Genomic DNA, 56,368 nt, shown 5'->3' with positions numbered 1-56,368 from the left:
TGGATTTTCATATTAGTTATTTTTACTCACCCACATCTAACCTCACAATTTGGTGATATACACATTTCTATGTATCGCAGGTATAGACCCGTACATTCAGAAGTTCGTCAGCTTAACCATTTCTTTTAGGTTTATTCGCATTCTCACCATATTCATTCAACTCAAGCATCATGATTTACACCACCCCATCGAGTAGGCTTTCGTCAGCTTAACCTGTTACGGTAAATTCTCACGCCTTTTCGCCGAGCTTATAACACTATCATTCTTACTAAATAGAGTGCTATTCGACTAAGAGAGAACCCTTCAGGGCGTTACCCCATCATTTGATTCTTCGATATAATCCTTCAGTTCCGACAGGAACTGTCTAACCTTTACCAGAGAAATGTGACCATCCTCCATTTAAGCTAGAAACATTTCGCACAACTAACCTGCTTCGTTAGTTTAAGTACATTCTTTCACAATCAATATAGCTTATTCTAGGAAACAGTAAAAGATGGTTTCCTCCTCTTTTGTATTTATCAACTTGAATTTCTCAATATACCGCAATGAACTTCAAGAAGGTAAGTATTCGATGGACGGCTGACTTGCGGATTGGTCGTCTTATCTGCATTTTATGACTGGATTACCACGATATCAAGGACATCTTAGGCTACATAAAAACAAGTTTATTCGGAAAGTATACCAATATATATTTTTTTGGAGGAGTTCGGAATATGATCAACCTAACATCATCAGAAATCGCTTGTACTTGGACTGGCTATATGAACGATAGTATGGCTAAGTGCATTCTTGGATATTTTCTAGTACATGTTGAAGACGCAGAGATAAAGCCTATTATACAGTTTGCATATGACCTTACAGTTTCTCATATAGAAAAACTAACTCATCTTTTCGAAGAAGAACAATTGCCATTACCAACAGGATTTACTAACAAAGATGTCAATTTAAATGCTCCTCGCCTATATACTGATTCATTTATGCTGACTTACATAAACCACATGGCAAAGGTTGGTTTACTTGCTTATAGTGGACTCGTTTCCATGAGTGCAAGAAAAGATGTAAGGGGTTATTTTATGGAAGGACTAAAAGAAACGTCAATTTTATTCGACAGAAGTTCAGATGTCGCACTTTCTAAAGGATTGTTTGTAAGAGCACCGTATATTGCATACCCAACAAAGACTGATTACGTAGATAGCAAAAGTTATTTAAGTGGTTTTTCTCTTTTCAGTAAGCAACGCCCTTTAAATACAGTTGAAATATCTCATCTTTATATGAACATTCAAACCAATCTAATAGGTAGTCATCTTTCTATTAGTTTTGCTCAAACATCACCGAGAAAAAATATACAAAAGTGGATGTTAAGAGGTAACGATATTTCAAAAAAGCATGTGCAGATTTTTTCTGCAACTCTACTCGACAATGATATACAACCACCAGTTTCATCAGATGTTGCTATAACAAATTCAACTACACCGACATTCTCAGACAAACTAGCCATGTCTCATATGGCATTGTTAAGTGCGACTGGTTCAGGAAATTATGCAACTGGAGCGGCGGCAAGTCAAAGAACAGACCTTTTTTTAAATTATGAACGCTTATCGCTAGAAGTCGCTCAGTATGCTAAGGACGGAGTTAACATCATGATTGATAACAAATGGCTAGAACAACCACCTGGAACTACCGATAAACAAAAACTATCCCAAACAAAAGACACCGAATAATTAAAGTTTATGGCTGATACTTCAATAAGAGTGTCGCCCTTATTTAGGGATACGACAATTTTGTCTAGTTACTGTCACTGGCATTCTGGTCGGTATTGATTAACGTCATATCCTTTAGGACAGTAAAGTAATTCGCAATCTAAAGAACATAGTAACACCAACGCTTTATCGTACTAAAGTAAACAGTGGCGACCCCCTCGAAGTTTTATGATTAGTGACGGTTTCGGACGTGCCATCAAGTATTTCACCTTTACAATACGAACCAAACGCTAGGGAAATCTACATTGTTGAACCGCTGATCCGTAAACGTCATTTTCCGTCATGCTGCTTCTAGTGTATTTCGGCAAATCGATTTAGATCCATCCATTAGACACAAACGCTTTTCACACATCCTGTAACGTATCACATTATTTCTACAACATTTGGAAATGAATGCCATAATGTACTTTAAAATCAAATCCGCAAACTTCACAAAATAACTTGCTGTGCCGTTGAATCAATCGTTCCTTTGCAAGTTTGATGACTTCAGGGTTTCGATCCCTAACTAAATGCTGTTTTAACTTAACTTTACCTTCAGGAAATCCTTCGACATCTTCCGTAAAGTCAATAAGATCAACGTATCCCTTCGGTAAAAGCGGGACCACTTCTTTTTCCCGTTTATGAAGCCACTGTATCCAATTGATAGCACCGCCGCTCCAATTAATCACCAATCGGTCCTTTAGATCCTCGAAACCAGGCAACTCTTCAAGCTCATAATAATATTTCCTGTTGGGTTTATATTTATCATAGTAGAAAAAATTACAAGGCAAAGGGACTTCGGAAGCCTTTTTAATGGATTTAACCTTATAAACACCGATAAAAATAGCTTGGTTGTTGTCAGTTCCAAGAAACGAGATGAGGTATTCACACCCATGAAAATCCGAATTTGCCTGGTAGCTTTGGTAAATCTTGAATTGACCGATTCTATCATCGATAGTTAAAGTAAAGCACACCGTTAGTTCAACAAGCACCTTCTATTTTATTGCACATTTTCGTCCTTCACAATCTTTATGTCATCATTAAATAAATTTTGTCTGTTGTTTTGAGAAGCTCTGTAATGAAATGAATGGACATTGTATTAAAAATGAAAATTAATTTCGTTTGAGAGCGAATCTCAGACAGGTCCCACACTTTATTTCTATAAAATGTTTTTGTATTTTTTAATCAAAGAATTTGGAGGAAGAACATAGATAGAACAAGCATTCTGTGATAAAATGTAAGTAAAGATAATTAGGTAATCTTTTGGCCAAATTAATAGCCTCTTCTGCTGTAATACCATTTATTGAATGTTCTTCTGCAGCAGCCTTCTCCTGGGCTTCTTTTTCCGCTTGAGCAATTTCAGCCTTCTTAATAGACTCGTCATTAGTATCTTTTAGTTTCGAAGCTTCATCTTTAATTGCAGTAAAATGAGTTAAATCCTCTTTAAGCAAGCCATCTAATTTTTCTTTCGATTTTTGGTAGTCACTAGATTGATTTAATTTTTTTGCATCAGATAGCATTGCATTATAATTCTTTTGCTTTTCTTGTAATGCGACTAGTTCTTCTATTTTATCATTGGATTTAGAAGAAATAACCTTTGAACCTTCATTCACTTTAATCGATTTATCAAGTAATTGGATGGCATCCTCGGAAGCTTCAAAAGAGCTTCCCGCTATTCTGACAAAAGCCGAGAAAGATCAAGTTAGCTACCTTTCTTTCTTAAATACTCTGGTAGAGTACGAACGAAACAAAAGAGAAGAAAAGAACATGGAAAAAAGGCTTAAGCTTGCCTCTTTTCCATGCATAACCCCTTTGGATGATTTTAATTTAAAGGAACAGGAATCCTTGAGTCAAAAGGAATTTAATCAATTAAAGGAATTGGCGTAGGTGGAGCAGCTCTTTAACCTAATTCTATTGGGGCCGCCAGGAGTCGGTAAAACCCACTTGGCTGTGGGACTCGGACTGGAAGCCATACAGAAAGGCTACAAGGTTTCATTTATATCAATGGGAGAATTGGTCCACACGTTAAAAACCTTGGACATCACAAGGAAATCACAAACTAGGATAAAAAGAATAAAGGATTCTCACCTAGTCATCATTGACGACTTGATGTACGCAGCAATGGATCCGAGAGAAGCCAACCTTTTCTTTCAGCTAGTCAATGATTTATATAATCATTCATCTATCATCCTTACTTCTAACCGATCTCCGAAGGAGTGGACAGAATTGCTTGGTGATGTAGGTGTAGCTACAGCCATATTGGACCGTCTGATTCATCGTGCAGAGATTGTGAGCTTTAATGAAGATAGCCACAGAATGAGAAACAGACAAAGGATATTTGATGAAGAAAGTGTTCAAAAATAATCAGCAAAATTGTTCATTTCTACTTGACGCTCACAAATGGCCTAAGTGAATTAATTCGTTCTATTAATCTATGTGATAATAGAATAAGTAAGAATTAAATTTTATTAGAGAATAATATCACTAAATAAAAAATGCCAGCTCATAGAATATGAGAATGGCATTTTTTTATACTATTTTTGTAATACAGTAACAGTTTGTGGGGTTGTCGTAACTTTAAAGCCTTGTTTATTTACAACGTCTGCTGAAACAAAATACGTACCATTTGGAACATCTAACTCAGGGGTCCACTTTAAATGGATTTCGTTTTCATTTTCAACTACAAAAGAGTCAATTACTTTTCCATCTATGTCTTTTATATTGATTGTCCAATTTACATTGTTATTAGCAAATGCATCGATTCCAGCAGGTATACTTGCACTAATATCTTCATTTGGCCATACACTAAAGTAGCTAACTAGCATTTCCTCATTAATATATGAAGGGTCTCCCCACACTGAATATCCATGATTATAAGCATAATCAGAGCCCAATACGACAACGCTCCTTGGTTCTTCATTCACAAGGACTGATGTCTGTCCAATCTGTAATGACTTATATTTACCGTTATACCAAATAATTCCAACTTTAAATCCACTACCTTTTTCATTGTCTATAGCTTTGAAAGAAATTTCATATTGTCCATCTTTCGGTTGTACTTTAATATCCGAAACGACTGGAGCAATAGAATCTACTTGAATAGGTAGTTTTACTACTTGAGGTTGAGCATCCTTATAATCTAGTGTTGTTTTTATTACATAATTATAACTACCATCTTTGACTACTTGGCCATTTTGGTCTTTTACATCCCACAAATAACCACCATTTAAATAGTTACTATAAGACATAATATTTTTACGGAATTTCCATGGCTTTCCAGTGTATTCACTAAAGTCACCAAGATATTGAATCATTTTACCATTTTCATTCTCAACATACATTTCAGTTTTTTGTAAGTTTCTTAGTGTCGTAAAAGTTGAGAAAACATTTTTAAAGGCTGCATTAGGAGAAATAACCATTCGACTTTTGTTAAATGTTCCTGTTTTCGGATCATAACCTAGTGGGAATGTTCCTTCTGAACCTGGTTCATCATTCCAAAGAGCTGTATAACCCAAGAAAGCATCTTTATCCCATGCCACAGGGTCAATATTATGTGGTTGATCCCATTTTCCGTAGTAGCCCATATATGGTACAGAAATTGGAACAGCTAAATCAGCGTTTTGACCTGTGGGAACTAGTCGTACATATCCCTCAATAAAAATTCCTTTCTTTAAATTAGAAGGTAATTCAACTTGAATATCGAGATTCTTGTCTTGTCCTGATTTAATTTTTAATATCTTTCCTTGTGAGTTAGATACTTTTTCTCCATTCACAGAAGCTATAGCACCTTGTATTCGCTCACTTTTTAATGTTAAATACTCTTTTGAATCCAATGTACCATCATTGTCTAAGTCAAATTCTTTCGTTTCTTTACCGTCTGTTAGTACATCTACATAAACTTTGTATTCAAAATCTTCTTTATCTTTTCCTTTTACTTTATAGTTTTGAAGTCCCTCTAAATTCAATTTAAAATTGACTTTATTGCTATTAATCTCTTTTAATGCAACTGATCCTGCTTGTTCTAGAGGAGTTTTTTCTCTTGTTACGAGTACAGGTGTTTTAATTGCATTTTGTATATGCATCAATCCAGACCCTTGAATTCGTGGAGAGTAAGGAGCTTCAGTAATTGTCCGTGGATCTTGTATAATTTTAGATGTGTTCATTAAAGCAATTTTAGCTTTTAAAGCTGTTTCCTTTGAATGCGCTAAACCTTTTTCATATAAGGATTGTAATATAAGTGCAGATCCACCTGCTACATGTGGCGTCGCCATTGATGTTCCACTCATAATCTCATACTCATTTCCTGGAACAGTTGAATAAATATTACCGCCTGGTGCTGATAACTCAGGTTTAAAGTCTAATGTATGTGGTGTTCCATAAGATGAGAAAAATGACATTGTATCTTTACTTGGATTATCAATATAAATTCCTTTTGATAATTTCATTCTAACGATATATCCGCTTGTTAACTTAGAAATTAACGAATTACCGATTGCTTTGCCTGTTGTTGCCGCTGGAGTATAATAAGGACTAAAGTTGGTAATTGGATAGTCAACATCTGTATTCGACGGTACTAAAATAACAGCTTTAGCACCTTTCCTACTTGCTTCGTATTGAATATAACTGTATGATCCATATATTTGGTTTGGTTTAGCAATAACAATTTTACCTGTGACATCTTTATTATTAAAATCTTCAGTTCTACCTTCACCTACATAAGTCATCTCGTAACTATCAAATGGAGATAATACTTTAGAAAGCTTTAAGTTAAACTGAGTTTGATCTTGATATGGAAGCTGAATTCCATTTTCTTCTACAAGGGTGCTCACATGTATTTTCGAATTTTCATATGAAGCAACAGAAATTGCATATGGACTTACACCTGGTTCACTCACTGTACCAATATCTGGATTTTCGGCATAAGGTTGTAAAGAAGATCGTATTAGATCATTTTTAGTGCTGTAAGCAGAGTTCCCGCCAGCAACTACTACAAGTGTGCCATGTTCTGTTGCAACATGAATTGCCTTCTGAATCGGATCGTTGTCCTCACCAACAAATCCAGCATCAGTTCCTAAACTCATGTTAATAACATCTGCTCCCATTGTTACTGCGTGCTCAATAGCAGCGATAATGTCATCCTCATAAGCTCCTTCGCCATTATCAGAAAACACTTTTTCAGCTAAAAGTTGCACACCCGGCGCAATTCCTTGTACGCCATCATTTGATTCGTCACCATTTGCTCCTACTGTACCTGCTACATGTGTACCGTGAGGGCTTCCATATTGACCATGAGGTATTACATTAGTATCATCATCCGCCCAATCATAACCAGTAGGTACTTTGTCACTGTACCATTTCTCATTTATTTCAGTTTCAGCGAACTTATTTTGGATATTTGATTCTGTCCATTTTTCCTTTTTTTTACCTTTTTCAGTAAGTGTCATGTCTTTATGAGTATAATCAATTCCGGAATCTATAACCCCGACTAGTAACCCTTCACCTTTATAACCATATTGCTGCCATACATTTTGAGCTTGTACCAATTCTTTGCTTGCACCCATTGATGGTTCAAAAGTTCTTGCAATATGTACATTTACAACCCCAAGTGTTTTTTGTATTTCTTTAAAATTACGAAATTCTGTTTCAACACTAAACCCATTAAAGCCTTCAAAGAAACGATTTTTTACCTTGGAAGCTGATCTTTGCTTTGAAATTTTTGCTATAACCTCATCTTGCTTTTGCTTTTGTTGCTTCTTTTTTTCTTTAAGAGAAATATCTATAGATTCTGGTTGTTCTACCTCAACTATTACCCGTACTTGTTCATTTGGGTTATAAGCTTTAACAATACCATTTTCACTTAAATCCTTATAACCTAGTTCATCTACTTGATCTTCATTTAAATGTTTCTCTTCATCTAAGAAAATTTTTTGACCCTGTTTTAAAATGTCCTCAATACTTGGAGCTGGAACCGTGTTACTTTCTGTTTCTTCTGCAAAACCCGTTGACGTTAACAACATTGCTGCTAAAGTTGCAGTAGTAATTACTTTGTTAGGAAAACCTTTTTTCTTCCTCATCATCCACTTTCCTCCTACTTAACTCATCTTGACATTTGACCTAAAACAAGTGCATCTTTAGTAATATTTCTTCAACGGTAAAACAGCAGTTCCAAGATTGAATTGTACATGTGTAGACGCTGCTTTCACTGCAGTTAACACTCACTAGCAACTGTTACAACTTTCTCATCTAGTGAAGTCCATTTTCCTTCTGCTGTAACATCAGCTTTGGAACCATCCTTATACTCTGCTTCAGCCTTTAAATCGTGTTTGCCTTTAGAAAGAGAGAACGAGACTGTCGATTCACTTGGAGTAAGTTTTACGATCTCCTTTGAAGGCGGTTCCTTTGTTACCTTTTCTAACTTTTCAGGTGAGGCAGAAGCCAAACTACTAAATAGAGACAGGATTACGGTAAAGATGAGAGTTAATGCTGTAATTTGTTTTGTTACCTTTTTTCTCATTTGTCAACCTCCTATTTTTTTTTTATATTAATCAACCTGTAAATACAGACTGGTAATATCAATCTACTAATACTAGATTTCTTCATGTGATTTCATCTTTCACACTGACCTTGTTTATTGACAAAAGATTCTATGAAAAATTGACGTTATTTTCATTGGATGTGTATTTTTCATCATAAAAAAATTTATTAGATTTTTTCCAATTTTCACAATTCAAATACTAAATTATGACTAATAAATTGACAACAAAATATTTTTTTAAAAAAGTAACGTTGAACACGTAATCTACCCAATAAGGGGGAATTCTTAATAAAATTCAAACCAATATTATTGCCCAAGCGCCTTTTTATTCACTCCTTTCGACCGATTCATACTTAAATTTATTTAAAATTCGGTCCTTTTTATTTCAAATAGGGACTTTGAACATTTGATATGCACAAATAAGAGGAATCTTTAATAAAATTCAAACCAATATTATTGCACTATCGGCTTTTAATCTAATCTATCTGGCCGATTCATAAATAAATCCAATTAAAATTTAGTCTTTATTGAGCGGCTACATAGAAATGAATGATTGATATGATTTATCCATTAAATTTCTTCAAAAAGATAGTATAAAAAATATATACTATTTGCTCGAAAATTTAAGATAAGGGGGAATTAGGATGAGGGAAGCTATTGCATAATCGATGAAGACTGTTTGTATATCGAAAGTATTCGTGATGGATGAGAAGCTGGTTACATGCTAAACTTGTAAAGGATGTTACTACACACGCGGCTGTTCGCAATATATGCTAGGATGTTGTATCCCTTTCGACGTAGGTAAATATCTTCTTAGTACTCTATATAAGAATAGCAAACTGATTTTAACTCTACTCTTGGCATTATCAACAGGGGATAAGGAATGGTTTTTGGCGCTTTCTTCGGAGTTAAACGCAATGAAGCAGCTTGTTAATGGAGTACATTAAAACTTACACATTGACTTCCATTTGGGTTGAATGTTGATAAAAAACGCAACATCGGATTTGGACATCGTCTTAAAGTCGATATTCTGCCGCTTTATATCTACCAGTTCGCAGACGCGCACCATTGTGTCAAGTAAGACAAACGTCATCACCTTCGTCCTAAACCCAACGTAATTGTCATCATCGATTGCCGCTATCAGTCGTCGATATTCCTCAACGGTGAACGATTCAACGACGTCTATAGGTGCCTTAATCGGCTTGAAGCGTTTATGTATCGGCTCACTTAACCACATCTTATCCTCGTAACAATACCGCAAAAATGCACGCATTGTCCTAACACGAATGTTTACGGTGCCTGGCGTGTAGTTCATTTCATCGATCATATATCGAATCCAGCCCATGAATACTTCGGTCGTCATATCCTCCGCAGATATTTCCTTGCCTATATAAGTTTTAAAATATCCGAAATTATTATAGTGCTCTTGTATCGTCCGTTTTGCGAGTCCTTCGCCTTTTTTAAGGAGCATAAACTCTTCGAACATTTCCGTTATTGTTAGTGGCACTTCGACCGGAGCTACACGTTTAATTCTTCGTTGTACACCTTTCCGCATCATAAATAAAAAATCCCCTTCCGCAAAATTAATAGCGTAAGAGGACGAACAGTTTTAGGCAACTATCAAAACAGTCTTCACCGTCAGCCTTTTACAGTCTTGCAACGAGACTGGGGGGAAACTGTGTAAGTTAACGGATCAATCAACGGCAACAATCACCGGGTCAATCATCGTCAAACCCTTGCGGGAGTATGAACGTTGGCGGGACTGCATGGGAATCGAACCCACCAGACCTGGCACGCAGGTCTCAGGCAGTTTTGAAGACTGTGGAGGTAATACCCGACTTACACATCTCTGAATCGTTCTGACAATTTATACAGAACGAAATTAGATGAGTAGTTGTACGTCAAAGGAAAGATAATTTCGTTTAAATGCAAATCTCCAACACACTAAAAATTGTAAATTATAAATTCTTTAAGATGCTGCTCGCATTGTTTTTATACCGTAACCCTGCTTGTACGTAACGATCAACCATTTCTCTGGTTTTATGCCCCGTTTGTTTCATAATTGCTATTTCTGTCATCCCCATCATGGCTGCACTTGTAGAAAGCCCACTCCTCAAGCTATGAGCTGCAAAGTCGCTTGCATCCAACCCAAGTTCCCCGATATATTTCTTTATGATGAGTGCTACGGATTTATCACTCAACCTTTCCTTGATATTACCATGCCGATCAATGGAACGAAACAGCGCTCCAGTAGTGATTTTACTTATTTTAATCCATTCTTTAGTTGCTTTAACTGGACAAAATTCATTGTACGTATAAACAACACCTTTAATAAAATCATCATTTTTCGTTTTAGTTTCGCGAACCCTTACGTCCATCCCAAAGTCGTTGACTTCTAAATCTTCTATATTAATAGATACTAATTCTGAACGTCGGCTTGCCAGGGAAAAACCTAATAAAAGAATAGTTTTATCTCGTACTCCAATAAGAGTTGAGGTGTCAATCTTATCGATTAGGGCCGGAAGGACCTGTAGCATCAATGCCTTTTTCGGTTCTTGCCGAGTACCGATCTCTCTTTTAATTCCTTCCATTAAGGCTTGAACCTCAACTTCCTTGGAAGGTGGAAGATGATGTTTGAATTTATGCGCCATATTAATAGAAGAAACTCGTCTTCGTATGGTCGAATATTTATGTGTCGCCGCCAATTCCGATAAATAAAGGCAAAGCGTGCCAGCAGATGCCGGTAGAGGATCTCGTCCATTCAATTCACACCACTCTGTGAAATGATTCCAGTCGGATGCGTAGCTTCTCTGGGTGTTTTTACTTTTAGAGTTTTGTATGTAGAATTTTATTTTTTCCAGTTTCTCATTATCAATCTGAAGAAATTTTCCACTTTCAGTTAACATAATATCGAACCTCCTTAACGGCTGGTTTTTCCGGTTTTAAGTTCCGATAACTATATATTATCGGAACTTAGTATTTTCGTAAACAAAATAGAGTAATATCCATGATTTTAATTCACGTATTAGCAGTGAACCATTCTAAAACGGTAGCATCTAATAAACACTTTAATAAATAGTCGAGACTATAATGAAATTTATAATAAATCCCAAATTAATAGAAGGTACACGTCACGAAAAAGCACAAACTTGTGTGCAAGTCAGGAAATTGAATCATGGGATGCTGAACTTCTTATCTCCTTTTTCCCTGAATTTTTATAGCTAAAAAAGAACCATGAAAAGTTAGAGAATCGAAAATTGCTGGTCGGATTCCTACTTTATCGAGGCCACTCATTTTTTGGAGTTATAATATGAAACTTTGCACAATGAAATGAATACCTATTTACAATTAAGCCGCATGGTGATGAATATCGAATGAGAATTCGGGTTACATCTATTCTTATTCATAATAAAGAGCTCTTTCGCAAGATTGCATATGGGAACTCTCTATCTATTCCTCTAATATCTATTCGTAAAGCAATAGCTATAAATCACCAAATAAATTAAGCTAATATTGACTGTCTAATATTCTACTATTATTGAATTTTATTAAGATGTTTTAAATTAAAAATAAGAAGATCCCTATTTTATTTAGGATGTTGGAGATTTGCATTCTAGCGCATTTATCTTTTCTTTTATGTACAATCATATATGTAAATTCGTTGTAGGTTAATTGTTTGAGTATTCAAGAAAAAAGATTATATATACAAATATTTGTCTATTCTTTTAAAAAGATCATTTATTGTTAAAGATTCACTATCGGCTTACCTTTTATCTCAGAGTTTTAATATTCATATTAAAATAATGTTATATTTAATAATAATAATGTCATATTCAATAACATTAATAATAACAACAATTATATAATTTATGAGATTAATAACATATATGTCAAAATATATATTATTAATTTTTTGAAGAAAATTAATATTCAATCGTTCCCTAGCTTGAATAGATCAAAGTCAATCCATTGCAAGGAATAAAATTTCTTCACAAATACAAAAAGTCTCGAAAATAATTTTCGAAACTTTTTTGATCTATTATGAATGAGTAAAATTTTATAGAAACACACAGTTTTGAAGACTCCATGCCCTAATTGCAAATGAATGGCTGTTTGAAAAATCAGAAGAATGCCCGCCAAATCAACATCAAATGAATTTTTAATGAGAAGTATCACTAGTATTTATCTAATTACATCACTTGTATTGATATCAAATCCACTAGTTTTAGTATATCTGATTCTCTCATTTCTTTATATAGTATCCTTAAAAATTGCTCCCAAGTTTTATCCATGTCTCACAGACTTTTTATTTCTCAATTCGGTGTTTTATACTTTCTATTTTAATATAAAAATTGGATAAGTTCATTTCCTACTAGTTCCTTTTCATTATCATCACAATAATCTATTCCTTTTCCGTATAAGAAGCAGATTCTTCTTTTCAACTAACTTCCAAATATTGTTTTTATTTAATTTATTAACTTACAAGTCAATTTAATTCGCATTTCAGTTATGGTTTGGGAAAAATTCTCCATAAAGATTATTCTGACTTGCATCCTGAAATAGCACCTTTGCTAGGAAACCACTAAAAAAAGCCTTGATAAACGTTACCAAGGCTATGTTATGATGCTATATGTGGGACTCTACCCCTATCCCGTCAAGGTTGTAAAGTCAAGCGATTACAAATGATAGGTTTGAAAATGTTGATATAATAAACTGGTTAAAATAGTAACGGACTTCTTCTATCTGTATGGGAACAATAATAGCTTTGAAATACTTATCTTGCAGGTCTTCTTGGAGGTATCCAAATATTTTTGTCACCTTTTGATAAACCTCTATTCTTTTTCCATCAACAGATAATATAAATACAGGGTTAACTTATCCCGTTCATTTTCTTTTAAACTATAAAGTTCTTTTTAATAATTCATCCGAAGAATCAGGAATTGGAAACAGTTCTGATAACCTTTTTATTTTTCCATCGACATCTTTAAATACAATGTGATCACGAGTGAACTTACGGGGGCTATCAATGCCACAAGCCGCAGCTAAGGCAAACAAACCTTGACGTACATTAATGATGTAGTTCATGACTCGCCATTTCTTTTCCTCTAGCACAAGTGCTTCTTGATATTTTGGATCGGTGGTCGTTACGCCCGTAGGGCATTTACCAGTATGGCATTGAAGAGCCATTATACAGCCGTTAGCAATCATAAATCCTCGAGCAGAGTTCACGGTATCTGCACCGATCGCAAGGGCAATAGCAATTTTATCGGCTGAAATTAACTTTCCTGAAGCAAAAATTTTCAGCTTATTTCGTAGACCAAACTGATAGGCCTTATCAACAACCGCAATTAAAGCAGGATATAAAGGAAGCCCCATTGTATCTGCCATTGATTTGTAAGTGGCGCCTGTTCCACCTTCTCCGCCATCAACCGTAATAAAGTCCGGATAAATCCTAAGATTATTCATGGCCTCGAAAAATTTATCCAAGCTGGATGGATATCCAACGACAATTTTGATTCCGACAGGTTTTCCACCTTCATCTTGCAGAATTTTGATAAACTGCAACGTTTCGAGCACATTATTCAAAAATGGAAAGCGATTTGGTGAATTAATGGTTTTCCCCACTGGAACTTTACGAATGTTTGCTACCTTCGTTGTAACCTTTGACCCCTCCAGATGTCCGCCACGGATTTTTGCTCCTTGGCCGAATTTAAGCTCAAATGCTTTTATATTCGGCTCCTGGGCTTTAAACTTAAATTCATCAATAGAAAAATTCCCCTCATCATCGCGAAAACCAAATAAACCAGGGCCAATTTGAGCGACCACATCTACACCACTTTCTAAATGCTCTGCTGCAACTCCGCCCTCCCCCGTATTAATCCATGAACCGCCTGCCAAACAGCTGCCATGACCTGTTGAAAGTATATAGTTTTCGCCGACTGCTCCGTAAGATGTGGCAGAGGCACCAAATGGACCGCGAAGTCTCCATGGAAATTTCCGATCACCGCCAACTATTATGGCATCTTCCTCATGGTAAAGCCAACGTGTTGTTTGGTCCTTTTCAAGCTGTTCGTGACGAGTAAACAATCCTTCATGATCAATTTTATATTTCATGGAATGGACTTTTTCTTGATTGTCAACCCTTAATTCTTCATTTAATAGGGGAAACAAACCATTCGCAATATAATAACCAGGCTTATCAAAGTCACGTTTGGAACCGAAGCTTAAAAGGTCACTTCGATATTTGGCAGAAAAAACAATCCCTAAAAAATCTGTTCGTGAAAATGGTTTGCCACTATTGTCATCATCAAACCAATATTGCCTGAATTCCGGGCCAATCTTTTCTAACAAGTAGCGCATCCATCCCAAATAAGGGTGTGCTCTGATAATCGAATGCTGTGGTTTCTTTGCTAAAAAATTTAACCACAAAAGCAAGGCAATCGGTCCTACAATAAACACAATCAATAGAAAGATAAAAATAGTCCATACCATCAAACAATCCCTCCTTTTCTAACTAATATTGAGACAAGATCCGCAATTCTGATGCGGGGCGGTTATTTTTTCATTACTAATATGTTTATTTAAAACTATCCTTTATGTTGCCTGATATTTATCTCAGATTGTATTTTCTCAAGCTAGAGATAATTAGCAAGATATTTTACTCGAAAATTTCTTTTTACTGTCCTACTGGCATTTCTTGGTCTTAAAGTTCCATCAATACTGAGTGATGAGCATTCTTCTGCACCACAAAATATCGTATGCATCAAGAAAAATAGTCACTTTTAATTCTTTTACTTCTGCTCAAGTTTATTTCCACTCTCTTTTAGCCCTTTTTAATAGTTAATAATTTGTTCCACTCATACGAAAAACGACCGCAAGCTCTTAATCAAGCTCGTGGTCGTTTTTCGGTTGTCCTTTATTTGATCGATGCTTCATAAATTTTGTGGAAGGATTTGGACAGCATCGATCGACTTTCAGAAAAGGCACAATGCCTTTCTTCTCCCATAGATAATCAGAGGGCGTCGAGTTAGGAGGCCTATGTTCAATTCAATGCGACCTGCCTTTTGTTTGTCTTCATAATATCAGTGTCATTATTAATACGAAAAAAAAGACCAGGTATTGCTTGATCTTTATTTATAAGGAATCCACTATGTTATTCAGTTTGACGGGATTGTCTAGGAATCGAACCTAGCAGAGACGACACGCGCCTCTCAAGCAGTTTTGAAGTTTGCTGACACCTGTTTTTCTGGTACCTTGATGTACCCTCAAGTCTTGATAAAGTATCCTCTTATTGAACTCCCTCAGCTTAATACTATTTTCTCACGAATACTCGCTTATTCGCAGGATTTCATAACCCTTGAAATTGATTTAACGATTAAATGAAATGAGTTCAGACGTGAAGGCATAGTGAAATAATGGAGTGAAATGAAACTCCACATTTTACCATATGATGTACATTCTCCACGCCGCCCCTGGAGGCTTTCCCTCCCATGTGAGGCCAGTTATGCTAACCTAATGGGTCCGTGCCCTTATGTTGAAGAAATCTGGTACTCCGTACATATTTGAAATCCTACGAATAAGCACCGCGAATATCAACATCGATACAATGATGGAGATATAAAAAGTTGTCTTTTTAACCCCTATTTCCTGCATCGCATTAACAGCTGTCATCTCTCCAAATTTTCATCGATGATAAACTTGTTTAAACTCTTCAGTAATGATAGATTTCGGTCCGCCAAAAGCTACTCCGTTTTTCAAAGCCACATCAATGCCTTCACGCTGCCGTATTCGAATTCGATTGCGTTCGTCTTCTGCCATCCAAGAAAGAATTTATAATACCAGATCGGCAATGAAAGTACCTAGACTGTCTTTAAATTGAGTGGTATCCAATAGAGGCACATCCAGTACCATAATGTCGGCCTGAATGGTTTTCGTAATGTCATTCCACTCTTGTAGAATTTCTTCTTTGTTTCGGCCAAACCGATCGAGCGAATGAATAATGAGTACGTGGTAACAAACTGATAAACAGGCCAGCAAGATCTTTTATATCTTGTTGGCCTGTTTTTATTATGAGTCATCTTCAATAATAAAATTATTCATGAATATTTATTGCCCATTTACAGAAAGTATTAGTTACGGACATTGAGAAGGGAGAAATGGAGAAAAAACTCCATTTACAGAGGCTGCACTTTCGTTAAATATAATAAATAAAATCCTCTGGTATAACACGCTTTAAGAAATGTTGAGTTCTTTCTTCTTTTGGCCTTGAGAAAATTTCCATAGGAGAATTCTCTTCTACAATGACACCGCCATCCATAAAGATGACTCTGTTTGCTACATCCTTTGCAAAAGACATTTCATGAGTCACAACTAACATGGTTGTTCCTTCTTTTGCAATATTTTTCATGACGGTTAATACTTCACCGACTAATTCTGGATCGAGCGCTGAAGTTGGTTCATCAAATAAAATAATATCTGGATTTAACGCAATGGCTCTTGCAATGCCAACCCTCTGCTGCTGCCCGCCAGACAGTTCACTAGGGTAGGAATTCAATTTATCTGACAATCCGACTTTCACCAATGCCTGTTTACCAATCTCATTTGCTTCTGCTTTCGGAACCTTTCTTCCAATTATAAGACCTTCTGTCACATTCTCTAATGCTGTTTTATTATTAAACAAATTATAATTCTGAAACACAAAAGCAATTTTTTTCCTGATTTGATGTATTTGTTTTTTTGTTGATGATTTAAGGTTTACATCAATATCACCAAAAATGGCTTGCCCCTGATCTGCTTGTTCAAGAAAGTTAATGCACCGAAGTAATGTCGTCTTGCCAGAACCACTTGGGCCAAGAATGACGACAACATCACCCTTATCAATCTTTAAATCTACTCCTTTCAAAATCTCATTCTTACCAAAGGACTTGTGGATATTTTTAATCTCTAACATGATTTTACCTCCTATCATTATCTTAGGCACCGGCTGCATTAAACTTCCTTAACCGTTTTTCATACAGCTTAAATAAGTATTCCACTAAGCTGCATAAAATGAGATAGACAAGAAAGATATCGATGTAAGCTTCAACATAATTGTAGCCAACATTGGCTGCCACTTGGGCTCTTAACGTAATCTCTTTCAATGACAAAGCATAACCCAAAGAGGTAGCTTTAATTAAATTGACCGTTGCTGTACAAATATTGGGCAATGCAACTACTAATATTTGTGGAATGATAATTCTTCTAAACGCTTGCACATTGTTCAAACCAACTGAATAAGCTGCCTCCAGCTGCCCCTTGCTTACCGTGCCAATAGCAGAACGAAATACTTCTATTAGAATAGCAGTTGTATTCAAGGAGAAAACAATAAATGCGTACCAAATCGGATTTATATCGTAAATACTCGTTTTAAAATGATACTTTTCAAATATTGGAGCCAATATTAAAGGAACACTTGTAAATATAATAAAAATTTGAACAATGACAGGTGTCCCTCTCACAAACGAAACATAGACTCGTGCAAACTGGCTTATGATTGGAATTCGATTAATCCGAGATAATGCGAGCAAAAATCCTGAAGGCAAAGCAATTAGTAACGAGAAAATCGTAATGATTAAGGCTGTAGGCACTCCAGATAATGCAACAAAAAAAGTTTTCACTAAAAACTGATAATCCAATCCGACCGACATTCTGTCACCCCCTATGTCGTTTTTATAACCAGTTTACCTTTACTGAATATTTTTTCTAATTTGGAAAAGAATTGTTCAATTAAAATGGATAGAACCCAGTATATAAGAGATAATGCAAGATAAATTTCTAAGGAATGAGAATTATAGTTATTTGAAATGATAAGACTTGCCTTCCCCATAATATCAACCAAACCAATGGTATAAGCTAATGATCCTTCTTTCATTAATTCAAGGAGGCTGTTGCCGAAATTGGGCAAGGCAACTACAAATGCTTGTGGTAAAACAATTCTCCTGAATGCCTGTGCGGGTCTAAGCCCTACACTAACAGCTGCCTCATATTGACCTCGGTCGATCGCTTCATAGGAAGTCCTCATCACCTCAGAAATTAATGCCCCAAATTGTAGAGAAAAGGTGATCACAACAAAGATCGAGGTGTGAAGATTATTCAGGTCTGTACCAAAATTACTGGCAATTGCCGGCAATCCGTAAAACACTAAAAATAATAGAACAATAGATGGTGTACATCTTAAAATGGTGGTATAACCATTTGCGATTTTTTTTGCAATCTTACTCTTTCCCAGTTTCATAACGGCTAAGATAAATCCTAAAATCGTACCGAACAAAACCGATAGACCTGCTACCATAAATGTTACCTTTAAAAATGAAATAAGTTGTGGTATTGCTCCCCAAATGTACGTAATATCAAAATACGTTTGCATGCTCCACCTCCATACTGATTCCCTAGTTTGTTAATCATAAATTTTCTTAGTGTAAGAGACTTTATGTACAAAAACTTGCCACTTTCGATTGTTGAAACAGCCAAACTGCAGCCGCTAAAAAAAGAGAAAGTGACAAGTCAGACCCAAATGTATAAATATTAAAAACAAGTATGCGATCAATCGTTTCTGTAAGCTTCCTTGGAAAACGGTGTTACCTTTTTATAGTATCCAATAGTTTAAATAAATCATTATTATAGAACTTAACCATAAGTTCGTTTGTCTTCTTTTCCTCTTTTATTTTCTTGATTGCATGATCATAGGCATCTGCAAATTCTTGTTCTTTCTTGCTGAATAATGGCCAAGTTTTTACAACCATAAACTCATTATAGACAACGTCATTAGCTAAATTATGATAGGGACCATCCTTTGCAAGAACTTGCTTTTCATACGTTGCTCCTAAATAAATGCCTCCATTTACACGTCCTTCTTTTACCCATTGAACGACATCCACTGAGAATGCATCTCCGGCTTCTAGTTTGACTTTATTGTCAGGATTGGCTTGGTTGTATTCTTCCACAATGGTATATTGGGCATTACTTGCAGCAATAGGAGCTAAAGAAAGATTAGCTTTAGCAAAATCTGATAAATCTTTTATATCTTCATTTTCCTTTTTTAACAAAAGGCCAACGCCGCTAAGTCCGAGGAATTCTTTAGGGAAAATATAACTCTTCGTTCTTTCCTCTGTAAACCAGGCATTTTTTACACCTACTTGATATTTGCCTTGTTGAACCCCTATCAATAAGTCTTCACTTGATGTTGGCACATATTGGAATTCGTATTCTGGCAGTGCCTTATCAACTAATTTCATGACTTCAATTTCATATCCAGTTGGGTTTCCCTTTTCATCTACGTATCCTATTGGTTTACCGCCTTGATCAAACGCTACTTTTACTTTTCTAACTTCTTTCCCAGTATCTCCTGAATCCGATTTTGCGCCGGTTGTTTTATTTGAGCCGCAACCTGCTATTAGAGTTACTAAGGCTATTCCTGTAGCGGCGATTTTAAAAACTTTATTCATTTTCATTGTCTATTCCTCCCTTAGATTCATATTGTTGAATAGCTGTTTGAGCTAATTTTGAAATGGTTAGATCATCCATATGCGGATTATGTAGGCCTGCCCGAACATCTCGGTAATAACGCTGCAGTGGATTTGTCAGCTGTAAGCTTTTTGCTCCGACTAATCGCATCGCTTTATCGACCACGGTAATCGCGGAGTTGGTCACAATATGTTTGGCTATGCCCCGCCAAATTCCTCTGGTAAGGTCAATTTGGTATAACCGATTTTTCTTAACGTCTGGATATTCTCTCTAGGGAAGCTGCCCTCCTTGTCGATTTGCGAGGCTTGTGCTTTAAAGTCTGCTTCCAATGGGTACAGCCGTTCAAGCCACTTACGCTGCTTGCTATTTTTTACAAATAAGTTCTGCATGCTCTTTGCTCCCTCCTAACACTTATAAAAAAAGACTGCTCCCATTTAGAATGGAAGCAGCCTTCAGTTGACTGATAAGCTAAGCTCATAAGTTTTTTATAACATTTTTGGAATATTATGTATCTATTAAATTATAATAAGCATATTAATCCAATGTGTCAACTAGGAATTTAAATTTGTATTTCCATTAACTAATTTACATACTCCAGATTCCTATGAATCATCAAGAAGATCTGCACCGTTAAGAGATTTGGTTCTGGTGCAAAAACTACGTGCTAGAAACATAGAGTGTCAATTTCCTTTAAACTGCTAGCTTATGAAGCTAATCCAAACAATTTATGAATGAATTCTTTTTGATTTTGGGCAGATTTCACCCCTTGGTGAACTTGCTTCTTTTTGATCATATGCATCGCTTCTATACCACTCAGTATGTAAGTAGCTGTATAAAATGATTTCAATCCTAACATCGAACGAACTCGCTTCTTTATAAAACGATGATCCTGTTCAACCATATTATTAAGATATTTCACTTGCCTTATTTGGATGCTTTCAGGCATACGTTTCTCTTCTTTTAACTCTTGAATCGCTACAGGATAGGCTGGATTTTTATCGACGGTTATGACGCGAGGCCCACAAACATGAGAAGCAGCCAAGGCTTTCTTGAAAAAGCGCTTGGCTGCTTGTTTATCTCTTGATTCATTTAGATAAAAATCAATGGTATTCCCTTCTGAATCGACTGCACGATATAAATACATCCATTGACCTTTTACTTTGATATACGTTTCATCGACTCTCCAAGAGTCATTTGTTGACTTAAGATGACGACGTACTCTTTTATCTAATTGAGGTCCATATTGATGAACCCAACGCATAATCGTTGTATGAGCCATGGATAAGCCACGCTCCTCCATCATATCCACCAAATCACGAAAAACTTAAGCTGTACCGTAGGTACCATCTCACCGTTAATAAAATAATATCAGGCTGATAATGCTTCCATTTGAATAAATTTTGATTCTCCACACTGAACACCATCCCTTTTCTAGATTGATAGTATCAGTATGTCCAAGTTTTTGAGAAGTTTTTTGCACCAGAACCTTTGAAAGTTTATAGTTAATAAAAAGATTAGAGTTGTGTTAAAATCTAAAAAGCTACTTTAAAGATTGTCATCTTTGAAGTAGCGCCTACATTATAACTTTCTATACTTCCCCGGTACTCTTGAATCGAATATGGGAACTTCTTTTCTTATTTGCGGTACTTTCTCTAAATCCAGAGCTGCTTTTAATTCACCAACTTCTTGATCTAATTTTTGAATGATGTTTCCCCAAGGATCTACAATTTGTGAGCAACCTGCGAATTCCACTCCTAACTTTGTCCCCGTCACATTTGATGCAACAACATACATTTGGTTCTCAATTGCGCGTGCACGAAGTAACGTATTCCAATGCGTTTCCCTTGCGAGTGGCCATTCTGCTACGATATGTAGCACTTGAATACCTTGTAATGCTAAGTCACGAATAATTTCAGGGAATCGTAAATCGTAACAAATAATAACCCCCATCTTTACATCTTCAAGTTCAAATACTTCAACTTGATTATGACCGCCCGTTAAAAACTTTGGCTCATCTAACATCGGAACAAGGTGCATCTTGTCATATGTGTGAACAATCTCACCCATTCGATTTACAATAACCGCTCGGTTAAAGATATCTTGACCTTCTAATACAGCAATCGAGCCACCCACCAAATTTACATTAAACTTCTTAGCCAGTGATTGTAAAAATTCAATTGATTGATTACCATCCACTTTGCAGATTTCTTCTAATTCTTCCAACGCATAGCCCGTAGACCACATTTCAGGAAGTACTACAACATCTAAAACATCACTGTAGTTAGTTTCTAACCAGCTTTCAATGATTTTCCTATTCTTTTCTGGATTGCCAACTTCTAAATCCATTTGAAATACTAAATAATTCACATTGGTCACTCCTCAATTATATTTAGTAATGAAGTATCTGGTTTCACAAACAACCATAATATAGCTGCAATAAACACAGGGATCACAGTTACTCCTAATGTGATATTCCACCCAAAGTTTTCTGCTAACCATCCACATAATAAAGGTGATATAAATGCTCCTAGATTGCCCCACAAGTTCATCCAACCTGAAACGGACCCGGAAAAGTTTCTGCCTAAGTCTGTAGCAGAAGCCCAAGAACACACTACAGTGAATCCTAGTGAACCCAAGCATAATGATAACCATAAAACATTCATATATGGCGATACTGTCATAACAGCCAGGTACATTGAAATAATAAATACTATTAAACCTGATATAGCTAAAGCGGATCTAGAAATTTGTTTTGAAAAACCTTTACGTACTAAATAGTCAGAAAGAATACCACCAGACATTACAGTTATCAGAATCGCTAACCATGGTAGGCTTGCAGCAAATCCCATTTTATTTAATGAGAATCCTCTATCTTCCAGTAGGTAGGTGGGTAACCAAACTAAAAAGAAAGTAATAATATATAAAACAACAAAATATTGCACTCCTAACGCCCAAAATCGATAGCTTTTTAGAAAAGTACTCCATGGAGCTATAACTTTAGTGGTAGAAACCATTTCTCTGTTTTCAAGTATATATTCTTTTTCTTGTTCATTCACTAATTTGTGAATTTCAGGATAGTCTCTAGCAATAACGTACCATACAGCCGCAATGATTATTCCTACTATTCCAAAAATATAAAATACAGCTTGCCAGCCAAAATATTGATAGATATAAACCGTAACGACAGGTGCTACAACTGGTCCAAAATATGAACCTGCCAACAAAGCACTAGATGCTCTAGCTTTTTCATCTTTTCTAAACCAGTTTGTATTAAATACTGCGTTAGATGGAAACATTGGTCCTTCACCTATCCCAAATAAGAATCTCACCATATACAATAGACCGTGAGATTTAACTAAACCTGTCAAACTTGTAAATACTGACCACCATATTAGAGAAAAAGTGATCATTTTTCTTGGACCAAACTTTTCCGCCATAAGTCCTGCTGGAATTTGAACTAACGCGTAACCTAATGAGAATAATGATGCTAGCATACCAAACTGAACTTTATCTAAGCCTAAATCATTCATCATTGGTTTTGCTATTATTGAAATATTTGATCTATCCATGTAAGCGATTACACCAATGATAAAGAAAAAGAAGGCTAATCCCCATCTAACTTTTGTCGGTTTCTTTTTCAAAAAAATTCCCCCTTAATTGACAATGGAATAATGATGTTTAATTTTTCTGTTTAACTTCGGGTGTACAATTTCATATTCAAATTTTTCACCAAAAATAAATCCATTTTTTGTAGGCACAGTACCTGAAAAAATAACAGTATGTGTTAAATCTTTTTCCCCTAATTTGTCCAGCTTTTCCAATAAAACATCAACCTCTAAAAGTGCCTCTAAAGTATCTTCTTGATATAAACATTTTTCTCCATTTGAAGTAACATAAGAACGTAAAATAATATTATCCCAGTCATCTTTTAAATCTGCTAATTTCCAAAAATCAGTTGCAAGAGGTTTATCACATATTGATTTAGACTTTAGAATATCTTCTTTTTCTACTTCTCGATCAGTATGATCGCTGCCAAGAGTAACCAACCATTCTTTTCCATCATGGAATAACACGTATTCTGTTTCCCCAGAGGAAAATTTGCTTCCATGACATTCATTAGAAAAATTCAGTTGTTCTATTTTTTGTGGATATATCATCGGTACATTAGGTGGAGGTGCAATTCCTAATTCTTTTAATTCATCTATGTGTTCTTGGATTTTTTCTATATTTCTTCCCCCATACCCTACAACTATTACTTTATTAATATCAATTTCATGCTTTTTAACCTCTCCATTAGAAAGATGTAAATTAATTACTTTCCTCATTTGAATTCCTCCTCAATTGATTAATAATTTTATTTTTGGTATTTTCCACATGGGCATTTGAGGCTTTCAGAAGTTGATTTATATCTTGTGATTTTAAAGCTTTTATAATTTCTTTATGTTCCGATATTGTTTCTTCAATACGCGATTTCTCAGTTATTGCTTTTAACCCAAACCATCTTATCTGATCACCAATTTCTTCAAACCATTTTTCTAATCGTTCATTTTTAGTTAATAATACGATTTTAGAATGGAACTCCTTATCTAATTCAATAAATCTTTGCTGATCTGTTTTATTTTTTTCTTGCTCCTCAATGTAACTTTCTAATACTTTTATTTGTTCTAACGTAATATTTCCACATATTTTTTCTAGTGAGAAACGGTCAAAAATCATTCGTATTTCCATTACTTCAATTACATTTTCTTCTGTAATCTCATTAATAAACGTACCAACCCGGGGCTTTGAAATTATCCACTTTTCTCTTTCTAACAACGATAGAGATTCTCTTACAGGAGTTCTACTTATCCCTAACTTTTCACTTAGGTCTCTTTCATATATTGCTTGACCTGGTAAGAGTTCATAATTCAAAATTGATTTCTTAATTGCCTCAAAGGCTATATCTCTTAACGGCAAAACTGTCTCTATTTTTTTCATTGGCCACCTCTTTTGGTATGTGGTATACCAGAATTATAATATAAGCTCAAAATTCTGTCAAATCAAAAAATTAGATTTTAATATAATCAATTATTTACATTTATAAAGCGGTTATTATATAGTCCAAGTTTCACTCATCGGATAAGGGATATGGGGGTGCTTGTTGCATGCAAACGGTCCTAAAAAATGATAAATTCTTTTCAATTCTCATGATAAGAACCAAGAGGTAAAAGTAAGCTTTTTATTTCTTGAAAATAGGAGGGAAAAATATATACTTTCTTAATCCAGAATCGGGCTTGTTTCTGTAACTTAGAAGGAACGCTTTTCTAGAAGGAGTTTTTTCCAGTCAATGCTGTAAAGAAAACAGGAATTTGTTTGGCTTGCCCATCCTGTTAAAATTAAAATATACACTACAAATGAAACACATAATGGAAACCCGTGGGATTGCCGAAGGAGAAAGATGAAGGTGATTGGGGTGAAGAAAGATGAAGAAGCTGTCAAGGTTGAGTAGACGGGTTCAAGAATGGCTATGAAAGAGGAGAGAACGGAAAGAAGAGAAGTCACTCCCGAGTTTTGGAAACCCTTTGATTAATGACCATCAGGAACAATTGGAAAAGGCAAAAGAATTTTATCAAAATGAAAAACCAACCGAGGAATAATTACAGGGTGCGATGCTTCCATAACGGAGGATCTCTTTTTTCTTATATAAGTAAACCAGCTAATAGAAGCTCCTTGTTGTTCCATTAAATGGCGCGATTGCGGAACAATGAGCAGTCGTTTTTTTACTAGTCGGATCCGAATAGTTCTAGATTGAATGTAAATAATTAAGAAACCCAGCTAATCTTCTCATGTGAAGGTAGCTGGGTTTTAAAGTTGTATGTGCAAAATTACACTTAAAATATACGCAAATTATCGATCAAAGTGACAAACAAGTAAAACATTTTTGATTCCAAAAACTATGATTTCTTATCTTTGATCATCCAGAGGGTATAAAGTGGTAAACAGCCTGTCATTCATTGGTACACTTTTTGTCATTCAGTGGTAAAAACTATGTCAAGGATGGTACATTTCATTGGCTGTAATCATACAGGAGCTTATTCTTGCATTTGGTTCCAAGTATAAAATCACAAAATAAAAAATGAAAAATTAGAAGACATTTTTCCTTAATGTATGAAAATAGTTATAATCGTACATATAAAACATTGAAAATATTAGATTAATAAAATATGATGTTATTATCATACTTTTGATGTACGATATTGTATTAAAAAGGGGATTTTTTGTGAAATAAAAAAATGTTCAACCACTCCGAACGGTAAAAGAAGTTGAAGATATGAAATGGGCTTTAGGGAGATATTGTTCAGAAAGAGATAAATTTATGTTTACTTTTGGAATTAACATCGGTTTGGGCATGTGGTACTACCCCTTTAAGGTCAATAAGCTTGTAAAAAGGGATTTTGATTTAGGGAAGGGTTGCGGGAATGAAAATACACCTAATTACCACTAGCAGGGTGCTAATTTACAAACACCCCCAAAACGACTATTTAAGGGAGAATCATAAATTTTATGATTTCAACTTTAACGTGAATTAGAAAGCCGCACATGCCCAATGATTGCAAATATCACCTGTTCTTCTAAATCTTCAAAATAAATTCTTATCAAGCAAAAGACGTTTTCCCTCAAAGCCAAACGCTTCAAGTAAATAGAAAACACGAGGTTTCTTGTATGCCCGGCTATTTGCTACGCATTGCTGCCAAACCACAGCTTCAAACTCTTTCGAATAATGACGATGTTGGATACATTCATGGATACGTGTTTTCTTTAACTCCACATGACCTTCCCACATGTTTTTATTGGCAAGCTCTATCCACATTTCAGCCCGAATCCGTTCTTCTACTTCTTTCTCAACAATTGTTGTGTTAGATTCTTTTGCAACATCTGTTGTATAACCTTCTGGTAGACGCTGTTGAAGAAAATCATCTAACGCCTCTTTAGGAATTTGCCATCCCTCTTTGCGCGAAGAAGGTGCTATTCCTTTGAGATCACCCTGACGTAACCATCTACGAATGCTTTCTTTTTGTGTCGTGATTTTATAGGTTTTTAATAATTCAAACACTTAGTCAACACTATACATGTCCATCAAATCACCTATCCTCTTTAATATAACGAATGTTTTATTAAATCCATTATACAACATTCGTGGTATTAAATCTGGGCTAACGTTGGAAATATGTACAAGGTTTAGTAACGCTCTTAAATGATAGCATTCAGTATTTAATCATTTACAAGCAGGGTTTTTTATATAGAGTTCTAGAATTCCAAACGTCTTATCTGACATTTTGCCCAAATCCTTATGGTTAACAATTTAATCCGTATATACTAATATGTTAACCATGTTAACTAAGGTTAACCTATAGAACAAAAAATAACTTCCTTCTCCTATAATTGGTCAATCGGCTTAACGGTTCTACTGTTTCCTTGATACACACTTCCTTCCGTCCTTATCGCTTAATACTTCGTATTCAATGCGTCCAGCCGCTTCATTGTGTCTAGCTGATATGACCGTACCTTCCACAACTTGCCCCCATCGAGGAGTTAGCCTAACTAGTGTACCTATTTCGATTAATTTATATCGTTTCATTGGCATCCCCTCCTAAAATTTTCGATTCAACGGCAGTTTCCAATGTGCTTCTAATACTTCGGGATAACATTTCGGGCAGAACCAATTTCCATACTCACCGCCTGGAAGCTGCTGCATTTCTGATTGCGAAAACCATTTAGCATAAAGGCACACATCTTTTTCATGGCATTTACCTTTTTACAATTTGAATGACTGCAAGCTATTTTCGATTTCTTCATCCGTGATACCGATATACCGCAACGTTATTTTGGGGTGCGAGTGATTCAATATACTTTGTAACGTCGCTATGTCTTTGATTGCTTGTATTACCAGTAGCCAAATGCCTTTCTCATGGTGTGTGTGCCAATTCCATCCGTTATTCCTTTAAGTTACATTCTGTTTCATTTGCTCACAAAAAAACTGCAGACGCAGCTGATAACTTTTAAACTATAACACCCAGTTAGTTGAAATAGGGGTAGCACCAGAAAATACGGATTTACAACGATAAGCATTTGATACAAGTCTTATGAGACATTATAAATCCTAATTTAGGATAATTAGATTATGTATCAATAGGCTTTACTCTATTGAGATTGTGAAGGATTGCTACTAAGCTAACTGGCAGCATTCCTGTAATGAAGAAATATGGGGTTTGAACATAAAAAAGCCCCTTGGTATGATATGAGTGTCCAAAGCTTGCACGCAAAAAGGACAACAATCACAAATACGAACTACGTGTGGCGAGAAAAATACGCGATCTATTATCCGTTGACCTACAAGCAGTTCAAGGGCAAATTCACAATTGGTTAGATCGCTACTTTCCATAGTTTCTAACGGTCTTTAAAGACTGGGAAGGAAAAGCTGCATTACAGCTGTTAAAATTAAATCTATTACCCAATGAGTTAGGTATTTGGAATCATCTTTAAGATTATACTCCCAATGACGAAGCCTGCAATTACAACCATCTGTGTCTTAAATTTTATTACATGGTGGAATGAATTTATAATGGCAAACACCTTTTTGGTTTCTGATGAGTTGAAAACATTGCCGTTTTCAATTATGAAATTTACAGGACAATATTCTTCTAATTATGGTGCTCAATTTGCGGTGATGACCTTAATTACCGATGGAGATAGGTCAGGGGTTAGTCACCCCCTCCTCCTTGATTTATTAAGGTTTTCCCCTTCAATATATTTGATAAGTTTTTAAGAGGTTCTTTACTTTTTTAAACTTGTTTGCATTCTATCTAATATTATAAACGTTTTAACATTTCTACAATTTCCTTTCGGTCATCTTCCTTTTTCATTTCTATAATTGCTCGTTTCTGACAAAATTTACATTCACACTCTTTATCATGTTGCTCCAAATTTTTATTTTTATTGTCCATATTCATACCTACACTCCTTCCAATCTAATGAAACGTATTTTAAACCACAGTCCACCAGTGGTATCTAAGAACTGTTTCATTTGTGATGGTACATTTCCAAATCGAGTTGGCACACTGAAAATAATGGCATCTGCCCATTCTAGATCATCCAGAGATACAGTAGGAACACAGGCGGCCACTTCTTCAGAATAAAGCTTCCATGCTGGATTGGAATCAATAACTGATTGTGGTGCTAATTCTGGTACTTTTAAAACCTTAACATCTGCTCCCTCTTCTCTTGCCCCATCGTATGCCCATTGCGGTTAATTGATAATTTGTACCTGTGGAGCTGTAAAAGATGATTGCAAGATTTACATTAGACATAGTTCTGTTCTCCTCTGCTTTTAAATTAATAAGAAATTGGTATTATTCAACAACCTCAAGAGTAACTTCAATATTCCCTCTTGTTGCTTTTGAATAGGGACAGAAATCGTGTGCCTTATGTACAAGCACTTCTAATTTTTCTTTTTCAACACCTTGTCCTTTAACTTGTAACGTTACAGCAATTTTGAATCCTTGATCAACTTCATCTTTTAAGAAACTGACACTTGCAGTTACTTGTGATTCGAATTTGACATGTTCTTGCCTTGCTATGTGCTGTAAAGCCCCATCAAAACAAGCAGAGTAACCTGCCGCAAACAACTGTTCAGGATTTGTAGCGTTGGGTAATTCTTTTGCTCTTGGGGTTCCTGGCATTGCTAAATCCATTTTTATATTGCCATCAGACGATTCTACTCTTCCTGTCTTCCTCCAACAGCTGTTGCGGAGGATGTGAATAAAGGTTGTTGTTTAGTCATGGTTTTCTCCTTTAGAGTTAAATGTTAGCACTTTAAGGTATACAAAAAGTGAACTAAAAAAGCTATTCTTTTTCCTAATTTAATTTTTATTGAAAACATTTTCCTAAATATTATCTCTTTTGGTTCAAATTAATATTCTATAGATTTTAAAGATTTGTAATTAAACTTTCTAACTCCTTAAAGTTAAACAATTTTATACCATTATATTGGCGTGGGTCGGACAGACAATGTTTGTGAACCGTTTCGGAAAGGACAAATTTCATGAAAGGTTCTTACTTATTTTCCAAATGGTATTTGTGTTAATTTTAATCTCTAACTTATCGGTTGAATTTGATCGTTATTATATCTCTTTTTTAGTTGGATTCATCGGCGTTAGAGCATTAACTGCCTTTCAATACTTATCGGTTATTAGAAAGGGAACGAGGGAACAAAACAAGACGGCGTATTATTTAGGAACTTTGTTTTGGATAGGTATTTTTATTTCAAGCTGTTCGATATTCTTTTCTTCGTGGTATAAATATATTGTCCTATATCTAGGAATTATTGTTGATATTTTTATTCCTCTATTCGGAAGGAAATATCTAGTAAGTCACCCGGTAAACACTACTCATTTATTAGAACGCTTTGGACTGTTAACTCTTATATTACTTGGCGAATCAATTATTAGCATTTTAACTGTACTTCATCCCCAGCTTGGAAGTTGGAAGGCTATAGGATACTCTGTATTCTCTTTTTCATTAATTATTTCATTTTGGTCGCAATATTTTGATAATCTCGAAAAAAATTGATAAATCTGTAAAAACAACGGGACAAATTATCCTTTATGGACATCTCTTCATTTATATTTCTTAAGTATGATTGCAGCTTCTATCCAACTTTTATTTAGTAAACAAATAGCCTATTATTTCATACTTAACTTTATCTTTTGTGCAGCTTTTATTTACTTTTTATCCACGACTGTTGTTTTTCATAAATACCGGTATCAAAATCAGAAGCTAAAGATATTTCATTTAGGATTGTTTTTAAGTATTCTTTTTTCCTTTTTTATTTTCGACATTTTCTTTCCTGTTCCCGGTTTGATTATCTTACTTCAAATTAATGTGTTTTTTGTTATCTATACTAAAGTTTCAACATGAAAAATAAAATTGAGAAGTCCTTATATATACACTGCTTATTAGCTTTTTCTATCGCATAAGTCAATGCAAAAGAGGAACTATTAGAACGGCTCTTAAATATTAAATTTTTAAAATTAAAATTTAAATTATAAAAATTGAAGATCTTGGTTAAAAACTAAGTAAATAAAAAAACACCCTTTTCTTAATAAAAAAAGATAAGGGTGTTGACCATTATTAAGTAAGACGTTTTAGTAATTCCCCTTTTTCTGCTTATTACCCTGCCATGCTAATAATATAAACTAATTCTTTTTCCTTATTATCTAATAATCAGGGTTCACTTACTTTTTTGGAGAAAACGACTGATGTTATGATTTCCGAAATTGGAGCCCTAAATATTACCGGACAAGGTATCAATACCCTTTGCAAGAACAAGCCACTCATCATGGTCTTTGCGCATATATTACTTCATGAATTAATTTCTTAGCCCATGAATATTGGAGGGAAATTCAAATGAATCCTGTAGTTTATTGGTGCCCAATTTGTAGAAACCAGTTTTACGGTACAGAAGTTTGGAACGTCAAGGATTACAACCACAGAGCGTCGTTCTCAGTATTCGCTTACCCCTATTGACCATACTTTGATGTTAATTGACCATCAACCGCAAATGACATTTTCAGTTCAATCACATGATATTGCAAATTTACGAAATAACCTCGCTGGATTGTCAAAAACCGCAAAATTATTTAGTATCCCTATTATAATGACACAATTACCGCAGCAACTTTCAGCGGTAAAATTTTATCCGAAATCCAATCAGTCTTTCCTGACCGAAAGCCAATTGATCGAACGGTTATTAACGCTTGGGAAGATCCAAGAGTATTTAGACAAATCAACGAATATGGAAAACGTAAATTAGTGATGGCGGGTCTTTGGACAGAGGTGTGTTTGCTTGAACCGGTACTGAGTGCTATCGCCGACGGATATGAAGTGTTTTTTATCACGGATGCATCAGGTGGAGTAAATAAAGAATCACATGACATGGCCGTAATACGTATGACACAGGCCGGAGCCCACCCAATCACTTGGTTACAATATTTGTTAGAATTACAGCGTGATTTTGCTATTAAAGAAACTTATAATGGGACACTCGATATTATAAAACAACACGGCGGTGCTTACGGACTGGGAATCATTTATGCGAATGAAATGTTCGGAAATCAGTACGGAAGAAAAGGAAGTAATGGAAATATTATATGAAGTACACGCAAATAAACAAGAAAAAGTACCCCTTTGTACATTTTTTTATGTCTACACTATGGGGTACTTTTTTCAGGATAGCTTTTTCTAATAAAATTTATTGATTTGCTTTTTTAACCCACTCAGCAACTGTTACAGTACGTTTTGCTTGGTGTTTAACTGCCGCCTGAACATCTTCAATCATTTTCCCATCTTGACCAACTGTTACACTTGTTCCATATGGGTTACCACCAGCTCCAAAGGTTACAGGATCTGTATAACCAGGAGCAGCGACAATTGCACCCCAATGATACATGGTAGTATAGAGTGATAAAATCGTTGCCTCTTGACCACCGTGAGAGTTTTGAGCGGAAGACATTGCACTGACAACTTTATTTACAAGCTTGCCATTAAACCAAAGACCACCAGTCGTATCTAGGAATTGTTTCATTTGAGCTGGCATGTTACCAAAGCGAGTAGGCACACTGAAAATAATTGCATCTGCCCATTCTAGGTCATCTAATTTCACTTCAGGTACATCTTTTGTTGCGTCTACATGAGCTTTCCAAGCTGGATTACCTTCAATTGCTGATTGTGGCGCAAGTTCAGGTACTTTTAATACTTTTACCTCTGCACCAGCTTCTTTTGCTCCTTCTTCTGCCCATTTAGATAATTGATAGTTTGTTCCACCCATGCTGTAATAAATTACCGCTAATTTTACATTTGTCATTTTTTCTGTCTCCTTTTCTGATGTACTTCCAAATAATTTAGATAAGAACCCCATTTGTCACACCACCTATTATTACATTCTTTAAAAATTATCATTCCATATTAAGCAGCTTTTTTTAACTCAATTGAATCCTTTTGAAAAATCAAGTAACTAACTGATAATAGCTTGCTTCCATTGATTGCTAGATAAACTGCCATTGCTAAAAATGCTAAATCCAACTCATATCCTGCCATTTGACCATTTCCTAATAAACCAACAGAAAGTTTTACTTTTAGTATTGCCCCAATCATTAATAGTCCAAACAAAGTAGATACAAGTCTAGTTGCTAGTCCAATGATTAATGCGATACCTCCAATGATTTCAAACAAAGCAACTCCATATGCCATAAATCCTGGTAATCCAATACTTTCAAACCATCCTACAATATTTTCAATTCCACCTTGAAACTTTACTATTCCATGAATTAAGAATAATGCCCCTAATGTTACCCGTAAAATAAGTGCTCCTATTTCGTTTTTTACCAACATTCTTTTCTCCTCCGTAAAATAATTATTTGTTTATAACTTTTCGATACCATTGCGCTGCGGCTTCAACTTCTTGAGAGGTTAATTGATGACCTCTATTCTCCCAATGAATTTCTACATTCGCATTTGCCTTTTCTAATAAAGATTGTAATTCAGCAGATTCTAATGGCGAGCAGATTGGATCATTGGTACCAGCTGCAATAAATACTGATTTCCCTGTTAAATCAGGTAGTTCAATTCCTTTTAGCGGCACCATGGGATGATGAAGAATCGCACCCTTTAAAGCATTTTGATGGTGAAATAATAAACTCGCAGCAATATTAGCTCCATTTGAGTAACCTATCGCAAGAATATTATCTCGATCAAAATCATACTTTTCGGAGGCCTCATCTAGAAACTCGTTTAACTCTTTTGTTCGAAAAATAAGATCTTCCTCATCAAATACCCCTTCTGCTAATCTGCGAAAAAATCGAGGCATTCCATTTTCTAATACATTCCCACGAACGCTTAGTACATTTGCCTCATCATCAATCATTCCTGCAAGTGGCAGCAGGTCTAATTCATTGCCTCCTGTACCATGAAGCAATAACAACGTGGGTTTTGTTTGATTTTGCCCCTTATTGAATATATGTTTCATTATTTATCTCCCTCCAGAACTCGAACCTCTACAGGAAGTAGGGTTTCTTCTAATTCTTCTCTTTTTGACTCTAGCCAAGATGGCAACATAAGTTTTTCCCCAAGTTCAGCGACTGGTTCATCCACTGTAAAGCCTGGTGGGTCGGTAGCTATTTCGAAGAGGATACCCCCTTCTTCATGAAAATACACTGCTTTGAAATTGTTTCGATCTCGAATTTCTGTTGGATAGTATCCTTTGTCTTGAAGAAGAGATCTCCATCTGAGTAAATCCTCTTCATCCTTTGCTCTCCATGCTATATGATGAACTGTTCCTGCTCCCATCAGTCCCCTGACTGATGGGTTTAACTGAAAATCAATCGTATTTCCAAAATGTCCTTCAGATTTAAATCTTAGGAATTCATTTTCCTGCCCAATACATTCCATTCCTAAAGTATTTTCCAGCACTTCCGTCGTTTTATGTGGCTGTGCCGAAAACAGAACAGTACCTCCAAACCCTTTTATGGCATTCTCTGCCTGAATTCCCCCAAAGTGCCAAGTATTTATTTGACCTTCATCTCGTTCTATCAATTCAAGTTGAAGACCGTCTGGATCATTAAATTTTAAATACCTTTCACCAAAGCGATTGGATGAAGTAAATTCAATTCCAAATTGTTGTAAACGATTTTTCCAAAAATTAATGGAACCTGATGGAATAATATAGCTAATGACTCCTACCTGACCAGTACCAATTCGGCCTTTGAGCTGTTTAGCCCATGGAAAAAACGTAATAATTGTTCCTGGTTCACCCGTTTCATTTCCAAAATAAAGATGATACACCTCTGGACGATCAAAATTTATAGTTTTTTTACGAGTCTTAACCCAAGTACACCTGCATAAAAATCAATATTCTTTTGTACATCGTTAACCATGGCTGTTATATGATGGATACCTGCTGTTTTTTGCAAACTTATCCTCTCCATTTCACGAAAGTGGATAGTAAAAAGATCTATTTAGGACGTTCTATCGAAAAAATCTCGCCGATTTTCGTATAATTTGTACCAGCCAATCGACTTAAGCAACTAAGCCCCTAGGATCGATTCTTCCATTTTCATAAATGTCATTTTCAATATGAAATTGAACCACTTTTCCAATAATAAAATCACACCCCGGTGTCTCCAAGCCTCCCAATTCTAGAGAATGCTCCAATAAACATTCCATTCGAATTTTCGCTTCCTTTACACCCGGTACAGAAATTTTCACACTGTCTACTGAAGTTAAATTAGCAAACTCTATCTCACTCTGATCAGGAGGAAGGATTGCAGCTGTTTTATTTATTTTTTCAACATTATGTTCGTCAACGATATGAACCACAAATTGATTGAACTCCATAATGTTTCTCGCTGTATCCTTTTGTCTCCCTGCTGAGCGTTGAATAGATAATGAGATCATCTGGGGATTGGATGACACGATATTAAAATAACTAAATGGTGCGCCATTTAAAACACCGTCTTTTGATATCGTTGTGACAAAAGCAATCGGTCTGGGTATAATGCTCCCTATTAGAAATTTATAATTTTCTCTTTCGGTATTTTGGTTAGGGTCAATCGAAAGTAATGGAATCATCCTTTTTATATTTTAGTCTAATTCTCTTACTTCAAACGGTAGCAAAACTTCTTCAATCTTCCCTCGTTGAGGTTCATACTGTGATGGTAACATCAATTTTTCACCCATTGTCTCTTGCGATTCATCATGAGCAAATCCTGGAGGATCAGTGGCAATTTCAAATAGAATTTCTCCATGTTCTCTAAAGTAAATGGCATTAAAATAATTTCTGTCCTGTACAGGAGTGACACCATATCCATTCTCTGCAACATACTTTTGCCAATCTAATTGATCTTGGTCATCAATAGCCCGCCATGCGATGTGGTGTACTGTTCCAACACCCATTTGTCCACGTCCAATTGGAGTTAATTTAATGTCGATTACATTTCCGATGTCGGCTGAGGAACGAAAACGGGCAAAATCCCCTTCATTTCCAATGAAATCAAGTCCCATTACATTTTCTAACAATTGTGAGGTTTTGTTCGGTTGGGTTGATAATAGAGTAGCCCCACCAAAACCTTTTATGGCAACGTCGGGCGTTACCTCCCCAAAGTTCCAAGAATTTAGTTCTCCTTCTTCTCTTTCAACGATTTCCAAGTGAAGTCCATGTGGGTCGTCAAATTCCAAATATTTCTCTCCAAAACGCTCCATTTTTGTGTAGGAAACATTAAACTTTTCAAGTCTTTTTTCCCAAAATTCCATGGCACCTTTCGGAACTACATAAGAGGTAACTCCTACTTGACCATCTCCAATAATTCCTTGACGAGCTCCTGCCCATGGAAAAAATGTTATGATTGTTCCTGGTTTTCCACCTTCATTTCCAAAATAAAGGTGATACGTACCCGGATCATCAAAATTGACAGTTTTCTTGACTAAACGCAAACCCAAAACTCCTGCATAAAAATCAACGTTCTCTTGAGGATCACCGACAATTGCTGTGATATGATGAATACCCATTGTTTTCTTACTCATTTTTTAAGACTCCTTTTTCTTGTAAAATCACGTATTAAAAAAACCTTCACACCTATTTTGTTCCTAATTATTAAATAAAAATCTCAAAATATTAGTTTTAATTTGAGAATCTCTAGTTTGAGATATTTTAGAATAAAAATGCATCTAGAGCATATTCACCAGGACCTATTAAAGCTATACCAATAGCAACTGCAAGTAATGTTAAGTTATATTCATATCCATTTGATGTTGCCCATAATCCATTTGGAGCATGTACCTTAACGATAGCCATAACCATAGTTACTGCAATCATAATGCCTGCAAGTGGGGTTAAAAGTCCTAAAGTAAACAAAATCCCCCCAATAAGTTCTGCTAATCCTGCAAAAAGAGCCACCGCTATTCCAGGTTTCATGCCAATCGATTCGAACCATCCGCCAGTACCTTTTAAACCATAACCACCAAACCACCCAAACAATTTTTGAGCACCGTGACCCACAAATAGTAAACCAATTACCAAACGAATTAGTAACAACCCAAAACTTATCATCTTAAAATCCTCCTATATGTTTTTTATCTCGGATTCGAGATATTGTATTAAAAAAAATGAAAGATTAAACTTTATTCCTTACTTTTTTCAAAAGATGTACCAAAGTCTCTGCCTCATCAGAATTTAATGAATCAAAGATATCATCCACTAACTCATGATGTTTCGGCATGATTTCATTCATCAATGCATTTCCATCATCTGTTAAAGTTACATGGATCACTCTCCGGTCATCACGACAGGCATTTCTTTTTAAGAAACCTTTTTGTTCTAACTTATCTATAACATGGGTCATCGAGCCACTTGAGATTAATATGCAATTACCAATCTGTTGTATTGTTTGTTTCCCTTTTTGGTAAAGTACCTCTAGAGCAGAAAATTCCGTAATACTTAGCTTGTATTTTGTCATCTCTCCCTTTATTTGCTCATGAATTTCTTTAGATGTTTGCATTAAAACAAGATAGGGCAAATTCGTGCATTTTCTTTCCACTTATGTCACCTCTATAAAATATCTCGAATTAAAATATCTTTAATATGAGATAATAATAATACTTAAAAACTTTTTTGTCAATAACATTTAGGCTTTTTTCTTTCATTTTACTTTGAGGTGATTAAAATCACTATCTAATATTAGTAATAGTCGATTGAAATCTGCCAGTTTACAGAACACAGAAGAAGCTACGACTAAAAGACAGTTGCAAACATGAGAATCAATAGTCGAGTAGAAGAGAACCTCTCTACCTTACGGTAGATTGTGTTCTCCCTCCTCCCAGAACCGTGCTTGCGCAATTAACGTACACGGCTCCTCCTAGTTACCATTCACAAAATATAGCTTATCTTCTTGTATCTAATTTGCTATTTCTGCTATCCTTACTAGTCTTGTTTCCATTTATCATTCCTACCTCTGTGTGTAGTAAATGTGCCCCTAGTAAGGGTGATAACTGGTAGCTAGCCTTTCCTCCATCGGCATTACCCAACTTCATTGGTACTACGCTGCTATCCGACTCCCTAAATCGGCATTTGGCTTTCTTACTTTTTATCGCTTGTACACCATACTCTTCCAACAAGAAAAGACCGATAGGGTCTCCCGAGTTGCCGTATCATATCAATGTGTAACGTGCCAAGGTCTCCGACCCCAGAGAGGTTTCATTCTTCTTGCCATATACGAAGAATGAAATATTGCTTTATGCTGCAGGTAAAGCATCAGCCCTCTCGAATTACTAACATTATGGGGCTCAATCCCTTCAACCATTTGGCTTTCGGCCCGCCACCTAACTGTATACGCTTAAAGACTAAAGTTACCTTTAGCCCTCCAAGACTCGCTACGAGCGAATGGCTAGTTCTTACTCGACGGGAATCCCATCCGCTATATGATACGACCTAGGCTCGGCCGCACACCTGCACTGTTAGATTATAAAACAAGCTGCTTGAATGGCAGCTGTAATCTTTGATTCATGAACATTAACGATATTTATTGCTAATATTTGATCTTTTAGCTTATTTTGACCCCATCCACATCTTTTCTATATCTTCAAGTGATTATCCTTTTGTTTCAGGAACAGCCTTTAATGTAAAGAAAAAGGCAAATATTGCAAATATCCCAAATGCCAAAAATGTAAACCCGCTTCCAATTGCGCTCAGCATTACAGGAAAAGTTTGGGATACTAAGTAGTCCGCCAACCAAAGGGCAAAAGATGCAATCGACGATGCAACCCCTCTAACACGGTTCGGAAAAATCTCAGCTATAATAAGCCAAACAATAGGACCCATTGAAATTGCAAAAGCAGCAACATATAGCAAAATAAATATTAACACCCACGATCCTAAAGAGCCGCTACCAAAGGCATAGCTAATAATTAAAAGGCTTATCGACATTATGCCTGTACCAATCAGTAACAGTACTTTCCTTCCTAATTTGTCGACTAACCATACTGATAAAATTGTGAATACCAAATTAATAACGCCTACCAAAACTGTTTGGACCAAAGAAGCGTTTTGTGCCGCACCAGCCTGTTTAAATATTTCAGGTGCGTAATACATAATAGCATTTATTCCAGTCACTTGTTAAAGAATGGCTAATACAACACCTACCATTAAAGCTCTTCGTAAACCAGGTCTAAGAATTTCTGTTATTGAAACACATCCCTTGTCACAAGATGGTTTAATTTTTTCAAGTTCCTTTTTTGCTTCCTTCTCTCCATGTGCTTTTTTTAAAATTTGAAAAGCTTCTTCTTCTCTTCCTTTTAGTTGAAGCCATCTTGGACTTTCAGGAACTATAAGTAATAGTATAAGAAAAACAAGACCTGGCAACAGTCCGAACCCTAGCATCCATCTCCACCCAGTCGATACATTCCATGCAAGGTTCCCTTGATTAGTTATGGATAAGTTTAAAAAATAAACAGCAAAGATTCCTGTAACTACCGCTAATTGATTTAATGAAACCAATCTACCACGAACTCTTGCCGGTGCAATTTCTGCTATATAAAGAGGAGATTGAACAGATGTAATTCCTATCCCTAGCCCACCTATCATTCGAAAAATAATAAACAGTTTAAAATTATTTACTAAGGCTGATATGATTGAACCTACTATTCTATTCAAACTTGTTGAAAACCCCTCCATACTTCTTGTATGAAGGGGCGCGTTTAACATGATTTTTCATTAATATTAGAGCTACTTTTTGTGCACATTAAATTCTTCCAGCAACATTTTTTCTGTTTGAGGCATGGTTAGACCTAAGTGCCAGCACCCCATTCCCGCTAGTCCATATTGTCGAACCAGACGGAACTTACCCAGTAGGCTGCGTGGATCCTCAAACCACACTTCGTGCAGATTTCCTTTTTTATCAACATAACGGAACCAAGGTGCAGCAGCATTCTCATCATAGTGAACAGGACTTTCATATCCTGTATATAAATCAATGGCATGTTGTGTGGAATATGCAGAACCTGAACGTTTATTAGTTCCGATCTCCCAATCATAGGCATATTGAGGGATTCCCAGCATCAACTTTGATTTATTCACAACAGAAACAGCATAATCAAGGGTTGCTTTTACTCTGTCTATTGGAGCAATCGGACCTGATTGCCCCCCTGGCCAATGCCAGTCATAAGTCATCAAAAACATTTTATCCAAATATTTCCCTAGTGTTTTGTAATCATAGCCTGCAGCATAAGATGGCATGTGATCCCCTTCTTTTGGGGGTACAGCCATCATAACTTCCATTCCTGCAGGATGAAGTTTTGCAGCTAATTCCTGAGTAAACTGGTTAAAGTTAGCCCGATCTTTTGTCCTAACTTGTTCAAAGTCAATTACTATTCCTTTGTAATCATGACTATCCAAAAGGGAATAGATATTCTTGACAAACTTTTGTCTTAACCAAGGCGTGCTTATTAATTGATGAGTTAAATCCGGATCAAATCCCTTTTCACTTAAATTTGTAAGTGTCGCATAAGGTAATAGACCTTCTTTCCAAGCAATTTTATGCGCCTGGTTTTCGGGTCTTTCGATGATATTTCCTTGTGCATCAGAACTATACTCAAAAACGAAAATACTACTAAGAGTGGTTTTATAACTATTCAGCATCCATTCATTTGTATACTTATCTTTTGGAACAAAGTATGTACCTGTCCAAATATTCATTTTCGGCGGCCGAGGGATACTCAATTTCTGACCGGGGATAATTACACGATTTTTTAAACCATTTTGCCGCATTAATGTTTCATCACTAATTGTGTGACGATTTGCAATTTCCCATACACTTTCACCCGGTTGAACCACATAGGTCGACCCAGGTATTAAAAGAGCTTGACCAAGGACAAGTTGAGCATTCTTAGCTAATCCATTTAGTTTGGCAAGGTTGTCTTTATTGATTTGGTATTGTTTCGAAATTTTGGACAGGCTATCACCAGATTTCACTTCATGGATTACTTGGGCATAAGTTGAGATTGGGGTCATTAAGACCATAAAAACTGAAATGATGAGAAACAATGTTTTTTTAATCAATGGGGCCTCTCCTTTAATTATCTTCAAATTTAATGGCTTGACTCGTGTTAATTGGATAAAGTTTTCCGTTTAGGGCAAATGAAATCTTCCCCGTTTCTTCGGAAACAATCAATGTGAGTGCATCGATTTGTTCTGAAATTCCAAGAGCTGCTCGGTGCCGTGTTCCAAGTTTTTTTTCTTCTATTATATTTGTTGTTAAAGGAAGAACATTTCCTGCTGATACAACTTGGTTGGCTCTAATTAAAACTGCTCCATCATGCAATGGGTTACCGGGAAAAAAAATGGATTCCAATAATTTAGGGGAAACTATTGCTCCAATTGTTGTTCCCTTTTGAATAATAGGCTCAACAGAATCACGACGTTCAACAACTATCAGTGCACCATGCCTAAGTTTTGAAAGTTGCTTAACAGCCATGGATAAATCTTCATAAGTGTCCGTAAATGATGATAAATAGCAATTCAAATAAAAAGAAGCAGCGATGGATTCAATTTCATTTAGATGTTCCTTTACATCTTCCAGACTTCCCAACACACAATAATTTTCATTACCTAGTATATCTAAGTTAGATTGGAGCATAAGTATCAGATTTTGAATTCCATCTTCTAAATGTTGTTTCATAGGTGAAAAGTCGCAATTTTTGCTGTCCATGTATAAATCACTCCACATCTCTTTTTGCTATAGACTTATTGAACAGTAAATTCCTTTAGTAATATCTCTTCCGTTTGTGGCATAGATGTTCCTAAATGCCAGCAACCCAATCCACCTAATCTATACTCTTTAACTAGCCGAAATTTTGCAAGAAGACTTCGGGGATCTTCAAACCAGACTTCATGTAACTTTTGGTTTTTATCTACATATCTAAACCAGGGTGAGGCCGCCTTATAATCATAGAAAATTTGGCTTTCTCGACTCATGTATCTATCAATTGCACCTTGTGTAGAATAAGCTTTCCCTGAACGCTGTTCCCCTGAGATGGTCCAATCATAGGCATACTGTGGTATGCCTAACATGATTTTAGATCTTGGTACCACAGTAATTGCGTAATCTAACACAGTACGCATTTCGTTTAGAGGAGCAATTGGGCCGGACGGGCCACCGGGCCAATGCCAGTTATAGGTCATTAAAAATAGTTTATCCGCGTATTTTGCCAGTGTTCGATAATCATACCCACCGTAATAGGAAGGGGTTTTTTCCCCTGTCATCGGAGGCATTGCGATTAAAACCTGCATTTTTGACTTATGGAGCCTAGATGCCAGTTCTTTAATGAACTGATTTAAATTGTCCCTATCTTGAGGCCTGACCGTCTCAAAATCGATAACAACCCCTTGATAATCCTGGCTATCCAACAATGAATAGATATTATTTATAAATATTTTCCTCATGGCAGAACCATTTAATACACGATGGGCCAAATCTGGGTCATAACCTTTTTGGCTAGTGTTGGTTATCGTAGCATATGGATATAAATTCTTATTCCAAGCAATTTTATGCGCCTGATTCTCTGTGACTTTTATAAGCTGACCCTTTTCATTTGGATGGTAATCAAATACGAATAGTCCTGAGAGTGTATCTTTATAATTTTCCAGCATCTCGGTGTTGGTAATTTTATCTTTTGGAACAAAGTATGTACCCGTCCAGATATTCATTTTGGAAGAATGGGGTATGGTTAATTTTTGTCCTGGAACTATAAGCGTGCTTTTTAGCTTGTTATAATTTATTAATTGTTGTGGACTAATTGCATGGCGATTAGCAATTTTCGCAATGTTATCCCCCCGCTGTACAACATAAGTAGAACCCGAAATTAATATAGCTTGTCCCAAAACAAGATGAGCATCTTTTTTTATACCATTTAATTTTGCTATACTTTCTCGTTTTGTTTTATATTGTACTGCAATTTTATTTAAGGTATCCCCTGATTGTGTTTCATGAATGACCTGAGCATTTGTTACGTTTGATTTATTGAAAACAAAAATCGATATTAAAATACACAATGCCATAATTTTGATCATTAATTTATCCCCTTTTTATTTTGTATAAATAGTATTTGATTTTTTGTTCGATAATTATATATAAAATCATAAAACTTTATGATTGATTTATATTAGCCACTTCATTATAATAAAATTGTAACCAGGTTACTTTTTGTTCGCCTAATATTTTTTGTGCATGGTCTATTTTAAAAATAAAACACACAGTGAGGTCATTAAAATGAGCTTATTAGAATCAAAAGTAATTCAAACACAAATAGAAAAAGAAATATTTATAGATAACATTTCAAATATGGAAATTGAAAGTATTAATTATCCAAAGAAAGGCTTTCCTTTTTATGAATTTATGGTTGGCTTAGATTTAATGCGGATAAGAGAAAATGAATTTTATGGAACAGAAAAAAGGTACTTTGGAATACGAACCTCTGTTGATTTTCAATCTATTACCGTATTTGAACCGAATCAACAAAGTATTTTTGCTGTCAAGAATAAACAGGAAAAACAAGATGCAATTGAATTAATTGAGCATGTATTAATTGAATCTCCTAATTTTAAACACTTAGTAATGGCAATGATAAATGACATTCAACAAGCAAATATAATCTGCGAAGAGGAAATCAAAGAATTAAAAACAAAGCTAGAATTATTAGAAAGATTATTAAAAATCCGTTATGAAGATGTTCAAATAGCCTTTCTAAGTTAAAAATGATAATCACTTTCTAATTACAATTAGAGATTCATAATGCAGGGAAAAGCTATGAATAACATAGAGCTTTTCCCTATTTTAATTTCATCTTCAACTAGTAAGTCCACTATGGTTTGTTTCCTCTAATAATTAAAAAACAAATCATTTATGGAAATTCTTTGACAATTTTACGTACAGTGGGGTTTTTTAAAATAAATTATGTATTTTTACTTTGTAATCAAATGAAACCTGGTTACAATAAGTATACAAGGAACAAAATTAATTCTATTTTGATAGAGGTGAGATTTATTATGACGGAAGAAAAGGCAGACCTTTGTCCTGAGGTTGAAAAAACTTTTGAGTTAATTGGAAAAAAATGGACTGGACTAATCATATATGTATTATTAAGCGGACCAAAACGTTTTAGTGAAATCAATTTACTCATCCCTGATTTAAGTAAGCGGGTATTGACGGAAAGATTGAAAGAATTAGAAGAGCATGGGATTGTTTTACGTCATGTTATTCCAGAGCGCCCAGTTAGAACGGAATATTTATTAACTAAAAAAGGAAGTGAACTAGCAAAAATACTGGGACCCATTAGTCAATGGGCTACCAGCTGGATGAAAGAGAAATAAATGATTGGAATATAAATAAATACTAAAAAAACGTAGATTACTTTCTAGCATTGAAAGGTAGGATGAGATTATTGGATAATGTTCTATATATCACTGCACATCCTCTTAATCCTGAACGGTCCTATAGCTTAACAGTAGGAAAGGTTTTTATCAATTCATAAAAAGAAAGTCACCCGCAGGATCAAGTTGTACACCTGGATTTATATCAAGCAGACATTCCGTATCTGGATGTAGATGTTTTTAGCGGCTGGGACAAACTCCAGACAGGTGAACCGTTCGATCAAATAACGGGCGAGGAACGATCGAAAGTTGGTCGATTAGCCGAACTTGGGGCGCAATTTATTTTATCGGATAAATATGTGTTTGTGACACCTATGTGGAATTTTTCCGTACCGGCGGTTTCGGTTATGAAGACCTACCTGGATGCTATATCGGTATCAGGTAAAACGTTTAAATATTCTAAAAAGGATCGCAGGGTCTATTAGAAGGAAAAAAGGCGATCCATATTCAATCTCGTGGAGATGTTTACTCCGAGGGACCGGAAGCGAATATGGAAATGGGGCATCGCTATCTTCAAGTAATGATGAAATTTTTCGGAATTCACAATCTGGAAGAAATTTTTATCGAAGGACATGTACAATTTCCAGAAAAGGCAAATGAAATCAAAGATCCATTTTAGCCGCAAAGGAAATCGCCGAAAAATTTTAATTTACTGCGAAAAACAACCCTTATCTTCACAAGATAAGAGTTGTTTTTTAGAGTTTATTTAGAAATGCGTTTTAGTAATTCAGCTCTTTCTTCTTCGAACCCTGGTTTTCCAAGTAAGGCAAACATATTCTTTTTATAAGCTTCTACTCCTGGTTGATCAAATGGATTAACGCCCATTAACAATCCGCTAATTCCACATGCCTTCTCGAAGAAATACACCATTTCACCAAATGTATATTCGTCTAAGTTCCCCAGTTCCACCGATAGGTTTGGAACCCCTCCGTCAACATGCGCTAATACGGTACCTTGGAAGGCATTCTTATTGACAAAGTCCATGGTTTTGCCGGCAATATAATTCAAGCCATCAAGATTAGAAGCCTCTTCTTCAATCGTGATATCCAGTTTAGGCTCTTTTACTGATATGACTGTTTCAATTAAATCACGACGACCTTCCTGTACATACTGACCCATGGAATGAAGATCGGTTGTAAAATCCACCGAAGCTGGGTATAGACCTTTTTGGTCCTTCCCTTCACTCTCGCCAAATAGCTGTTTCCACCATTCTGAAACATAATGAAGGGATGGTTCATAGTTAACAAGCAGTTCAATTGATTTTCCTTTTCGATAAAGGGCATTCCTTACAGTGGCGTATTGATAGCTTTCATTTGTTGCTAAATCCGGATTATTGTATTTATCTGCTGCAGCTGCTGCCCCTTCCATCATTTTGTTTATATTTAAACCTGCAGTTGCGATTGGCAATAAACCCACTGCGGATAAAACAGAATATCTACCTCCGACATCATCAGGAATGACAAAGGTTTCAAAGCCTTCTTCATCGGCAAGTGTTTTTAACGCTCCTTTAGCGCGGTCTGTTGTAGCATAAATACGTTTTCTAGCTTCTTCTTTTCCATATTTTTTCTCCAAATAATCCCGGAATATTCGAAAAGCGATAGCCGGCTCTGTTGTCGTACCTGATTTCGATATGACATTAACGGAAATATCTTTATCCTTTAATACATCAAGCAAGTGAGAGATATATGTAGCGCTAATATTTTGTCCTGCAAAATAAATTTGTGTTTTATTTCCTATTTGATTATGAAAGGTATGGGAAAGTGCTTCAATTGCTGCTCTTGCACCAAGATATGAACCTCCGATCCCAATAACAATTAAGGCATCGGAATTATTGCGGATTCTTTCAGCTGCATCTTTTATTCGTGCGAATTCTTCTTTATCGTAGTCATGCGGCAGGTTGACCCATCCAAGAAAATCAGAGCCTGGACCTTTTTTCTCGTGAAGCATATTGTGAGCTACTTTTACAAACTCGCTAAGATTATCCACTTCACTCTGTTGCATAAATGATAGGGCGTTTGTATAATCAAATGAAATTGTCATTTACTTTTACTCCTTTAATGTTAATTTCTGATTTAGCGTTCAGAGCGTTAGAATTCTTACTGTCGAAGTAATCTAACGCTCTGTAGCTTTTATAAGTTTTTAAAGAGCATTTTTCCAGTCCGCTGCAAATTTTTGAATTCCTTGATCTGTTAAAGGATGTTTAGATAATTGCTCAATTACATTAAATGGTATAGTTGCAATATGTGCTCCCGCCAATGCAACACGAGTTACATGGTCTGGGTGACGAACTGACGCTGCAATGATTTGAGAGTCTAAATTCTGAACACGGAATAATTCAGCAATTCTTGAAACAAGTGCTACACCGTCTTCGTTAATATCATCTAAACGGCCCAAGAATGGGGACACATAGGTGGCCCCGGCACGTGCTGCCAAGAGGGCTTGGTTTACGGAAAAAATAAGGGTAACGTTTGTTTTTACACCTTTTTTTGTTAGGTAGCGGCACGCTTCTAAACCATCCAACGTCATTGGAAGTTTAATGGTAATATTTTTATCCCCGCCATTTATTTTGATGAGTTCATTTGCTTCAGCAATCATTTGTTCTGCTGTTAAAGCATTTGGAGTTACTTCGGCAGATACAGACTCAACCTCGGGAACGGCATTTAGAATTTCTGCAATGCGATCTTCAAATTTAACTCCTTCTTTTGCAACCAAGGAAGGATTTGTAGTAACGCCTGATAAAACCCCGATTTTATAAGCTTTTTTGATATCGTCTAGATTCGCTGTATCAATAAAAAATTTCATGATGATTTCCTCCGATTTATATAATATATTTTATTTGCTTGCTTTTTCGACAGCATGTCCACCAAATTCATTTCTTAATGCGGCTACCACTTTTCCTGTAAAGGTGTCATTCTCTAAGGAACGATAACGCATTAATAATGACAAGGCGATAACAGGAGTAGCCGTTTGAAGATCCAGAGCTGTTTCAACCGTCCATTTCCCTTCACCTGAAGAATGCATAATTCCTTTAATTTCATCCAAATGTGGGTATTTTGAAAATGCGTTTTCCGTTAATTCCATCAGCCATGAACGAATAACAGACCCGTTATTCCAAACTCTTGCTACTTTTTCATAATCATAATCGAAGTCACTTTTCTCAAGTACATCAAATCCTTCCCCTATGGCAGCCATCATGGCATATTCGATTCCATTATGAACCATCTTGAGGAAGTGACCGCTTCCTGCTTTGCCTGCATAGAGATAACCATTTTCAACGGATGTATCTTTGAAGATGGGTTCAACGATTTGCCACGCCTCAGGATCGCCGCCAACCATGTAGCATGCACCATGACGAGCACCTTCCATACCGCCTGAAGTGCCTGCATCCATAAATCGGATCCCCAGTTCCTTTAATTCGTTATAACGCTGGATGGATTCTTTATAATGGGAATTACCAGCTTCAATGACAATATCCCCCTCGTTCAAGAACGGTAGAACCTCACCTATAACCGAATCAACAACGCCATGAGGGACCATAATCCAAACAATTCTTGGCTGTTCTAATGATTGAATAAGTTCTTTATAGCTTGAAACTCCTACAGCTCCGTTTTTTTTCATTTCTTCCACAGCTGTTGGGCTTACATCGAATGCTACCACTTCATGATTATGCTCGATTAGATTTTGTCCTAGGTTAAAGCCCATCTTTCCCAAACCGATTAATCCTACTTTCATCATTAATTCCTCCAAATTTATTTTTTACTTATTTAAAATACCTTTTGTAGTTTGAACCACATTTTCAGTCGTAAATCCAAAATGCTTCATAACAGCTTCACCATCTCCAGATGCACCGAATGTCTCAATTGATAATACTTTTCCATCAAAGCCAACAAAGCGTTCCCATCCTAATGAAATACCCATTTCGATTGCCACACGCTTTGTAACCGAAGAAGGGAGCACAGCCTCTTTATAATCAGCAGATTGCTTGCCGAACAACTCCCAACTTGGCATTGCTACGATACGTACAGAAATATATTCTTTTTCCAGTTCAGTTTTGGCACTCGCTGCCAATGAAACTTCAGACCCTGTTGCCATTAAGATGACGTCCGGGGTCGGATTGGTTTCTGTCAATACATAAGCGCCCTTAGATAAATTTTCTACATTCGCTTTTGTTTCATTAAATACCGGCAAGTTTTGACGGCTTAAGACCAAGGCGACTGGTCCTTCTGATTGTTGAAGCGAAAACGCCCAAGCACTTGCTGTTTCATTCGCATCTGTAGGCCTGATAACAGTGAGGCCCGGGATGGAACGAAGGGCAGCCAAGTGTTCAACCGGCTCATGAGTTGGTCCATCTTCCCCAACTGCAATGGAATCATGTGTAAACACATAGATGACCGGAAGCTTTGATAAAGCCGCTAATCGAATAGAAGGACGCAGATAATCATTAAATACAAAGAATGTGCTAACAAAAGGCTTTAATCCGCCATGATAAGCCATCCCGTTTGCTGCTGCACCCATCGCATGTTCACGTACACCGAAATAAACATTTCGCGCACTGTAGGATTCGACGGCGTAAATTTGTTCCCCTTTAATCTCAGTCATCGTGGAGTGGGAAAGGTCCGCACTACCACCAAAAATGGCTGGCACTGATTTGACAAAATGGTTAATAGCTTCCCCGCTCGCCACACGAGTGGATACAGCTTTTCCGGTGTCAAACGTTAGAATATCCTTCACATCGATGAGAACTTTTCCAGAAATCGCATTGGTTAACTGTTCTGCCAAGTCTGGATTCGCTTTTTGGTAAGAATCGAATAAATGGTTCCACCTTTGTTCCTTGTCGACTCCATTACGCTTTAATTGTTCAAAATGAGCCTTGACTTCCTCTGGAACGTGGAAATCTTCCTCATAAAGCCAATTATAGGCTTGTTTAGTCGCTTTCCCTTCTTCTGCTCCGAGTGGTGCACCGTGGGCCTTATTCGTTCCTGCAACCTTCGGACTTCCATAGCCGATGATCGTTCTGATTTCAATCAAACTTGGCTGGTCAGTATTTTGTTTTGCTGATTGGATGGCATTTGAAATGGCCTCAATATCGTTGCCATCTTCTACTCTTAAATAGTTCCAGTGGGCAGATTCAGCTCTTTTCTTGATATCTTCGGAGAAGGAAACGTTCAATTCACCATCAAGGGAGATATCATTGGAATCATATAAGACAACCAGCTTTCCTAGCTTCATATGACCTGCCATTGACATTGCTTCATAGGAAATACCTTCCATTAGGTCGCCGTCCCCCACTAAGGCATAGGTATAATGATCAATCACAGGAAACCCTTCTTTATTAAACTTGCCTGCTAAATGTGCTTCCGCCATAGCCATCCCTACAGCATTGGCAATCCCTTGTCCTAATGGTCCAGTGGTTGCTTCTACACCTGGAGTATGACCGAATTCCGGATGCCCTGGCGTTTTGCTATTTAATTTTCTGAAGTTTTTTAAATCATCCATCGAGACATGATACCCAAATGAATGAAGCAAGCTGTATAATAAACTGGAACCATGTCCTGCAGATAAAACGAATCGATCACGATTAAACCAGTTCGGATTTTCAGGATTGTGATTCAAATGGTTCGCCCATAATGCATAGGCCATTGGCGCTGCCCCCATCGGGAGACCTGGATGGCCTGAGTTTGCTGCATTGACCGCATCAATTGATAAAGTTCGAATGGTTGTTACCGCTAAATTTTCAATGGTTTGTGACATGTCATTTTCCTCCTAGACAATTCCTTATTTCTGAAGTGATGTCTCTTGGTTTTCTTGAGTTTTTTCATCTAACCACCATTTGAACCCATTTTCTGCTAACAGGGAATCAGAGGCATCTGGTCCAAATGAACCGGACCAATATTCACGTAGAGGCAGAAGATTTTCCTCAAATGCGTTCAGGATTGGTTGTACCCATTCCCACGATAATTCAACTTCCTTCCAATGGGCAAAGAATGTAGAATCGCCGATTAAAGCATCATAGATAAGTCTTTCATAAGCCTCAGGTACCCCTGAGCCATTGCGTGCTGAATCTTCACAAGAAAAACTAATATTTACAGGTTCTATTCTCCCGTTCATTGGATTTTTACCATTCAATTGCAGAGCGACATTTTCATCGGGGCTGATTTCGATAATCAATAAATTAGGCTCCACTTTTTGATTTTCGTTATAAAGAAGTTTTAACGTGTTTTTAAATTCGATGACGATACGGGTGGACTTTTCCTTCATTCTTTTCCCTGTCCGTATATAGAATGGAACTCCACTCCAAAATGGATTATCAATCCATAAACGGGCAGCGACAAATGTATCCGTTTGAGAAGACGGATTTACTCCCGGCTCATCTTTATAGCCTGACACCGACTCACCCTTCATCTCACCCGAAGAGTACTGTCCCCGGACAATATGGAATTGGACATCTTCTTTTTTTACCGGACGAAGAGCTTCCATCACCTTCCGTTTTTCATTTCGAATTTCCGTTGCGTTAATTTTATAAGGCAAGTTCATAGCGGTCATCATGAGCATTTGCAACATATGATTTTGCACCATGTCGCGTATTGTGCCTGCTTGATCATAATAACCAGCTCTTTGTTCAACACCCACAGTTTCACTAGCTGTAATTTGAACATTCGCAATATGATCTCTATTCCAGATGGACTGTAGAACTGGGTTCGCAAATTCAAGAGCTTCAAGGTTCTGAACCATTGGCTTCCCAAGGTAATGGTCGATTCGAAAGATCTCCTCTTCATCAAACGCACTGCTAAGTTTTTCATTTAGTTCGCGAGCAGATTGAAGATCATGTCCAAATGGTTTTTCGATGATTAATCGTTTCCATCCACTCGTTGCACCAAGTCCACTATTATTAACATTAAACGCAATGATATCAAAAAACTCTGGTGCTACAGAGAGGTAAAACATGCGGTTTTCCGCAATTTGTAGTTCGTCTTCTCTTTCCTTAACCAACTGCAGTACTTTTTGATAATCTTCGGGTTTATTTACATCTAAAGTACTGAATCGAAAAGCGTCTAGAAAATCTCCCATTTCATCCGCTTCATGCTCTAAACGACGTGAAAACTCTAATACTGATTTTTTAATTTTTTCCTGAAAATCGAGATGTGATAAATTACCTCTACCAAGTCCAATAATGGATATAGGTTGCGGCAACTTCTGATTTAAATATAAATTGTAAAGAGCAGGGTATATTTTTCTCTTAGCCAAATCCCCCGTTGCTCCAAATAATACAAAGGTCATTGATTCCATATTTATATCTCCTCATTTTTGCAAATTATCATTATGCGCAATACTGAAGTTATTTTTTCTTTTCCGAACCTAACCTATTTTCGGAAATTAATGCCAACTTCCTTATTTCTATCCAAGGTAATAACCATATCGGCCATTCCGACAAACAATCCATTATCAACGACACCAGGAATGAGATTCAGGTCTCTTTCTAAATCTCCTGGATGTGTAATCTCATGGAAGCTGCAGTCAAAAATATAATGACCGTTATCCGTTAGATAAGGGCTCCCATCTTTTTGCCGTAATTTCGGAATCCCTCCAAGCTCTTGGATATATTTGCTTGTCATTTCAACTCCGAAAGGTACCACTTCTACTGGCAAAGGGAAGGATCCTAATTTTTCCACCAACTTGTGTGAGTCGGCGACAACTATAAAAGTGTTTGCCGATTTCGCAATGATTTTCTCTCTTAAAAGGGCTCCACCGCCTCCTTTAATAAGATTTAAATCAAGGTTTACTTGATCGGCACCATCTATCGCTACATCAATTCGGTCTATTTTATTGAAAGAAACCAATGGAATGCCAAGCTCTCTTGCCAAATTCTCTGTTTGCAAAGAAGTAGGGATTCCCTGAATAGAAAATCCTTGTTGAACTAATTTTGCAAGCTTAGAAATGGTATAAAATACTGTGGTGCCAGTACCAAGTCCAACTACCATTCCTTCCTTCACATAATCTACAGCTTTCTCTCCGACTACTCTTTTTTCATTCAAGTCCTTTACTCCTTTCATATAAAGACCTGAAGATTTATCGCCATTTTAATTTACCCTTTGTTTCTTAATTTGTTCCGTTGCAATACACATAATTTGTTTTTTAGGTGTATTTTTATGAACTATTACATTTGTTAAATAATTTTTCCCATTATAATTAAGTTTTACAGTTACTTCCACCATCTGTTTCACTCCTTAATCATTTTTAATTATTATTAAATAATTATAACCTAGTTATTTTTAGTAACTTTAGTTATTTTATATAACCATAATAATTCTTGAATTAAATAACGTCAAGCAAAGTATCTCAGAATCGAGATATTTTTCACCACCTCTATAAGCGACGAAAACAAATTCTTCACCTTAAAAATCAAATAAAAAAACCTAATGGGTAATCCATTAGGCTCTAAACAGTTCCATATCAAGCTATTTATGACATATTTTCTAGCAAAATTGCCATTCCTTGGCCGCCTCCGACACATAGTGTTGCAATGCCAAATTGTTCTCTCCTGAATCTCAGTTCATGAATCAGCTTTGTGATAATAACTGCTCCAGTCGCACCGAGCGGATGGCCCTGTGCTATGGCACCACCATTGACGTTCACCTTTTCCATATTCATTCTTGCCTCCCGAATAACAGCAAGAGCCTGGGCAGCGAAGGCCTCATTTAATTCTATCTGCCCTATGTCGCCCATTTGCAGTCCAGACCTATTTAATAATAATGAAACGGCTGGAACTGGACCGATTCCCATATATTGTGGATCGACACCTACTGTTGCCCAGCCCTTAACCTTGGCTAGAGGTTTTAACCCCAATCCTTGAGCTTTTTCTTTGGTCATCAAAACGATGGCACTTGCACCATCATTTCGGCCGCAGGCATTCCCGCGGTTACGGTTCCATTTTTTTTGAAAACTGGTTTTAAGCTAGCCAATTTTTCCAATGAAGTCTCACGCATATGTTCGTCTTTTGCGAACACGGTCGATTGATTTTTAAATTTCACTTCAACAGGGACAATTTGAGAATCGAACTTTCTCTCTTCCCAGGCTTTTATTGCACGCCTTTGGCTTTCCAAAGCAAAAGCATCCTGATCCTCACGTGAAATACCGTATTTTTCGGCAACATTCTCCGCTGTCATCCCCATTCCTAAATCCTTGCCGTACATTTCAATAGGCTGCTGGCCATTTTCAAGGTTTGAATCAACAATAAATGGATTTCCCTCGCCAAACCTGGAATTTCGAAGGTAAATCGGCGCTCTACTCATGTTTTCCGTTCCGCCAGCTATCACGATTTCATCAGGATGGAAAGCTAAATGTTGGACTCCTGATACGACTGCTTGCATTCCTGAAGCACATAGGCGGTTTACAGTATAGGCTGTCACTGATTCAGTAATCCTTGCTCTCAGTCCCGCAACCGTGCGACATTGGATGATCTGTTGCTGTCTTACCTCACCCAGTATGATCTCATTAATTTGGTCAGTCGCAAGTCCGGTAGTCTGAAGTGCATCCTTCAGGACAACAGCAGCCAAATCTCCTGAATTGTTATTTTTTAATGTTCCGCCAAACTTTCCGATTGCTGTGCGTTTGGCACTGACAATGACAAATTCTTGACCCATAAAATTGGTTCTCCTTTCGATTAAACGAATTGATATTTTGACAAGGAAGTAGAGTCTGTATACTCCGCAGGGGTGATTTCCTTTAGCTTCTCTTCTGTAATGCCTTCCTTCAATTCTTCAAGTACCATCTTTCCATTAATAAAACGAAAAACTGCATATTCGGTGATCAGTAAACTGACCACACCTTTTGCCGTAATGGGATATTTACAGCTTTTTAGAATTTTCGGTTCGCCATTCTTTGCACAATGCTGGGTTGTTACAATAACTTTCTTTGCACCGGCTACAAGGTCCATGGCTCCGCCTACACCAAGAATATTTTTTCCTGGAATTGCCCAATTGGCGATGTCCCCATTTTCAGCTACTTGCAATGCGCCAAGGATTGCAATATCGATATGACCTCCCCGGATCATCCCAAATGATTCTGAAGAAGAGAAATAGGATGCTCCAGTTTTTGCTGTAACTGGGAGCTTGCCTGCATTAATGATTTCAGGATCGGCTTCGCCTTCAGAAGGAGTTGGGCCGACCCCTAGTAGGCCGTTTTCAGTATGCAAAAAAAACTCTTTGTCATTTGGTAGGAAATCAGCCACCAGAGTTGGTATTCCAATGCCCAGATTGACGATATCTCCATCCTGAATTTCCTTTGCTGCTCTTACAGCAATCATTTGTTTGATATTCATCCGTTATTTCCTCCTTTAACGATGTAATTAATAAATAAATGAGGAATGACAATATGTTCAGGATCTAGCTCGCCGGGTAGTTCCATTTTCTCTCCTTTCAAATAATAAAAATTTCCATTGTTTATAACATTTATATGCACTACACCGAATAGCTTGACCAAATTATTCCATAAATTGACCCGCAGGTTCTATATGCACTTCTTCCACTAAACTGCTTTCATTAGTACAACAAGCAAAAAGATCGCCGCAGCGATCTCCATCTTTAACTATTGCACCCGTTACTTTAAGTACAGTATTTCACAATCTAACTCGTTAATCGAACTAGGAAGAGTAGATGCCTTATTTAGGCATCCTACACTGTAGTTAATAAGCACCATTTAAAAACCAGAATATAAAATTATAAAACGAAGATTTTTGTGACTATACTTAAAAATTAATATGGTTTAGGTTGATAAAAATAATTGGGTTTTTTAATGACATTATTATATGGTTTGTGGAAAATATGGGTTGCAGCTGGTGACATTGGTGGAATAAGCCACGTCCAGTCGCCTGTAATAGACCTTTCACTTGCCCTTTCTTTTTCTTCAAATTTTTTGAATTGTTGTGCAGCCGTATGATGGTCTACAATACTAACCCCATCCTCCTTATAGGAATGTAAAACTGCTGTATTCAATTCTAAGAGTGCCCTATCCTTCCATAAAGATATATTACTTTTTATGTCCAACTCCATTAATTTTCCTATTTGAGGAAGCATATTATACCGCGATTCATCCGCAAAGTTCCTTGCTCCTATCTCAGTCCCCATATACCAGCCATTAAAAGGAGCAGCGGTATACGTAATGCCTCCAATTTCTAAAATCATATCCGAGATCATCGGTACTGCATACCATTTCAAATTTAAATCATTAAACCATTTGTAATTGGGATGACGAATTGGCACTTCGAGAAGAAGCTTTTCTGGAAACTGGGCTACTTTTGGATGATGATCATTTACTTGAACGACTAAGGGTAAAACATCGAAATTTCCAAACTTCGGTTCCCATCCTAAATCTATACAGGTATCGGTAAAGGAAATGGAGTGTGGATCCCCTAAAACACCTTGTTCCGTTTTGTAACCTGCATAGCGAATTAATTGGTGATTCCAAATACGAACTTTTTGGTTCGAGGCTTTTTGTGAAAAAATGGTGATTGTAGGGCGTATTCGACCCTTATTCGTTGCATATTCGATGTGTTCAAATAAGGCTTCGATAATTTCTTCTTCTGTCTTTAGGTTCCTCTTATCGATCACGTTTAATTGATCCCAAAATAACCTTCCTATACAACGGTTACTATTACGCCAAGCCATTTTTGCCCCATATTCAAGCTCTAGGTTGGTGTGTTCATAAAAACCTTTATTTCGTAACTGTTCATTCAATTCATTCAATCTATGTTCTAGTTCTTGCTCCGTTTTATTTAATTCTCTATAACAAGTCCGGATAAATTCCTCAGCTTCCTTTAGTAAATCATTAATCAAAACAAATCCTCCTTGGGTAGATGGTAGATAATATCCTATTATGTAAAAAGGATCTAAATCTAAACAAATAATATTGTTAGAAAATCAACTTTACCATTTAACCCAAAGAGATTTCCATCCCATTTCATACAGATAGGTAAGGGTTTGAAGTTATCTCTCCCTTTTCCCCCCGTCCACACCGTACAAGCGACTTTCACCGCATACGGCGTTCCAACTAATCCAATTTATTCTTTTCTATGTATTAAGCAGA

Annotated in this window: 47 protein-coding genes and 11 pseudogenes; 9 read left to right on the top strand and 49 right to left on the bottom strand. The window is 36.4% G+C overall.

All coding sequences use genetic code 11. The features are described from left to right. The first annotated feature begins 713 nt into the window (after nucleotides 1–713). Nucleotides 714–1,721, top strand: coding sequence for a DUF3231 family protein (locus KW850_RS28750; RefSeq protein WP_218351106.1), 1,008 nt, complete (start codon nucleotides 714–716; stop codon nucleotides 1,719–1,721). A 413-nt stretch (nucleotides 1,722–2,134) separates the two neighbouring features. On the opposite strand, the gene KW850_RS28745 is transcribed toward KW850_RS28750, so the two are convergent. Together KW850_RS28745 and KW850_RS28740 are read right to left on the bottom strand one after the other, a co-directional pair. Further along, on the bottom strand, nucleotides 2,135–2,713 hold the full coding sequence (locus KW850_RS28745) for a hypothetical protein (RefSeq protein WP_218351105.1): 579 nt from the start codon (nucleotides 2,711–2,713) through the stop codon (nucleotides 2,135–2,137). Between the two features lie 207 nt (nucleotides 2,714–2,920). Then, entirely contained in the window at nucleotides 2,921–3,352 is a 432-nt protein-coding gene (locus KW850_RS28740) for a hypothetical protein (RefSeq protein ID WP_218351104.1), read from the bottom strand. A 25-nt stretch (nucleotides 3,353–3,377) separates the two neighbouring features. On the opposite strand from KW850_RS28740, the pseudogene istB reads away from it, so the two are divergent. Beyond that, nucleotides 3,378–4,103: pseudogene (gene istB / locus KW850_RS28735) on the top strand (IS21-like element helper ATPase IstB). 170 nt (nucleotides 4,104–4,273) lie between these two features. Here the strand turns inward: istB and KW850_RS28730 are convergent. The 21 genes and pseudogenes from KW850_RS28730 to KW850_RS33635 form a co-directional block, all read right to left on the bottom strand. After that, the gene (locus tag KW850_RS28730; RefSeq protein WP_256358518.1) at nucleotides 4,274–7,816 is read right to left on the bottom strand and encodes a S8 family serine peptidase; all 3,543 of its coding nucleotides are present in this window, start codon (nucleotides 7,814–7,816) and stop codon (nucleotides 4,274–4,276) included. Nucleotides 7,817–7,947: 131 nt separating this feature from the next. After that, on the bottom strand, nucleotides 7,948–8,253 hold the full coding sequence (locus KW850_RS28725; RefSeq protein ID WP_218351103.1) for a hypothetical protein: 306 nt from the start codon (nucleotides 8,251–8,253) through the stop codon (nucleotides 7,948–7,950). A gap of 964 nt (nucleotides 8,254–9,217) precedes the next feature. After that, entirely contained in the window at nucleotides 9,218–9,832 is a 615-nt protein-coding gene (locus KW850_RS28720; protein ID WP_256358517.1) for a tyrosine-type recombinase/integrase, read from the bottom strand. A gap of 400 nt (nucleotides 9,833–10,232) precedes the next feature. Beyond that, on the bottom strand, nucleotides 10,233–11,180 hold the full coding sequence (locus tag KW850_RS28715; RefSeq protein ID WP_218351102.1) for a site-specific integrase: 948 nt from the start codon (nucleotides 11,178–11,180) through the stop codon (nucleotides 10,233–10,235). A gap of 1,762 nt (nucleotides 11,181–12,942) precedes the next feature. Continuing rightward, nucleotides 12,943–13,134, bottom strand: a complete 192-nt coding sequence (locus KW850_RS34390; protein WP_218351109.1) for a hypothetical protein — start codon at nucleotides 13,132–13,134, stop codon at nucleotides 12,943–12,945. A 39-nt stretch (nucleotides 13,135–13,173) separates the two neighbouring features. Beyond that, complete coding sequence (locus tag KW850_RS28705) at nucleotides 13,174–14,766, bottom strand: FMN-binding glutamate synthase family protein (RefSeq protein WP_218351101.1); 1,593 nt, start codon at nucleotides 14,764–14,766, stop codon at nucleotides 13,174–13,176. Nucleotides 14,767–15,891: 1,125 nt separating this feature from the next. Beyond that, nucleotides 15,892–16,314 (bottom strand): annotated as a pseudogene (locus KW850_RS28700) (recombinase family protein); the annotation flags it as partial. Between the two features lie 154 nt (nucleotides 16,315–16,468). After that, nucleotides 16,469–17,224, bottom strand: coding sequence for an amino acid ABC transporter ATP-binding protein (locus tag KW850_RS28695; RefSeq protein ID WP_218351100.1), 756 nt, complete (start codon nucleotides 17,222–17,224; stop codon nucleotides 16,469–16,471). A gap of 22 nt (nucleotides 17,225–17,246) precedes the next feature. Continuing rightward, nucleotides 17,247–17,960, bottom strand: a complete 714-nt coding sequence (locus tag KW850_RS28690; RefSeq protein ID WP_256358516.1) for an amino acid ABC transporter permease — start codon at nucleotides 17,958–17,960, stop codon at nucleotides 17,247–17,249. Between the two features lie 11 nt (nucleotides 17,961–17,971). Then, nucleotides 17,972–18,679, bottom strand: coding sequence for an amino acid ABC transporter permease (locus KW850_RS28685; RefSeq protein ID WP_218351099.1), 708 nt, complete (start codon nucleotides 18,677–18,679; stop codon nucleotides 17,972–17,974). Between the two features lie 211 nt (nucleotides 18,680–18,890). After that, nucleotides 18,891–19,763 (bottom strand): transporter substrate-binding domain-containing protein, encoded by an 873-nt coding sequence (locus KW850_RS28680; protein ID WP_218351098.1) that lies wholly within the window; start codon nucleotides 19,761–19,763, stop codon nucleotides 18,891–18,893. Further along, nucleotides 19,750–19,980 (bottom strand): annotated as a pseudogene (locus KW850_RS28675) (acyl-CoA dehydrogenase family protein); the annotation flags it as partial. The gene KW850_RS28680 and the pseudogene KW850_RS28675, both read right to left, overlap by 14 nt. Then, nucleotides 19,974–20,165 carry an acyl-CoA dehydrogenase family protein gene (locus tag KW850_RS28670; protein ID WP_218351097.1) on the bottom strand — a complete coding sequence of 64 codons (192 nt, stop codon included), beginning with the start codon at nucleotides 20,163–20,165 and terminating at the stop codon, nucleotides 19,974–19,976. The gene KW850_RS28670 and the pseudogene KW850_RS28675, both read right to left, overlap by 7 nt. 314 nt (nucleotides 20,166–20,479) lie before the next feature. Continuing rightward, nucleotides 20,480–21,188 (bottom strand): IS6 family transposase gene (locus tag KW850_RS28665; RefSeq protein WP_374226395.1). Its coding sequence is split into 2 segments (ribosomal slippage): nucleotides 20,480–21,097 and nucleotides 21,099–21,188, totalling 708 coding nucleotides; the frame shifts between segments, so codons are not numbered across the junction. 166 nt (nucleotides 21,189–21,354) lie between these two features. Then, on the bottom strand, nucleotides 21,355–22,143 hold the full coding sequence (locus tag KW850_RS28660; RefSeq protein ID WP_218351096.1) for a carbon-nitrogen family hydrolase: 789 nt from the start codon (nucleotides 22,141–22,143) through the stop codon (nucleotides 21,355–21,357). 5 nt (nucleotides 22,144–22,148) lie between these two features. Beyond that, nucleotides 22,149–23,417, bottom strand: a complete 1,269-nt coding sequence (locus KW850_RS28655) for an MFS transporter (protein WP_218351095.1) — start codon at nucleotides 23,415–23,417, stop codon at nucleotides 22,149–22,151. 12 nt (nucleotides 23,418–23,429) lie between these two features. Beyond that, nucleotides 23,430–24,101: a DUF2848 family protein gene (locus KW850_RS28650; protein ID WP_218351094.1), complete on the bottom strand. Its 672-nt coding sequence runs from the start codon at nucleotides 24,099–24,101 to the stop codon at nucleotides 23,430–23,432. Then, nucleotides 24,085–24,753 (bottom strand): GntR family transcriptional regulator, encoded by a 669-nt coding sequence (locus KW850_RS28645; RefSeq protein WP_218351093.1) that lies wholly within the window; start codon nucleotides 24,751–24,753, stop codon nucleotides 24,085–24,087. Before KW850_RS28645 ends, KW850_RS28650 begins: the two co-directional genes overlap by 17 nt. 1,642 nt (nucleotides 24,754–26,395) lie before the next feature. After that, nucleotides 26,396–26,869, bottom strand: coding sequence for a hypothetical protein (locus KW850_RS28640; RefSeq protein WP_218351092.1), 474 nt, complete (start codon nucleotides 26,867–26,869; stop codon nucleotides 26,396–26,398). Nucleotides 26,870–27,220: 351 nt separating this feature from the next. Further along, nucleotides 27,221–27,394, bottom strand: coding sequence for a hypothetical protein (locus KW850_RS28635; protein WP_218351091.1), 174 nt, complete (start codon nucleotides 27,392–27,394; stop codon nucleotides 27,221–27,223). Between the two features lie 177 nt (nucleotides 27,395–27,571). After that, a pseudogene (locus tag KW850_RS33635) lies at nucleotides 27,572–27,753 on the bottom strand (site-specific integrase); the annotation flags it as partial. Nucleotides 27,754–28,101: 348 nt separating this feature from the next. On the opposite strand from KW850_RS33635, the pseudogene KW850_RS33630 reads away from it, so the two are divergent. Further along, nucleotides 28,102–28,278: pseudogene (locus KW850_RS33630) on the top strand (IS110 family transposase); the annotation flags it as partial. Nucleotides 28,279–28,378: 100 nt separating this feature from the next. Next, on the top strand, nucleotides 28,379–28,582 hold the full coding sequence (locus tag KW850_RS28630) for a hypothetical protein (RefSeq protein WP_218351090.1): 204 nt from the start codon (nucleotides 28,379–28,381) through the stop codon (nucleotides 28,580–28,582). Between the two features lie 43 nt (nucleotides 28,583–28,625). On the opposite strand, the gene KW850_RS28625 is transcribed toward KW850_RS28630, so the two are convergent. The 3 genes and pseudogenes from KW850_RS28625 to KW850_RS28615 all read right to left on the bottom strand — a co-directional run bounded on the left by KW850_RS28625 (nucleotide 28,626) and on the right by KW850_RS28615 (nucleotide 29,596). Next, nucleotides 28,626–28,766 (bottom strand): hypothetical protein, encoded by a 141-nt coding sequence (locus KW850_RS28625; protein WP_218351089.1) that lies wholly within the window; start codon nucleotides 28,764–28,766, stop codon nucleotides 28,626–28,628. A gap of 32 nt (nucleotides 28,767–28,798) precedes the next feature. Beyond that, nucleotides 28,799–29,123 (bottom strand): annotated as a pseudogene (locus KW850_RS28620) (NAD(P)H-dependent oxidoreductase); the annotation flags it as partial. 42 nt (nucleotides 29,124–29,165) lie between these two features. Continuing rightward, nucleotides 29,166–29,596 (bottom strand): annotated as a pseudogene (locus KW850_RS28615) (organic hydroperoxide resistance protein). A 200-nt stretch (nucleotides 29,597–29,796) separates the two neighbouring features. On the opposite strand from KW850_RS28615, the gene KW850_RS33625 reads away from it, so the two are divergent. Together KW850_RS33625 and KW850_RS28605 are read left to right on the top strand one after the other, a co-directional pair. Then, nucleotides 29,797–30,384: a low temperature requirement protein A gene (locus KW850_RS33625; RefSeq protein WP_308128876.1), complete on the top strand. Its 588-nt coding sequence runs from the start codon at nucleotides 29,797–29,799 to the stop codon at nucleotides 30,382–30,384. A 1,095-nt stretch (nucleotides 30,385–31,479) separates the two neighbouring features. Beyond that, the gene (locus KW850_RS28605) at nucleotides 31,480–31,968 is read left to right on the top strand and encodes an isochorismatase family protein (protein ID WP_308128875.1); all 489 of its coding nucleotides are present in this window, start codon (nucleotides 31,480–31,482) and stop codon (nucleotides 31,966–31,968) included. Nucleotides 31,969–32,065: 97 nt separating this feature from the next. Here KW850_RS28605 and wrbA read toward each other — a convergent pair whose 3' ends face one another. From wrbA to KW850_RS28545, 12 genes and pseudogenes are all read right to left on the bottom strand, one after another. Continuing rightward, nucleotides 32,066–32,731: an NAD(P)H:quinone oxidoreductase gene (gene wrbA / locus KW850_RS28600; protein ID WP_218351088.1), complete on the bottom strand. Its 666-nt coding sequence runs from the start codon at nucleotides 32,729–32,731 to the stop codon at nucleotides 32,066–32,068. A gap of 47 nt (nucleotides 32,732–32,778) precedes the next feature. Beyond that, nucleotides 32,779–33,204, bottom strand: coding sequence for a DoxX family protein (locus KW850_RS28595; RefSeq protein WP_218351087.1), 426 nt, complete (start codon nucleotides 33,202–33,204; stop codon nucleotides 32,779–32,781). Between the two features lie 22 nt (nucleotides 33,205–33,226). After that, entirely contained in the window at nucleotides 33,227–33,841 is a 615-nt protein-coding gene (locus KW850_RS28590; RefSeq protein WP_308128874.1) for an alpha/beta hydrolase, read from the bottom strand. Beyond that, a pseudogene (locus KW850_RS28585) lies at nucleotides 33,838–34,796 on the bottom strand (ring-cleaving dioxygenase). The gene KW850_RS28590 and the pseudogene KW850_RS28585 overlap by 4 nt, the downstream one beginning before the upstream one ends. 26 nt (nucleotides 34,797–34,822) lie before the next feature. Continuing rightward, nucleotides 34,823–35,439, bottom strand: a pseudogene (locus tag KW850_RS28580) (flavin reductase family protein). 12 nt (nucleotides 35,440–35,451) lie between these two features. Then, on the bottom strand, nucleotides 35,452–36,390 hold the full coding sequence (locus tag KW850_RS28575; protein WP_218351085.1) for a ring-cleaving dioxygenase: 939 nt from the start codon (nucleotides 36,388–36,390) through the stop codon (nucleotides 35,452–35,454). 127 nt (nucleotides 36,391–36,517) lie between these two features. Then, nucleotides 36,518–36,916, bottom strand: a complete 399-nt coding sequence (locus tag KW850_RS28570) for a DoxX family protein (RefSeq protein WP_218351084.1) — start codon at nucleotides 36,914–36,916, stop codon at nucleotides 36,518–36,520. Between the two features lie 64 nt (nucleotides 36,917–36,980). Continuing rightward, nucleotides 36,981–37,403, bottom strand: coding sequence for a MarR family winged helix-turn-helix transcriptional regulator (locus KW850_RS28565; protein ID WP_218351083.1), 423 nt, complete (start codon nucleotides 37,401–37,403; stop codon nucleotides 36,981–36,983). 1,049 nt (nucleotides 37,404–38,452) lie between these two features. Next, a pseudogene (locus tag KW850_RS28560) lies at nucleotides 38,453–39,514 on the bottom strand (sugar porter family MFS transporter). A 72-nt stretch (nucleotides 39,515–39,586) separates the two neighbouring features. Next, nucleotides 39,587–40,918, bottom strand: coding sequence for a glycoside hydrolase family 18 protein (locus KW850_RS28555; RefSeq protein ID WP_256358515.1), 1,332 nt, complete (start codon nucleotides 40,916–40,918; stop codon nucleotides 39,587–39,589). Nucleotides 40,919–40,931: 13 nt separating this feature from the next. Next, entirely contained in the window at nucleotides 40,932–41,567 is a 636-nt protein-coding gene (gene cdaS, locus KW850_RS28550) for a sporulation-specific diadenylate cyclase CdaS (RefSeq protein WP_218351082.1), read from the bottom strand. 35 nt (nucleotides 41,568–41,602) lie between these two features. Further along, on the bottom strand, nucleotides 41,603–42,928 hold the full coding sequence (locus tag KW850_RS28545) for a glycoside hydrolase family 18 protein (protein WP_218351081.1): 1,326 nt from the start codon (nucleotides 42,926–42,928) through the stop codon (nucleotides 41,603–41,605). A gap of 199 nt (nucleotides 42,929–43,127) precedes the next feature. Here KW850_RS28545 and KW850_RS28540 point away from each other — a divergent pair, with 199 nt between their 5' ends. The 3 genes and pseudogenes from KW850_RS28540 to KW850_RS28530 all read left to right on the top strand — a co-directional run bounded on the left by KW850_RS28540 (nucleotide 43,128) and on the right by KW850_RS28530 (nucleotide 44,906). Continuing rightward, nucleotides 43,128–43,610 (top strand): hypothetical protein, encoded by a 483-nt coding sequence (locus tag KW850_RS28540; RefSeq protein ID WP_218351080.1) that lies wholly within the window; start codon nucleotides 43,128–43,130, stop codon nucleotides 43,608–43,610. Between the two features lie 293 nt (nucleotides 43,611–43,903). Further along, nucleotides 43,904–44,227 carry a winged helix-turn-helix transcriptional regulator gene (locus tag KW850_RS28535; RefSeq protein ID WP_218351079.1) on the top strand — a complete coding sequence of 108 codons (324 nt, stop codon included), beginning with the start codon at nucleotides 43,904–43,906 and terminating at the stop codon, nucleotides 44,225–44,227. A 71-nt stretch (nucleotides 44,228–44,298) separates the two neighbouring features. Next, nucleotides 44,299–44,906, top strand: a pseudogene (locus KW850_RS28530) (NAD(P)H-dependent oxidoreductase). A gap of 83 nt (nucleotides 44,907–44,989) precedes the next feature. On the opposite strand, the gene KW850_RS28525 reads toward KW850_RS28530, so the two are convergent. The 11 genes from KW850_RS28525 to KW850_RS28480 all read right to left on the bottom strand — a co-directional run bounded on the left by KW850_RS28525 (nucleotide 44,990) and on the right by KW850_RS28480 (nucleotide 56,118). After that, nucleotides 44,990–46,327 carry a glucose-6-phosphate isomerase gene (locus KW850_RS28525; RefSeq protein ID WP_218351078.1) on the bottom strand — a complete coding sequence of 446 codons (1,338 nt, stop codon included), beginning with the start codon at nucleotides 46,325–46,327 and terminating at the stop codon, nucleotides 44,990–44,992. Between the two features lie 99 nt (nucleotides 46,328–46,426). Further along, the gene (fsa, locus tag KW850_RS28520) at nucleotides 46,427–47,089 is read right to left on the bottom strand and encodes a fructose-6-phosphate aldolase (RefSeq protein ID WP_218351077.1); all 663 of its coding nucleotides are present in this window, start codon (nucleotides 47,087–47,089) and stop codon (nucleotides 46,427–46,429) included. Between the two features lie 30 nt (nucleotides 47,090–47,119). Further along, nucleotides 47,120–48,019 carry a phosphogluconate dehydrogenase (NAD(+)-dependent, decarboxylating) gene (gene gnd, locus KW850_RS28515; protein WP_218351076.1) on the bottom strand — a complete coding sequence of 300 codons (900 nt, stop codon included), beginning with the start codon at nucleotides 48,017–48,019 and terminating at the stop codon, nucleotides 47,120–47,122. A 24-nt stretch (nucleotides 48,020–48,043) separates the two neighbouring features. Beyond that, nucleotides 48,044–50,038 carry a transketolase gene (gene tkt / locus KW850_RS28510; RefSeq protein WP_218351075.1) on the bottom strand — a complete coding sequence of 665 codons (1,995 nt, stop codon included), beginning with the start codon at nucleotides 50,036–50,038 and terminating at the stop codon, nucleotides 48,044–48,046. Nucleotides 50,039–50,062: 24 nt separating this feature from the next. Beyond that, nucleotides 50,063–51,574: a glucose-6-phosphate dehydrogenase gene (gene zwf, locus KW850_RS28505; protein ID WP_218351074.1), complete on the bottom strand. Its 1,512-nt coding sequence runs from the start codon at nucleotides 51,572–51,574 to the stop codon at nucleotides 50,063–50,065. A gap of 74 nt (nucleotides 51,575–51,648) precedes the next feature. After that, complete coding sequence (gene rpiA / locus KW850_RS28500; RefSeq protein WP_218351073.1) at nucleotides 51,649–52,320, bottom strand: ribose-5-phosphate isomerase RpiA; 672 nt, start codon at nucleotides 52,318–52,320, stop codon at nucleotides 51,649–51,651. Between the two features lie 45 nt (nucleotides 52,321–52,365). Continuing rightward, the gene (locus KW850_RS28495; protein ID WP_218351072.1) at nucleotides 52,366–52,500 is read right to left on the bottom strand and encodes a BA3454 family stress response protein; all 135 of its coding nucleotides are present in this window, start codon (nucleotides 52,498–52,500) and stop codon (nucleotides 52,366–52,368) included. Between the two features lie 247 nt (nucleotides 52,501–52,747). Further along, nucleotides 52,748–53,155 carry a hypothetical protein gene (locus tag KW850_RS34105; protein ID WP_308128873.1) on the bottom strand — a complete coding sequence of 136 codons (408 nt, stop codon included), beginning with the start codon at nucleotides 53,153–53,155 and terminating at the stop codon, nucleotides 52,748–52,750. Then, nucleotides 53,155–53,928: a thiolase family protein gene (locus KW850_RS28490; RefSeq protein ID WP_308128872.1), complete on the bottom strand. Its 774-nt coding sequence runs from the start codon at nucleotides 53,926–53,928 to the stop codon at nucleotides 53,155–53,157. Before KW850_RS28490 ends, KW850_RS34105 begins: the two co-directional genes overlap by 1 nt. 20 nt (nucleotides 53,929–53,948) lie before the next feature. Then, a complete protein-coding gene (locus tag KW850_RS28485) occupies nucleotides 53,949–54,605 on the bottom strand; it encodes a 3-oxoacid CoA-transferase subunit B (protein ID WP_218351071.1) in 657 nt (218 codons plus the stop codon). 433 nt (nucleotides 54,606–55,038) lie between these two features. Beyond that, nucleotides 55,039–56,118, bottom strand: coding sequence for a nitric oxide synthase oxygenase (locus KW850_RS28480; protein ID WP_218351070.1), 1,080 nt, complete (start codon nucleotides 56,116–56,118; stop codon nucleotides 55,039–55,041). Nucleotides 56,119–56,368: the final 250 nt, after the last annotated feature.

The sequence above is a fragment of the Bacillus sp. sid0103 genome (assembly GCF_019219025.1).
This window is presented reverse-complemented; position numbering and strand designations above follow the sequence as displayed.

Coding starts and splice junctions, on each gene's coding strand:
- KW850_RS28750 (WP_218351106.1), top strand. CDS start 714: ATGATCAACCTAACATCATCAGAAATCGCTTGTACTTGGACTGGCTAT.
- KW850_RS28730 (WP_256358518.1), bottom strand. CDS start 7,816: ATGATGAGGAAGAAAAAAGGTTTTCCTAACAAAGTAATTACTACTGCA.
- KW850_RS28725 (WP_218351103.1), bottom strand. CDS start 8,253: ATGAGAAAAAAGGTAACAAAACAAATTACAGCATTAACTCTCATCTTT.
- KW850_RS28720 (WP_256358517.1), bottom strand. CDS start 9,832: ATGATGCGGAAAGGTGTACAACGAAGAATTAAACGTGTAGCTCCGGTC.
- KW850_RS28715 (WP_218351102.1), bottom strand. CDS start 11,180: ATGTTAACTGAAAGTGGAAAATTTCTTCAGATTGATAATGAGAAACTG.
- KW850_RS28705 (WP_218351101.1), bottom strand. CDS start 14,766: ATGGTATGGACTATTTTTATCTTTCTATTGATTGTGTTTATTGTAGGA.
- KW850_RS28695 (WP_218351100.1), bottom strand. CDS start 17,224: ATGTTAGAGATTAAAAATATCCACAAGTCCTTTGGTAAGAATGAGATT.
- KW850_RS28690 (WP_256358516.1), bottom strand. CDS start 17,960: ATGTCGGTCGGATTGGATTATCAGTTTTTAGTGAAAACTTTTTTTGTT.
- KW850_RS28685 (WP_218351099.1), bottom strand. CDS start 18,679: ATGCAAACGTATTTTGATATTACGTACATTTGGGGAGCAATACCACAA.
- KW850_RS28680 (WP_218351098.1), bottom strand. CDS start 19,763: ATGAAAATGAATAAAGTTTTTAAAATCGCCGCTACAGGAATAGCCTTA.
- KW850_RS28670 (WP_218351097.1), bottom strand. CDS start 20,165: ATGCAGAACTTATTTGTAAAAAATAGCAAGCAGCGTAAGTGGCTTGAA.
- KW850_RS28650 (WP_218351094.1), bottom strand. CDS start 24,101: ATGAGGAAAGTAATTAATTTACATCTTTCTAATGGAGAGGTTAAAAAG.
- KW850_RS28645 (WP_218351093.1), bottom strand. CDS start 24,753: ATGAAAAAAATAGAGACAGTTTTGCCGTTAAGAGATATAGCCTTTGAG.
- KW850_RS28635 (WP_218351091.1), bottom strand. CDS start 27,394: ATGAAACGATATAAATTAATCGAAATAGGTACACTAGTTAGGCTAACT.
- KW850_RS28630 (WP_218351090.1), top strand. CDS start 28,379: ATGGCAAACACCTTTTTGGTTTCTGATGAGTTGAAAACATTGCCGTTT.
- KW850_RS28625 (WP_218351089.1), bottom strand. CDS start 28,766: ATGAATATGGACAATAAAAATAAAAATTTGGAGCAACATGATAAAGAG.
- wrbA (WP_218351088.1), bottom strand. CDS start 32,731: ATGGGGTTCTTATCTAAATTATTTGGAAGTACATCAGAAAAGGAGACA.
- KW850_RS28595 (WP_218351087.1), bottom strand. CDS start 33,204: ATGTTGGTAAAAAACGAAATAGGAGCACTTATTTTACGGGTAACATTA.
- KW850_RS28575 (WP_218351085.1), bottom strand. CDS start 36,390: ATGAGTAAGAAAACAATGGGTATTCATCATATCACAGCAATTGTCGGT.
- KW850_RS28570 (WP_218351084.1), bottom strand. CDS start 36,916: ATGATAAGTTTTGGGTTGTTACTAATTCGTTTGGTAATTGGTTTACTA.
- cdaS (WP_218351082.1), bottom strand. CDS start 41,567: ATGGACAGCAAAAATTGCGACTTTTCACCTATGAAACAACATTTAGAA.
- KW850_RS28545 (WP_218351081.1), bottom strand. CDS start 42,928: ATGATCAAAATTATGGCATTGTGTATTTTAATATCGATTTTTGTTTTC.
- KW850_RS28540 (WP_218351080.1), top strand. CDS start 43,128: ATGAGCTTATTAGAATCAAAAGTAATTCAAACACAAATAGAAAAAGAA.
- KW850_RS28535 (WP_218351079.1), top strand. CDS start 43,904: ATGACGGAAGAAAAGGCAGACCTTTGTCCTGAGGTTGAAAAAACTTTT.
- KW850_RS28525 (WP_218351078.1), bottom strand. CDS start 46,327: ATGACAATTTCATTTGATTATACAAACGCCCTATCATTTATGCAACAG.
- fsa (WP_218351077.1), bottom strand. CDS start 47,089: ATGAAATTTTTTATTGATACAGCGAATCTAGACGATATCAAAAAAGCT.
- gnd (WP_218351076.1), bottom strand. CDS start 48,019: ATGAAAGTAGGATTAATCGGTTTGGGAAAGATGGGCTTTAACCTAGGA.
- tkt (WP_218351075.1), bottom strand. CDS start 50,038: ATGTCACAAACCATTGAAAATTTAGCGGTAACAACCATTCGAACTTTA.
- zwf (WP_218351074.1), bottom strand. CDS start 51,574: ATGGAATCAATGACCTTTGTATTATTTGGAGCAACGGGGGATTTGGCT.
- KW850_RS28495 (WP_218351072.1), bottom strand. CDS start 52,500: ATGGTGGAAGTAACTGTAAAACTTAATTATAATGGGAAAAATTATTTA.
- KW850_RS34105 (WP_308128873.1), bottom strand. CDS start 53,155: ATGACCAAAGAAAAAGCTCAAGGATTGGGGTTAAAACCTCTAGCCAAG.
- KW850_RS28490 (WP_308128872.1), bottom strand. CDS start 53,928: ATGGGTCAAGAATTTGTCATTGTCAGTGCCAAACGCACAGCAATCGGA.
- KW850_RS28485 (WP_218351071.1), bottom strand. CDS start 54,605: ATGAATATCAAACAAATGATTGCTGTAAGAGCAGCAAAGGAAATTCAG.